The sequence below is a fragment of the Agrobacterium fabrum str. C58 genome, assembly GCF_000092025.1.
Taxonomy (GTDB): Bacteria; Pseudomonadota; Alphaproteobacteria; order Rhizobiales; family Rhizobiaceae; genus Agrobacterium; species Agrobacterium fabrum.
In genome coordinates this window covers 978,539-1,036,209 of the sequence record NC_003063.2, presented here as the reverse complement: position 1 = coordinate 1,036,209, position 57,671 = coordinate 978,539, and the positions used below count along the sequence as shown (strand labels likewise).

General features: G+C 59.0%; 49 protein-coding genes. 34 read left to right on the top strand and 15 right to left on the bottom strand.

Features of this window, described 5'->3' with window-relative positions; genetic code table 11:
• Positions 1–59 precede the first annotated feature (59 nt).
• From hutG to ATU_RS18310, 4 genes are all read left to right on the top strand, one after another.
• Entirely contained in the window at positions 60–860 is an 801-nt protein-coding gene (gene hutG, locus ATU_RS18325; protein WP_010973442.1) for an N-formylglutamate deformylase, read from the top strand.
• A 14-nt stretch (positions 861–874) separates the two neighbouring features.
• Positions 875–2,548 (top strand): urocanate hydratase, encoded by a 1,674-nt coding sequence (gene hutU, locus ATU_RS18320; RefSeq protein WP_010973441.1) that lies wholly within the window; start codon positions 875–877, stop codon positions 2,546–2,548.
• Positions 2,549–2,743: 195 nt separating this feature from the next.
• Positions 2,744–3,754: an alpha/beta fold hydrolase gene (locus ATU_RS18315; protein ID WP_010973440.1), complete on the top strand. Its 1,011-nt coding sequence runs from the start codon at positions 2,744–2,746 to the stop codon at positions 3,752–3,754.
• A gap of 38 nt (positions 3,755–3,792) precedes the next feature.
• Positions 3,793–4,365, top strand: coding sequence for a HutD/Ves family protein (locus tag ATU_RS18310; protein WP_010973439.1), 573 nt, complete (start codon positions 3,793–3,795; stop codon positions 4,363–4,365).
• Between the two features lie 12 nt (positions 4,366–4,377).
• Here ATU_RS18310 and ATU_RS18305 read toward each other — a convergent pair whose 3' ends face one another.
• The 4 genes from ATU_RS18305 to ATU_RS18290 form a co-directional block, all read right to left on the bottom strand.
• Positions 4,378–5,856 carry a M81 family metallopeptidase gene (locus ATU_RS18305; RefSeq protein WP_010973438.1) on the bottom strand — a complete coding sequence of 493 codons (1,479 nt, stop codon included), beginning with the start codon at positions 5,854–5,856 and terminating at the stop codon, positions 4,378–4,380.
• Between the two features lie 72 nt (positions 5,857–5,928).
• Positions 5,929–7,017, bottom strand: a complete 1,089-nt coding sequence (locus ATU_RS18300; RefSeq protein WP_010973437.1) for a D-TA family PLP-dependent enzyme — start codon at positions 7,015–7,017, stop codon at positions 5,929–5,931.
• A gap of 32 nt (positions 7,018–7,049) precedes the next feature.
• Positions 7,050–7,445: a RidA family protein gene (locus ATU_RS18295; protein ID WP_010973436.1), complete on the bottom strand. Its 396-nt coding sequence runs from the start codon at positions 7,443–7,445 to the stop codon at positions 7,050–7,052.
• 366 nt (positions 7,446–7,811) lie between these two features.
• Positions 7,812–9,200: an FAD/NAD(P)-binding protein gene (locus tag ATU_RS18290; protein ID WP_010973435.1), complete on the bottom strand. Its 1,389-nt coding sequence runs from the start codon at positions 9,198–9,200 to the stop codon at positions 7,812–7,814.
• A 434-nt stretch (positions 9,201–9,634) separates the two neighbouring features.
• Here ATU_RS18290 and repA point away from each other — a divergent pair, with 434 nt between their 5' ends.
• The 6 genes from repA to ATU_RS18260 all read left to right on the top strand — a co-directional run bounded on the left by repA (position 9,635) and on the right by ATU_RS18260 (position 15,568).
• Entirely contained in the window at positions 9,635–10,849 is a 1,215-nt protein-coding gene (repA, locus tag ATU_RS18285) for a plasmid partitioning protein RepA (protein WP_010973434.1), read from the top strand.
• Positions 10,846–11,859, top strand: a complete 1,014-nt coding sequence (gene repB, locus ATU_RS18280; RefSeq protein WP_010973433.1) for a plasmid partitioning protein RepB — start codon at positions 10,846–10,848, stop codon at positions 11,857–11,859. The genes repA and repB overlap by 4 nt, the downstream gene beginning before the upstream one ends.
• A gap of 185 nt (positions 11,860–12,044) precedes the next feature.
• Positions 12,045–13,322 carry a plasmid replication protein RepC gene (repC, locus tag ATU_RS18275; protein WP_010973432.1) on the top strand — a complete coding sequence of 426 codons (1,278 nt, stop codon included), beginning with the start codon at positions 12,045–12,047 and terminating at the stop codon, positions 13,320–13,322.
• Positions 13,323–13,749: 427 nt separating this feature from the next.
• On the top strand, positions 13,750–13,962 hold the full coding sequence (locus ATU_RS18270; protein WP_035256880.1) for a hypothetical protein: 213 nt from the start codon (positions 13,750–13,752) through the stop codon (positions 13,960–13,962).
• Between the two features lie 66 nt (positions 13,963–14,028).
• A complete protein-coding gene (locus ATU_RS18265) occupies positions 14,029–14,313 on the top strand; it encodes a hypothetical protein (RefSeq protein WP_010973429.1) in 285 nt (94 codons plus the stop codon).
• 55 nt (positions 14,314–14,368) lie between these two features.
• Entirely contained in the window at positions 14,369–15,568 is a 1,200-nt protein-coding gene (locus tag ATU_RS18260) for a low temperature requirement protein A (protein WP_010973428.1), read from the top strand.
• A gap of 5 nt (positions 15,569–15,573) precedes the next feature.
• Here the strand turns inward: ATU_RS18260 and ATU_RS18255 are convergent, their stop codons facing one another.
• Entirely contained in the window at positions 15,574–17,043 is a 1,470-nt protein-coding gene (locus ATU_RS18255; RefSeq protein WP_010973427.1) for a glycosyl transferase family protein, read from the bottom strand.
• A 147-nt stretch (positions 17,044–17,190) separates the two neighbouring features.
• Between ATU_RS18255 and ATU_RS18250 the strand changes: the two genes are divergently transcribed.
• The gene (locus tag ATU_RS18250; protein WP_010973426.1) at positions 17,191–19,299 is read left to right on the top strand and encodes a TonB-dependent receptor plug domain-containing protein; all 2,109 of its coding nucleotides are present in this window, start codon (positions 17,191–17,193) and stop codon (positions 19,297–19,299) included.
• Between the two features lie 189 nt (positions 19,300–19,488).
• Positions 19,489–19,944 (top strand): redox-sensitive transcriptional activator SoxR, encoded by a 456-nt coding sequence (gene soxR, locus ATU_RS18245; protein ID WP_010973425.1) that lies wholly within the window; start codon positions 19,489–19,491, stop codon positions 19,942–19,944.
• 16 nt (positions 19,945–19,960) lie between these two features.
• Here soxR and amyA read toward each other — a convergent pair whose 3' ends face one another.
• The 6 genes from amyA to ATU_RS18215 all read right to left on the bottom strand — a co-directional run bounded on the left by amyA (position 19,961) and on the right by ATU_RS18215 (position 27,858).
• Positions 19,961–21,448: an alpha-amylase gene (gene amyA / locus ATU_RS18240; protein ID WP_010973424.1), complete on the bottom strand. Its 1,488-nt coding sequence runs from the start codon at positions 21,446–21,448 to the stop codon at positions 19,961–19,963.
• Positions 21,449–21,559: 111 nt separating this feature from the next.
• Positions 21,560–23,290 carry an acetyl/propionyl/methylcrotonyl-CoA carboxylase subunit alpha gene (locus ATU_RS18235; protein WP_010973423.1) on the bottom strand — a complete coding sequence of 577 codons (1,731 nt, stop codon included), beginning with the start codon at positions 23,288–23,290 and terminating at the stop codon, positions 21,560–21,562.
• Positions 23,287–24,897: a 5-oxoprolinase subunit B/C family protein gene (locus tag ATU_RS18230; protein WP_010973422.1), complete on the bottom strand. Its 1,611-nt coding sequence runs from the start codon at positions 24,895–24,897 to the stop codon at positions 23,287–23,289. The genes ATU_RS18235 and ATU_RS18230 overlap by 4 nt, the downstream gene beginning before the upstream one ends.
• 7 nt (positions 24,898–24,904) lie before the next feature.
• Positions 24,905–25,714: a putative hydro-lyase gene (locus ATU_RS18225; RefSeq protein WP_010973421.1), complete on the bottom strand. Its 810-nt coding sequence runs from the start codon at positions 25,712–25,714 to the stop codon at positions 24,905–24,907.
• Between the two features lie 11 nt (positions 25,715–25,725).
• Positions 25,726–26,493 carry a LamB/YcsF family protein gene (locus tag ATU_RS18220; RefSeq protein WP_010973420.1) on the bottom strand — a complete coding sequence of 256 codons (768 nt, stop codon included), beginning with the start codon at positions 26,491–26,493 and terminating at the stop codon, positions 25,726–25,728.
• Positions 26,494–26,616: 123 nt separating this feature from the next.
• Complete coding sequence (locus ATU_RS18215; protein ID WP_006315508.1) at positions 26,617–27,858, bottom strand: NRAMP family divalent metal transporter; 1,242 nt, start codon at positions 27,856–27,858, stop codon at positions 26,617–26,619.
• 266 nt (positions 27,859–28,124) lie between these two features.
• Here ATU_RS18215 and ATU_RS18210 point away from each other — a divergent pair, with 266 nt between their 5' ends.
• From ATU_RS18210 to glpK, 19 genes are all read left to right on the top strand, one after another.
• Entirely contained in the window at positions 28,125–28,790 is a 666-nt protein-coding gene (locus ATU_RS18210; RefSeq protein WP_010973419.1) for a GntR family transcriptional regulator, read from the top strand.
• Positions 28,791–28,891: 101 nt separating this feature from the next.
• Complete coding sequence (locus tag ATU_RS18205) at positions 28,892–29,479, top strand: ANTAR domain-containing response regulator (protein WP_006699921.1); 588 nt, start codon at positions 28,892–28,894, stop codon at positions 29,477–29,479.
• A gap of 35 nt (positions 29,480–29,514) precedes the next feature.
• Positions 29,515–30,810 (top strand): CmpA/NrtA family ABC transporter substrate-binding protein, encoded by a 1,296-nt coding sequence (locus ATU_RS18200; protein WP_010973418.1) that lies wholly within the window; start codon positions 29,515–29,517, stop codon positions 30,808–30,810.
• A gap of 380 nt (positions 30,811–31,190) precedes the next feature.
• Positions 31,191–32,483, top strand: a complete 1,293-nt coding sequence (locus ATU_RS18195; RefSeq protein WP_010973417.1) for a CmpA/NrtA family ABC transporter substrate-binding protein — start codon at positions 31,191–31,193, stop codon at positions 32,481–32,483.
• Positions 32,484–32,596: 113 nt separating this feature from the next.
• Positions 32,597–33,490 (top strand): nitrate ABC transporter permease, encoded by an 894-nt coding sequence (gene ntrB, locus ATU_RS18190; RefSeq protein ID WP_010973416.1) that lies wholly within the window; start codon positions 32,597–32,599, stop codon positions 33,488–33,490.
• Between the two features lie 13 nt (positions 33,491–33,503).
• Positions 33,504–34,301, top strand: a complete 798-nt coding sequence (locus ATU_RS18185) for an ABC transporter ATP-binding protein (protein WP_010973415.1) — start codon at positions 33,504–33,506, stop codon at positions 34,299–34,301.
• A gap of 5 nt (positions 34,302–34,306) precedes the next feature.
• The gene (nirB, locus tag ATU_RS18180; protein ID WP_010973414.1) at positions 34,307–36,754 is read left to right on the top strand and encodes a nitrite reductase large subunit NirB; all 2,448 of its coding nucleotides are present in this window, start codon (positions 34,307–34,309) and stop codon (positions 36,752–36,754) included.
• 5 nt (positions 36,755–36,759) lie between these two features.
• The gene (gene nirD, locus ATU_RS18175) at positions 36,760–37,095 is read left to right on the top strand and encodes a nitrite reductase small subunit NirD (RefSeq protein ID WP_003519747.1); all 336 of its coding nucleotides are present in this window, start codon (positions 36,760–36,762) and stop codon (positions 37,093–37,095) included.
• 214 nt (positions 37,096–37,309) lie between these two features.
• Complete coding sequence (locus tag ATU_RS18170) at positions 37,310–39,958, top strand: nitrate reductase (protein WP_010973413.1); 2,649 nt, start codon at positions 37,310–37,312, stop codon at positions 39,956–39,958.
• A complete protein-coding gene (gene cysG / locus ATU_RS18165) occupies positions 39,930–41,396 on the top strand; it encodes a siroheme synthase CysG (RefSeq protein ID WP_035256894.1) in 1,467 nt (488 codons plus the stop codon). The genes ATU_RS18170 and cysG overlap by 29 nt, the downstream gene beginning before the upstream one ends.
• A 141-nt stretch (positions 41,397–41,537) precedes the next feature.
• The gene (locus ATU_RS18160; protein WP_010973411.1) at positions 41,538–42,311 is read left to right on the top strand and encodes a DeoR/GlpR family DNA-binding transcription regulator; all 774 of its coding nucleotides are present in this window, start codon (positions 41,538–41,540) and stop codon (positions 42,309–42,311) included.
• A gap of 107 nt (positions 42,312–42,418) precedes the next feature.
• Entirely contained in the window at positions 42,419–43,942 is a 1,524-nt protein-coding gene (locus tag ATU_RS18155; protein ID WP_010973410.1) for a glycerol-3-phosphate dehydrogenase, read from the top strand.
• A 37-nt stretch (positions 43,943–43,979) separates the two neighbouring features.
• Positions 43,980–45,050, top strand: coding sequence for an ABC transporter ATP-binding protein (locus ATU_RS18150; protein WP_010973409.1), 1,071 nt, complete (start codon positions 43,980–43,982; stop codon positions 45,048–45,050).
• A gap of 14 nt (positions 45,051–45,064) precedes the next feature.
• On the top strand, positions 45,065–46,135 hold the full coding sequence (locus ATU_RS18145) for an ABC transporter ATP-binding protein (RefSeq protein ID WP_010973408.1): 1,071 nt from the start codon (positions 45,065–45,067) through the stop codon (positions 46,133–46,135).
• Between the two features lie 2 nt (positions 46,136–46,137).
• The gene (locus ATU_RS18140) at positions 46,138–47,004 is read left to right on the top strand and encodes a carbohydrate ABC transporter permease (RefSeq protein WP_010973407.1); all 867 of its coding nucleotides are present in this window, start codon (positions 46,138–46,140) and stop codon (positions 47,002–47,004) included.
• Between the two features lie 3 nt (positions 47,005–47,007).
• Positions 47,008–47,922 carry a carbohydrate ABC transporter permease gene (locus ATU_RS18135; protein ID WP_006312914.1) on the top strand — a complete coding sequence of 305 codons (915 nt, stop codon included), beginning with the start codon at positions 47,008–47,010 and terminating at the stop codon, positions 47,920–47,922.
• 2 nt (positions 47,923–47,924) lie between these two features.
• Positions 47,925–48,218 carry a DUF2160 domain-containing protein gene (locus tag ATU_RS18130; RefSeq protein ID WP_006312913.1) on the top strand — a complete coding sequence of 98 codons (294 nt, stop codon included), beginning with the start codon at positions 47,925–47,927 and terminating at the stop codon, positions 48,216–48,218.
• Between the two features lie 187 nt (positions 48,219–48,405).
• Positions 48,406–50,127: an ABC transporter substrate-binding protein gene (locus tag ATU_RS18125; RefSeq protein WP_006312912.1), complete on the top strand. Its 1,722-nt coding sequence runs from the start codon at positions 48,406–48,408 to the stop codon at positions 50,125–50,127.
• Positions 50,128–50,199: 72 nt separating this feature from the next.
• Positions 50,200–51,699, top strand: a complete 1,500-nt coding sequence (gene glpK, locus ATU_RS18120) for a glycerol kinase GlpK (protein ID WP_010973406.1) — start codon at positions 50,200–50,202, stop codon at positions 51,697–51,699.
• A gap of 6 nt (positions 51,700–51,705) precedes the next feature.
• On the opposite strand, the gene ATU_RS18115 is transcribed toward glpK, so the two are convergent.
• Entirely contained in the window at positions 51,706–52,566 is an 861-nt protein-coding gene (locus ATU_RS18115; protein ID WP_010973405.1) for a LysR family transcriptional regulator, read from the bottom strand.
• A 98-nt stretch (positions 52,567–52,664) separates the two neighbouring features.
• Here ATU_RS18115 and ATU_RS18110 point away from each other — a divergent pair, with 98 nt between their 5' ends.
• Complete coding sequence (locus tag ATU_RS18110) at positions 52,665–53,684, top strand: bile acid:sodium symporter family protein (protein WP_010973404.1); 1,020 nt, start codon at positions 52,665–52,667, stop codon at positions 53,682–53,684.
• Between the two features lie 62 nt (positions 53,685–53,746).
• On the opposite strand, the gene hspL is transcribed toward ATU_RS18110, so the two are convergent.
• A complete protein-coding gene (hspL, locus tag ATU_RS18105) occupies positions 53,747–54,229 on the bottom strand; it encodes a heat shock protein HspL (protein WP_010973403.1) in 483 nt (160 codons plus the stop codon).
• A gap of 162 nt (positions 54,230–54,391) precedes the next feature.
• Between hspL and ATU_RS18100 the strand changes: the two genes are divergently transcribed.
• Together ATU_RS18100 and ATU_RS18095 are read left to right on the top strand one after the other, a co-directional pair.
• Positions 54,392–54,637 carry a hypothetical protein gene (locus ATU_RS18100; RefSeq protein WP_035256902.1) on the top strand — a complete coding sequence of 82 codons (246 nt, stop codon included), beginning with the start codon at positions 54,392–54,394 and terminating at the stop codon, positions 54,635–54,637.
• A complete protein-coding gene (locus tag ATU_RS18095; protein WP_010973402.1) occupies positions 54,609–55,550 on the top strand; it encodes an alpha/beta fold hydrolase in 942 nt (313 codons plus the stop codon). Before ATU_RS18100 ends, ATU_RS18095 begins: the two co-directional genes overlap by 29 nt.
• Before the next feature lie 21 nt (positions 55,551–55,571).
• Here the strand turns inward: ATU_RS18095 and hisN are convergent, their stop codons facing one another.
• Positions 55,572–56,348: a histidinol-phosphatase gene (gene hisN, locus ATU_RS18090; protein ID WP_010973401.1), complete on the bottom strand. Its 777-nt coding sequence runs from the start codon at positions 56,346–56,348 to the stop codon at positions 55,572–55,574.
• 317 nt (positions 56,349–56,665) lie between these two features.
• On the bottom strand, positions 56,666–57,550 hold the full coding sequence (locus tag ATU_RS18085; protein WP_006312898.1) for an N-formylglutamate amidohydrolase: 885 nt from the start codon (positions 57,548–57,550) through the stop codon (positions 56,666–56,668).
• Positions 57,551–57,671: the final 121 nt, after the last annotated feature.

Below are 57,671 nucleotides of genomic sequence, written 5' to 3'. Positions count from 1 at the left end.
TTTCCTCCTCTAACTCCGTCACTGCCTTGGGGCTACCCCACGGTAGAGAGGCGCGATCGATGAACACGCCCTTCATGCTTCACCAGGGCACATCGCCGGTCATTCTGGCTTTTCCGCATACCGGAACCGAGGTTCCGCCCGCGATATGGGATCGCCTCGATGACAACGGGAGGATTTTCGCCGATACCGATTGGCATATCCATACGCTTTATGCCGGGCTTCTCGAAAACGCGACAACCGTGCGGGCAACATTCCACCGCTACGTGATCGATGCAAACCGCGATCCGGCAGGCGTCAGCCTTTATCCGGGACAGAACACGACCGGCCTTGTCCCGGAAACGGATTTCGACGGAAAGCCCATCTGGAAAACGGGAGCGGAACCGAACGAAGCCGACATCGCCCATCGACTGGAGACTTTCCACGCGCCCTATCACGCAGCCCTTGCGGCGGAAATCGAACGGGTGAAATCCATCCATGGCATCGCCATTCTCTATGATTGCCATTCGATCCGCTCGCATATCCCCTTCCTGTTCGAGGGAAAGCTGCCGGATTTCAACATCGGCACGGATATGGGCAAGACCTGCGATCCGGCCATCGAGAAAATCGCCGTCGAGGTGACCGCCGCGGCGCAGGGCTATGACAGCATTCTGAACGGCCGCTTTAAAGGCGGCTGGACGACGCGCCATTACGGAAAACCGCAGACCGGCGTGCATGCCATTCAGATGGAGCTGGCGCAGTCCACCCATCTTCAAAACGAGCACCCGCCTTTTGCCTATGACACAGGCAAAGCCGAACGGCTTCGCACCCATCTCAAGACCATTCTCACGCGCATGGAAAAATTTGCGCTCGACACGAAATGATAAGGGGAAAGCACATGAACAATCCGCGCCACAATATTCGCGACGTCCGCGCACCGCAGGGCACTGAACTCAATGCCAAAAGCTGGATGACGGAAGCGCCGTTGCGCATGCTAATGAACAATCTCGATCCTGATGTCGCCGAACGGCCGCACGAACTGGTGGTTTATGGCGGCATTGGCCGCGCCGCGCGCACCTGGGACGATTTCGACCGGATCGTCGCGACGCTGAAGGACCTGAACGAGGATGAAACCCTCATCGTGCAGTCCGGCAAGCCGGTCGGCGTCTTCCGCACCCACAAGGATGCGCCGCGTGTGCTGATCGCCAATTCCAACCTCGTGCCGCATTGGGCGAACTGGGATCATTTCAACGAGCTGGATAAGAAAGGCCTTGCGATGTACGGCCAGATGACGGCCGGTTCGTGGATTTACATTGGCACGCAGGGCATCGTGCAGGGCACCTATGAAACCTTTGTCGAGGCCGGCCGCCAGCACTATGACGGCAACCTGAAGGGCAAATGGATCCTGACCGGCGGTCTTGGCGGCATGGGCGGCGCGCAGCCGCTGGCCGCTGTCATGGCGGGCGCCTGCTGCCTCGCCGTCGAATGCGATGAAACCCGCGTCGATTTCCGCCTGCGCACCCGTTATGTTGATGCGAAGGCGCATACGCTGGATGAAGCTCTCGCCCTGATCGACCAATGGACCAAGGCGGGCGAGGCGAAGTCCGTCGGCCTGATCGGCAATGCGGCCGAGATATTTCCGGAACTCTTCCGTCGCGGCGTCCGACCCGATATCGTCACCGACCAGACCTCGGCGCACGATCCGATCCATGGTTATCTGCCGGCCGGATGGACCGTTGCCGAATGGCGCGCGAAGCAGGAAAGCGACCCCAAGGCCGTTGCCGCCGCCGCCCGTGCGTCGATGAAAGTGCATGTGCAGGCCATGGTCGATTTCTGGAACGCCGGCGTTCCGACGCTCGACTACGGCAATAACATCCGCCAGGTCGCCAAGGATGAGGGACTGGAAAACGCCTTCGCCTTCCCGGGCTTCGTGCCGGCCTATATCCGCCCGCTTTTTTGCCGCGGCATCGGCCCGTTCCGCTGGGCGGCACTGTCAGGCGATCCGGAAGACATCTACAAGACCGACGCCAAGGTGAAGGAGCTGTTGCCCGACAACAAGCACCTGCATAACTGGCTGGACATGGCGCGCGAGCGCATCGCGTTTCAGGGCTTGCCGGCACGTATTTGCTGGGTCGGCCTTGGTGATCGCCATCGTCTTGGGCTGGCCTTCAACGAAATGGTCAGGAACGGTGAACTGAAGGCGCCTGTTGTCATCGGCCGCGACCATCTCGACAGCGGCTCCGTCGCCTCGCCGAACCGCGAGACCGAGGCCATGAAGGACGGCTCGGATGCCGTTTCCGACTGGCCGCTCCTCAACGCACTGCTCAACACCGCATCCGGCGCCACCTGGGTTTCCCTGCATCACGGCGGCGGCGTCGGTATGGGCTTCTCGCAGCATTCCGGCATGGTTATCTGCGCCGATGGCACCGATGATGCCGCTCGCCGGCTGGAGCGCGTGCTGTGGAACGACCCGGCCACCGGCGTCATGCGCCACGCCGATGCCGGTTACGACATTGCCGTGGAATGTGCCAAAGAGCAGGGCCTGCGCCTGCCCGGCATTCTCGGCAATTGATTATCGTGCCGCGCGGTCTATCGCCGCGCGGCTTTCCACCCTTTCCGGAGCAGAGGCGGACGTCATTATCCAAGCCGCTCCTTCATCTGAAACTTCCGGCTCAATTTTCTCGTTGTTAGCTGTTGATCAAGCACACAGATCATTTTTCGCGCACGATAATGACACGGCAAGCTTTGATGGAGTGTGGACGACAGCATGACACCACGGCGTATCTCACTTGCCCTCAGCTTTTTGATTGGTGCAATTTCTCCCGCTTTTTCTTTGACCGTCCCTGCAGCCGCCCAAGGCCGAAACGCCGTGCCGGTGAGAATCGATGTCGGCGGATACAAGCTCAACAGCCTGTTGATCGAACCACAAAAACAAGCAGACCTGCCGCCGATCGTTTTCCTGCATGGCGCGAGCGCAAGTCTTTATGACCCGCTGTTTTCCTTTGAGGACAAACTCCGCGGCCGGGCAAGACTGCTATTCATCGACAGGCCGGGCCATGGCGGCTCCGATATTGGCGGCAAGGACAACATACTGCCAGATGGACAGGCCGATGCCGTGGCTCAGTTGATGAAAAAGCGCGGCGTCCGCAAGGCCATCATCGTCGGCCACTCCTTTGGCGGCGCCATCACCGCGGCATTTGCGCTTCGCCACCCGGAGATGGTGTCGGGCCTGGTGTTTCTCTCTCCTGCGGTTTACCCGTGGCCGGGAGGCATTGCCTGGTACTATACGGCAGCAAGCGCCCCGGTGACCGGCCCGCTTTTTTCGACCTTCATCGCGCCCCCCTTAGGTCTTCTTGCGCTTGATCAGGCGACGCTTGGGGTTTTTGCACCCAATAATCGTCCCCCTGGCTATGTGGAAGCAACGCGCGCATGGGCGGCTTTGAGACCGCAGGCTTTTCGCCATAACGCGCGGGAAGTCGCCGGGCTGAACGCATGGGCGCGGAGCGCCGCGCCGAATTACTCCAAAATCAAAGCGCCGACCGTCATTATAACCGGCGATACGGACACTGTTGTATCGCCAGAGATTCATTCTCTCCAGCTTGCACGCGATATCGACAGGTCGACCTTGATCGTTGTGAAGAATCTCGGGCACAAATCAGACTATATTGCGCGTGATCTGGTTGTCGAAGCGATCGAGAAACTTGCCGGGAAAAGAGCTGATCTCCGCGCTGCACAAAAAGAGCTCGAACATCGTATCGCCGACGACGGTGGCAAATAGCGCCATCCTATTCAGCCAGATGCCCAGGGAATGAAAAAATGAGATATCTACAGAAGAGCACCTACACATCAATGCCCTGGAAAAATGGTGGCGGCATAACAACTGAGATCATCGTCCATCCCGCAAACGCCTCGATGGCGGATTTCGACTGGCGCATAAGCATGGCTGACGTAGCGCAGGACGGCCCCTTTTCCATATTTCCCGGGATTGACCGCACCCTCTGCATCCTGGAAGGGGCCGGTATGAGCCTCAGTATCGACGAACGCGAACCGGTGGTGTTGGCGATGGATAGCGATCCCCTGCCCTTCGCTGCCGATGTTCCGGTCAACGCCGTTTTAACGGGTGGTTCCATCGTTGATCTCAATGTCATGTCCCGTCGCGGACACTACGCGCATCGCGTCGAGAGACATCGCGGCGCACTCACTGTTCGTTCAGCGGCGTCAACGATGACGATCATTTTTGCAACAGACCCTGTCACTGTCTCATCGGGCAGCGAAATCATGCATTTACAGCGACGCGACAGCCTCCTGCTTGAGCGCGGTGCCGGATTTACCGCGCAGGCCATTGAAAAAGATGGTCGTTTCTTTGTCGTGACGTTCGATCAGGTCTAAGCCCGCCTCTTCTCAATCCAGGCCCAGCGGATCGGCCACCCGGGGCCAGAGTTCAAGGCTCGCCTTGCGATAGGGCGTTTTAGCGGGATCTGTGGGATAGGACGTCGGAGCCGCGATATAAACGATCTCGGAGGCGACCGGCGCAAAACCCGCATGGAAGTGGTTGGTGGATTTGACCAACAGCACATCTTTTTTCGCAAAATCGACGCCGAGATTGGAAAAGATATCCGGCTCATAAGTCTGCGTCCGGCTGGTAATGAGGATGATATCGATGTCAGTGCCGAGCGGCCGGACGACCGCGGCTCGACCCAGTGTCACCCTGCTATTGCGGAAACTCTGCCAGCCGGCCTCGGCCGTGCGCATCACCTTGATGCGAAAATCGAGCGGCTCCCCACCTTCCGGGCTGGACTTGCCGCCGATGCGCAGATCGATCTCGGCGCCCTCGCCCGCGGCGTGACAGAAAGACACCGCAATCGGATCCCAGATCGTCGCGACGGCAAAATTGTCCATGCCGCGCGCCACCATGCGCCGTAAAATATGAGTGGCGTCGCCGGCGACACCGCCGCCGGGATTATCCCATATATCTGATACAACGACCGGCTTTCCCGGATTGTTGCTGCGAATGGTGAGAACGAGGTCGAGACCCGATTCCGTATCCAGCATCGGCATCGCGGTCAGCTTGCGCATGGCATAAAGCTCATGGCCGAGTTTTTCGGCCAGCGCATCGCCCTTCGCCTTGTCATTGTCGGTGACGACGACGATCCGCGTTCCCATATCCGGCACGTCGCCAGCCATGAAACCGTGAATGACGGAAATCGACAGGATGCCGTCCTTGCCCTCCATCGCCTTCAATCGGTCGACATAAGAACGCATCGGCTCACGACTGGTCGGATATATGGTAATCATGCGGCAATCGAAAGTGGAGATGACCGGGTTGACCTCGCCGCGAAGCGTGCGCAGCGCCATTTCCACGACATGCTCGCCGCGCTCTTCGAAATCCGTATGCGGAAATTCCAGAAACGTCGCCATGATATCGAGATTCTTGACCCGAAGCGCCGTCAGATGACTATGGGGATCAAATTCCGCCGCGACCAGCACATCCGGCCCGACCATAGCCCGGACACGCGACAGGAAATCCCCTTCCGGGTCGTCATAACCCTGCGCCACCATGGCGCCGTGCAGGCCAAACACCACCGCATCCACCGGCAGGGCAGAAGCAAGCTCGGCAAGAATGGTATCCCGCAGCGTTTCATAGGTCTGGCGCTGGATGAGGCCCGCCGGTTCCGCCCAGCAGGATGTCCCTTCGATCACCGTAAACCCTTCCGCCTTGCCACGGCGGCGCAGGATAGGTACCGGCGACGAGCAAAGCGTCGGCGTTTCCGGATGCTCGCCCGGGCCGGCATAAAAAGCGGCGCGAAATGCATCCATATCCGTTGGAACGGGCGAAAACGTATTGGTTTCAGTGGCGAGCGACGCCGTGAAGATGCGCATGTCTTTCGATTCTCGTTGCCGGTATCCGCATTCGCGCAGCTTCCGATTCATAATTTAATTAGCCGGGTAATTTTACCAGACTGTTCCCCGTGCCGCCACCTGCTCTACCCGGGTTACAACGCCGTTTCGATGGAACACCATGCGGTCGAAAAGATTGCTGACAACGCAGGTGTGGTTCGGTACAACCTGGACCACATCGCCGATTTCGGGCCTGGCCCCGGTGCAGCCGGACAAATCAACAACCGCATGTTCTTCCGAAAGCGAGATGATTTTAGCGCCCTCGTAACCCTCGAGCAGCCCATAATCATTGAAACCCAGAAGATCCGATGTCAGGGCCTTGGAGCCGCTATCCAGCACGGCCCGGTCGGCCGTCGGTTTTGAGACGACGGTCGCGAGAACATGCATGGCGAGATCGCCAGCGCTGCAATGCCCTGCACGCAGCATCGAACGGTCATTATAGATATAGGTGCCCGCCCGATGTTCGGTGGCGGAGGCTACAAGATGGGCGGAATAGAAATCCGGCGAGCCGCCGCTGGATCGCACCGGGCAATCTATGCCCTTTGTGGCGAGCAACGCCATGGTCTCGCGAATGAACTTCTCCACCATCTCGGCGCCGCCCGGTGCCGGATAGGTCAAAATGCCCCTGAATATGAGGCCCGATGCCGAGACGATCTGTTCCGCAAGCGCCAAGGCCGCTTCTGGCGTCTGCACACCGCAGCGTTTGCCGCCCGTGTCGCACTCAACCAGAACGGCGAGCGGCCTTGCCGCATCAAATGTATCGGCAAGGCCGGCAATCGTCACGGCGCTATCGGCCACGACGCTCAGCCTGCCGATGCGCGCATTTAGCGCCTTTAACCGCGAAAGCTTTGCCGCACCGAGAATATTGTAGGTGATCAGGATGTCCTCGAAACCGGCATCCGCGAAAACCTCCGCCTCGCTGACCTTCTGGCAGTTGATGCCGATCGCACCTGCCTGAAGCTGCTGTTTGGCAATGGCAGGTATCTTGTGCGTCTTGATATGTGGCCGGAAAGTTTTGCCGTGCGCATCCAGATAGGATTGCGCCCTGAGGATATTGGCGGCAAGCCTGTCCTCATCAATGACGGGCATGGGCGTCGAAATCGCATTGAGGGCTGTGCCCGCATCAGGCCAGGGATAGCTCATTATCTACTCGCAGAGTTCAAAAAATCAGGGGCTTAAGCCAGCGGCTTATAAGCGATAACGTCCATTTCCACTTTGGCATCCACCATCAGCGGCGATTGCACGGTCGAACGCGCCGGTGGATGATCGATGAAATATTTCTGGAAAACGGCGTTGAAGCTCGAGAAATCCCGGGCATCGTCCAGCCAGACATTAACCTTGACCACATCGGCCAGCGTACAACCGGCGAGCGCCAGAACATCCCTGATATTCGCGACGACCTGCTCGGTCTGCGCCACGATACCGCCGGTCACGACCTCGCCATCGACGGTTGGCACCTGGCCCGAGACGTAAACGAAATCGCCGGCCCGCACGGCTTTGGCGAAGGGCCGACGCTGCCCGCCAGCCTGATTATCCGCCGTCTCGTATCTTACCAGCTTTTGATTTTCCACGCGTCCTCGCAAATTATTTTCATAGAAATCCGATATATTGAGCTTTATAGCCAGTTTTTCGACGTATTTCCACAGGAAATGTAAATTATTTAGCAAATGAACGTTTTCATACGCTATCCCGCATCGACGCCGGGCTCTCATTTGCAGTCATGAAATTCGACGGTTTGCCTGCTGCTCTATCTCAAGGGAATCTTACCTTCTACGGCAGCGCGCAGCCTGCCTGATCTCTTCGCGTGCCGCTCTCTATTCCGTAATCGGTATCTTGCAAGTATCCATAAGCAGGAAAAGTTTGCCGCGGCTAACATGGTACGAGATATAATTCGGCCGCCGCCCGCGCCTACATGCATACGCTAACCCTTGAGCCACTCAACCCCGTGCGCAAATTTGATCAATTGTTGAGGTGACTCTTTCGGTCACGATCTGCGCAATCTTTTGCGCTTGCACGCGAATATCCGGAACAGCGGTTATCTCCCAGAAACGGCCCGCCGTCAGGGCACCGGCAGCGAAAAGACCGGGCCAGCTTTCCCCATCCTCCCGCAACAAACGAGACTGCTCATCCACCTCCACGCCCAATCCGAAGGAATCGAGCAAAAGGACCCCATCACCACGCATGGTTTCGAGAAGCCGCGAATGGCCGATACCTGCCCGTTCCATTCCCGTGCAGTTAACGACCCAATCGACGTGCAGCTCTTTCAGTATCTGCGTATGCCTGCGGCGATAACGCACCACCATGCCCTCTTCCTGTTCGTCGATGGAACGAAGATAGCCGGCATGGATTTCCAGAACGCCGTCCGAAAGCAGTTTTGCGAAAGCATCGGAAACCTCGGGCGCGATGCGGTGCCGGTGGATATTCCACCATGGCAAAGCATGTCGAAGAAAGCGACTACGCTGCGCAGGGGTAAGGCTCTGCCAAAGCATCTGCGTTTTTGGCCGCAAACCATCCATCACGGCGCGCCACGGCGTCCCTTCTCTCACCAGCCCGCGCAGGGTCTGCAATATTGCGCTGATTTCCATCGCACAGTGGGGCAGGTTCGGATCCGCCGGAGGCGTTGGTGGGCTGATATGTGGGTGCGGCACCAGTCCGCGACGGGACAGGACATGGATTGGCCCCAGATGCCCCTTCCCGCGCAGGGTCAGGACCTGATCGATCATCGTCAGGCCCGAACCCAGAATACAGATGCGATCACCGGCTTTCACTTTGGACAGCCATCCCGGCTGCCAGCAATGGCTGATGATACGGTGCGTCTCACCTTCATCTTTCGCGACAGTTTGCACCGGCAAACTTGCTGAGCCCAAGCCGAGACATAAAATTACATTCTTCGCATGCAGCTGCCCGTCATTTTCCAGAACAAAAGAAAAGCCACCAGCACCATCGGGCCGACAGGCCGAAGCCTTGGCCCTGATGAAATCCACCCTCGCCCGTTGCTCCCTGCTTCTCAACAAGTTTGCCAACCTGTCTCGGAGATAAAGGCCATAGTCACCACGCGAGGCGAAAGCCAAGGGGTCTATGGTGATACCGTTCTCCGTCAGCCAGTCGACGAAGTCATTAGGCCGATCGGGAAAAACACTCATTCTTCCTGCCGGCACATTTAGCCGGTGATAGGGCAGTTCCGTGCGATAGGCAGTGCCACGCCCAAAATCCGATTCATCACCGACGATCGCAATCGAAGCCTCTGCCGGCAAGGACGATAAAAGATGGGCGGCGGTACAGATGGCCGAGAAACCCGACCCGACAAGAGCGACATCATAGGACATTCATTCCTCCAACCTGCAACAGTCTAAGACAGATGGGCGGCGGGCGCCCAACCGAACAATACCCTAGTCAACAAGTAGAGATTAAACGCCTGCCAATGTCTACCCCACACTTTCCGCCTTTATGATTCTTGGAGCCGGCAGCCAGTCGAACCCGAAGTTAGCCGCGGCAAACTTTAAAAAGGAAGCGGAGACCGTCCCTAAGTAGTTCTATTTTCGCTCATCCATATGCTCATAAAAGAAGAGTTAGCCGCGGCTAACCGTCAAACCGTCACAAAAAGCAAATGTGATTCTTCCACAATGCTTTAGCGGCAGTTCTGCACCTGAGAAAAAAGCCTATTGCGCCAAAAAGAGAATCGGCGCTTATATCTCAGTTGCGGAAAAAACCGCCTTTTTCGAAAAAAACCGCTACTGCAATTTCGAGCGAAAGAAGACCGATGACACAGAGTGCCGATTTAAGACCTGCCGCGGGAGCGCCCGACCTGACGAGTCTTATACAACAGCATTCGGCTGCGTTGTCAGCCCAATTGCAGGCTCATAATGCAAATACATTTTCCCCGCACACCGAAAAGAGCATGCGGCATTTTTCTCCTGCGGAAACCGCGCGGTTGATCGGCATTGGCGAGGCCTATCTTCGCCAGATCGCCGCCGAACGTCCAGAGCTTGATGCTGCTCAGGCTTCCGGCCGTCGTTCCTATTCGGTCGAGGATATGGACGAGATCAGGAAATTTCTGGATCAGGGCGCCCGTGGCACCCGGCGTTATCTGCCGCACCGCCGGGAAGGCGAAGAGTTGCAGGTCATCGCGGTCATGAACTTCAAGGGCGGCTCTGGGAAAACCACCACCTCGGCGCACCTGGCACAATATCTGGCGCTGCGCGGTTACCGCGTTCTTGCCATCGATCTCGATCCCCAGGCCAGTCTCTCCGCCCTCTTCGGCCACCAGCCAGAAATCGATGTCGGACCGAATGAAACGCTCTATGGTGCGATCCGTTACGACGACGAGCGTCGGCCGATCGCAGAGATCGTTCGCGGCACCTATATTCCCAATCTCCATATCGTTCCCGGCAATCTGGAACTGATGGAGTTTGAACATGATACGCCGCGCGCCCTGATGCGCCGCGCCCCGGGTGATACGCTGTTTTTCGCCCGCATCGGTCAGGCCATCGCGCAGGCGCAGAACTTCTACGATGTCGTCGTCATCGATTGCCCGCCGCAGCTCGGTTATTTGACGCTTTCCGCGCTGACCGCTGCCACATCGGTTCTCGTTACCGTTCACCCACAAATGCTGGATGTGATGTCGATGAACCAGTTTCTTGCCATGACCGGTGATCTTCTCGCCGAAATTGGCAGGGCCGGCGCGCGTTCCGACTACAACTGGATGCGGTACCTGATCACCCGCTTCGAACCCAGCGACGGGCCACAGAACCAGATGGTCGCCTTCCTGCGCTCCATCTTCGGCGAAAACGTCCTCATCCACCCCATGCTGAAAAGCACGGCGGTTTCGGATGCCGGATTGACCAACCAGACACTTTTCGAAGTGGAAAGAACCCAGTTCACCCGGTCCACCTATGACCGTGCGCTGGAAGCCATGAACAACGTAAACGCTGAAATCGAAGGACTGATTAAAAAAGCGTGGGGTAGGGCAGCATGAGCAGAAAACAGATATTCGCCAATCTTGGCACTCCCGCCGCCGACAGCAATGAGACTGGCTCCGAGCGGTCGCGTCCGCGTATCAGGCCCATCCTTGGCTCTCCGGACCTTGTCACGGATGTTCTGAATTCCCCTGTTGGTATGATCGGCCAGTCGCTCAGCGAAGTATCGGAACGCGCCAAGCGGGCGGAAGAGATCGAAAGGCAGCTCGCGGAAGGTCTGACGATCGTTTCCCTGAACCCTGCCGATATCGATCCATCCTTCATACCGGATCGCATGCCAGCCTCCGAAGAAGCGGATGCGGGCCTTGTCGAGGCTATTCGCGAACAGGGCCAGCAGGTTCCCATTCTGGTGCGCCCGCATCCTGATTTTCAGGGCCGTTATCAGGTTGCTTTCGGCCATCGCCGTCTGCGTGCCGTGTCGAACCTTGGTATTCCAGTCAAGGCAGTCGTTCGTGACCTCAGTGACGAGCAGCTGGTTGTCGCCCAGGGTCAGGAAAACAACGAGCGCCGCGACCTCACCTATATTGAGAAGGCGCGGTTTGCCCAGAAACTGCAGATGCGGTTCCCGCGCGATACGATCATGGCCGCCATGTCTCTCCACAAGGGCGATCTCTCCAATATGCTGTCGGTTGTCGGCCGCATTCCGGAAGATCTCGTCGATCTCATCGGTCCGGCTCCAGGCGTTGGCCGTCGCAACTGGATGGATCTTGCCGATCAGCTTTCCTCCTCTCAGGTGAAGGAAGCGGCTCGCGCCTATGTGAAGGATGCGTCCGTCGCTGCCCTGACATCGGAAGAGCGGTTCAAATCGCTGCTGGATTTCCTGAAGCCCAAGGCACAGGCCAAAAAAGCCGGCGTCTGGTCATCAGAAACCGGGGGACGACTGGCAAAGGTGGTCGAGAGCGACCGCAAGCTGGATATCTCTATCGACAAGAACGAAGCGCCGGAGTTTGCCGAATTCGTTCTCGAACATCTTCAAACGCTGTTTGCCGAATACCGGTCCAAGCAGTGAGTTTTAACGCGAACCACTAACAGGAGACGCATCACAAAAGAAAAAAGCCCCCGAACGTTGCCGCACGGAAGCCTTTCTTTGATCTAAGCAACCAAAGAATCTCATTTCCGCGAATCATAGTCAAGAGTCTTGGCATCGAATTTTTCGGTGAGCGATTTTCTTTTGCCTTGTGAAAGGTGAAAGACATGGACAGCACATGTGTAACGACGCCCTTTGGGCGGCGAGCGATGTCGTTTGGCGTCCTCGCAACTCAGTTTGCCGCGCAGAAGACCAGAAAGGTCGAAGCCGTCGACAAATGGAAACTTTATCGTTCGGTCTGTGAAGCCCGGCCCTTGCTCGGTGTGACCGATCGCTCCCTTGCGGTTTTGAACGCGCTTTTGAGTTTTTATCCAAAGAATGAGCTTTCCAGCGAAGCCGGTCTGGTGGTGTTCCCATCAAACACGCAATTGTCTCTGCGCGCGCATGGCATGGCCGAACAGACATTGCGCCGGCATCTTTCGGCGCTTGTCGAGGCTGGTCTCATCATTCGCAAGGATAGCCCGAACGGAAAACGTTATGCCCGCAAACATAGGGGAGGCGAGATCAGCGAAGCCTATGGCTTTTCACTGGCTCCGCTTCTTGCCCGCAAAACTGAAATCGAGGAACTGGCCGAGCGTATCATCAGCGAAAGGCTCGATCTTCAGCGCCTTCGAGAGAGCATCAGCCTTTGCCGCCGCGATATCCAGAAACTTTGCGAAATGATTGCCGCACATGGTGACCTCAAAACCTTCGACGGGTTTCAGACCCGATACAATGCCATTGCAAACTCTCTTGGTCGTAATTCGAAGGCCGCGGAACTCAAGGAAATCGCCGGATTCCTAGCCTCTTTGCGTGCAGAAGTGACCAACTATCTGGAAAATATTGAAAAATCGGAAAAATCGGGCGGCAATGACTGCCAAAATGAGCGCCTCATAAAGAATTCAGAATCCGAATCCATATCTGAACGGCAGGATTTGCGTGAGGCGGTTACCGTTGCACCTGCCAGCACCGCCATCGCCCAACCAACATATGTGGCACCCATCAGTGCGAAACCTGTACCGCCATCACCAAAGGCTGTTCTTCATAAGCAATTTTTTGTTCCTGATATTGTTTTGGTTTTGAAGGCTTGCCCTGACATTTCGCTCTACGCACCGGGTGGAGCCATCACCGGCTGGCGTGATCTCGAAGTCGCGACCTCCGTGATCAAAACCATGTTCAACGTCAGCCAGTCCGCCTATCAGGAGGCGCTCACCACCTTCGGACGACAGGGAACAGCCGCCATCCTTGCCTGCCTGCTGCAGAAAGCGGACCAGATAAGCTCGCTCGGCGGATATCTGCGCAATCTGACGCGTAAGGCCCAGGAAGGTTGTTTCGATATGCAGACCATGCTTCTGGCGCAGCTGCGTGGGCGTCAAGACAAGATGGAGGTGGGCATGGCGGGTTAGCTTGCGGAAAAACCGGTCCGACGGTACATTAACGCTGCTTCGGCAATTACCGCAAGATTCGCTTAAGGCGGCTGATATCTAGCGTCAAGCGGGCTTCCTATGGTTAATGCAAAGTAATGAAAGTTAAGTGCCAATTAGCTTTCGTTTACATTTTTAAGTGATTGGTTTCAATCGCTTGAGTCTGCGTTGTTTTTCCAGCAATCGTGCCGTCAACGGCTGAAAAAAGCAGTGCGCGTCTTAAACAGACATCTGAAATTCGTATATGAAGCCGGTTGAAACGCGGATCCGGCGCCATCTGCAACATGATTTGATCGTCGGAAAACAGCCCTTCAATAGGAAGGCAATCTATTCATCGTCCCAGCGGGCTGGTTGAACCTTCTGCAAGGTTTCGCGTTTGCCTCGACTGTTTCGAAGGATCGCTGAGGTGATGATTTTTCCGGATGATGTCGAACTGGCTATTGCTCTCTACATGGCGGACCACGCTTTGCCACGGCATAGGGCGATTGAAAAACTCGTGAAAGCTGAGCTTGAAAAGACTGGCCATCTGCCAGGTGGTGAGGGTCGGCCACCGGAAATCATCGACGGCCGGCCGAGCGCTGACTATGTCCAATACAGATCCTATCTTGAGGGAGACGGCTGAGAGGCGGCGGAACCAAAGCAGCGGCAGGCTGTTTACGCGCAAATAAATGTGCCCGGATATTTGCCCATGCGTCTCAGATCATCTCTTCTCGTCCCTGCTTTCGCCCTTGCGACGGCTATGTCGGTAAAGGCCCAGCCAATTGAGGTCAGCACGCTCGAAGCGTCGAAAACTCAGAGCAGCCAGATCGTTGCCCCAGTAACTGCCCCGAACTACATCACCGATGTTTCGGGAAAGAAAATCCGTCTGGTGGGACCGCGTTTTTATCCCGACAGTGCGCGGGCGCTCGAATTTCCGGGACGAGGGGTGCAGCCCTTCTCACCAGCAAGCGAAGAAGCGTTGTCGCAACGATGAGGGGTGGTGTTGAGGAAATGGTTCTCACCGACCGGTATCAGATGGTTGGGGCGAAATGAACACGGGAAACAAGACTTCCAGAGGCAAACCGGAGGCCGACAGCTGGATAAGGCGAGAGGGGGAGGATGCCGAAAAGGCGAGCTTTCCCGAACTATTCTTCGATCTCGTTTTTGTCTTTGCGCTCATCCAGCTTTCCCACGCACTTGCCAAGGATTTTGGGCCGACAGCGGCGCTTGAGGCCGGCATCCTGATCCTGTCGCTGTGGTGGTTATGGATACACACTACCTGGATCACCAATCTCCTGAATACCGAGAAGGAGCCGGTCCGGCTGCTTTTGTTCGTGCTGATGTTCGGCGGGGTTCTGCTGGCCATTGCCTTGCCAAAGGCCTTTGCGGAACTGGGTCTCGTCTTTGCGCTGATCTACAGCGCCATGCAGGTGGGCAGGAGCCTTTTTGCGCTTTACGCCTTCAAGGGTGAAGATCGGCAGTCCTTTCTGGTATTGGTGCGGGTGACGATCTGGCTCACCCTATCAAGCCTGTTCTGGCTGGCTGGCGGTCTGGTCGATCTCGCCGACCGTATTCTGCTCTGGGGCATAGCCCTTGCCATCGAATATGCCGGGCCCGCCTGCCGTTACGTTGTGCCGGGCGTGCCCTCGAGCGATGAGGACAGGCTTCATGTTTCCGGCGAACATCTGGCGGAGCGCTGCGCGCTCTTTGTCATCATTTGCCTGGGGGAAACAATCCTCACCACGGGCCGCACGGCGACCGAATATATGAATTCGGCTTTGACCTTTCTCGTCTTCTGCTCGGCCTTCGTTAGCACCGTGGTGATGTGGTGGATCTATTTTCACCACGGGCAGGAAGAGGCTTCCCGAAAGGCCGAGAATGCCGAAGAGAAAACGAAGATCGCGCAGAATCTTTTCAACTATGGGCATCTGCCCATCGTCGCCGGCATCATCCTGACGGCAGTGGGAGAGGATTTCAGCCTTTCCCATGCCCGCGAGGGCGCAACCATGCGGGAGGCTATCGCTATTCTCGGCGGTCCGGTTCTGTTTCTGGCCGGCAATATTGGCGTCAAGATCGCCGCCGCCTATCAGCGACCCGTTTCACATTTCGCCGGCGTTGCGGCGCTGTGCCTGCTTTTGCCGGTGCCGGGCATTCCGCTCTTCGTGCTGCAACTGGCCAGCACGGGAATTCTGCTCGCCGTCGCCCTGTGGGAATATATGGCGCTGAAAAGAGCGGTGGCCAATGCCTGATCAGATCAGGCGTGGGCCAGATTGCGCGCCCTGTCATTCCAGAGCTGCAGGCTACGGGCATAAGCCTCCTCGAAGGACAGGGCCATATCGTTGACCAGCATCAGCGCGATGGCGGCCGTGGAAATGATGATGGTTTCCGCCCGCTCGTCCCTGGCCGCACCTGTCCAGACGGCGCGCCAATATTCGAAGGTGGTGAACATGGTCGGCATTTCGGCAGGCGGGGTTTCGCGGGCGGGAATGAGCCATTCGACATCCCTGCCTTTTGAAAGGCCGAAAATCCGGGTGGTGCGGAACGGTGTGAATTGCGCAAAATCCCGGGTATTGCCGAGAATGGCGAGGTTCTCCACCGAAAGCAGCCGCGCGGTATCGCGGTGGAGTTCCTGATAGGAGGGGCGGGCCACGCCGATCATGGTGCTTTTGGCGCGAAGCGGATTGAGAAGATGGACGACCGTGTTGAGCGGCAGGCGCATTTCCAGAATGCCATGCAAGCCAAGCAAGCTCTGGAATTGCGGAGATAAGCCGCCGATTGGCAGATAGGCGATGCGCTGCGAGGATGTGGCCTCCATCGCCTCGGAAAGAGAATGGCAAAGGGGAATGCCGCAGGCCCGTGCGGCGAGTTCCAGCTTGCCGCCATTGTCTCCCTCACCGACATGGCCGTGCAACAGGACACTATGGCCCGCCATCGAAACCAGACGGGCGGAATGCAGGAACCACGGCGCATCGCGATGTTTTGGCGACATATAGGCCGGCCAATCGAGATCGACGGATGCGGGGCGCTGCCGGTCTCTCTCGATATGCTGCCACATGGCTTCGATGAAACCCGCAAGTTCCGCCGCGGTCACGCCGCGATAATGCATGGTGGCGAGCAGCGCGCCGACCTGTATGGGGTCGGCTTCGCCCTCAAGAATGATCGACAGCGCATCCATCGCCTCCCCCTGGGCGAGCGGACGGCTGTTGCCGATGCCCATTGCCGAGGTTGCGATATATTTTGCGAGCCGGTGCCGCGGATCGGCATTGTGGCCGATGCGGGCGAGACGGTCGGCAATGTGTTCCGGTGTCGGCTGGCCTTCCAGAACAACGCTGGGACGAAGCGAAAGCGGTGGCGCTTTCATCAGCAGCGGTTGTTCCCAACCGCTTTTATCCGGGGCGGCTGGTCCTTCCGGTTTCTGCTGCGAATAATCCATCAGATTTTCGGCTTCCGCCGCCAGCGAGCGAATGCGCAGCCGCATGTTTTCAGCAAAGGGGGTGGGGCGCAGGCCTTGGCCGGTGCGCAGGAAAAGCTGGTCGCCATATTTTTCCCTGAGCTGCTGCAATATCCGGCTCATGGACGAGGTCGGCAGTCCCATGCCGGCCGCAGCCCGGCTGACGCTGCCTTCCCGCAACAACGCATCGAAAGCGACAAGTAATTTCAGCTGTCCAAGCCTGTCGGGCTTTGCCGTTGAGACTGGTTCTGCTTTTCTCTTGCCGGTTGTCATCTTGGGTTTTTTTACTCCGCCGAAGCATCCGGGGAGCCCTCTTTGCAATTTCTGGAATTTAGAACTGTTCGAAAACAAACGCGTTGCGCCCGCTCCCCCTCCTAAATAAGTGGTGCTTAATTCTCAAGTTAAATGCGGGGGCGTAACATGGAATTGAAGTACCGCGGCCAGAACAGGACTGCGACAATAATAAAGGCCGGCGTTTCGGCAGCAATGGCGGGAACGGCGTTGGGTTTTGCCGTGCCGGCTTTCGCGCAGCAGGCCTCCGAGGGAAACACGGTTCTTCAGCAGATCGTTGTCACCGCATCCGGCTTCGAGCAGAATGTGAAGGACGCACCTGCCAGCATCACGGTTGTTACGCGCGAGGATCTGGAAAAGGGGTCTTATCGCGATCTGACTGATGCCCTGCGGGAAGTGCAGGGTGTGTCCGTCACCGGCATCGCCAATGAAAAGGATGTTTTTATTCGTGGCCTGCCCGGCGCTTACACGCTGATCCTCGTTGACGGCAAAAGACAGAGCACGCGCGATGCACGCACCAATGGCAATTCCGGTTTCGAACAGAGTTTCGTGCCGCCGGTCTCGGCAATCGAACGCATCGAAGTGGTGCGCGGTCCAATGTCCTCGCTTTATGGTTCGGATGCCATGGGCGGCGTCATCAACATCATCACCCGCAAGGTCGGTGATGTCTGGTCCGGTTCCGTCACCACCGAGGGCACGGTCCAGCAGCATTCCAAGTTCGGCAACAGCGGTCAGGTCTCCTGGTATGCCAACGGGCCGATCCTGAAGGATCAGCTTGGTCTGCAGCTCTGGGGCAGGGGTTTTACGCGCGGCGAAGACCGTATTCTGAACGGCACCACGGGCGCCAAGGAATATGATTTCAACGGCCGCCTGACATTTACGCCGAATGAAGATCACGACATCTATCTAGAAGGCGGCAAGACCCGCCTGCGCCGCGACGCTGAACCCGGCGATACGCTGGCTGCGACGGATGCCAATGGCACCTACAACACCAATACCCGGGATCACTGGTCGCTTTCGCATACTGGCCGCTGGGGGCCGACGACGTCCGAATTCTCGTTCCAGCAGGAATGGGCCGAGCGTACAAATTTCACCAGAAACACCCGTACCGGCAGGGTAACCGAAAATCCGCGCTCACCGGAAATCCGTAACACCGTTCTCGACGGCAAGTTCACCACGCCGTTCGAACTATTCGGCAACCACACGCTGGTGACCGGCGGGCAATATTTCGAGGCGCGGCTGACCGACCAGAATCCGGGCCGCCGCACCGACCGCGACGAAACCTTCTCCGCAACGCAGTGGGCACTTTTCCTCGAAGATGAATGGCGCATCGTCGATAATTTTGCGCTGACGGGCGGCCTTCGTCTCGATAATCACGAGAAATACGGCAATCATTTCAGCCCGCGGCTTTATGGCGTTTGGAGCGCCACCGAAGAGCTGACCATCAAGGGTGGGGTTTCCACCGGTTTCCGTGCCCCGGAAATCCGCCAGATCGCGCCGGGTTACGCCTATACTACCGGTGGCGGCGGTTGCAGCTATGGCCCGAGCGGCACCTGCGGCGTGATCATTGGTGATCCCAATCTGGAAGCGGAAAAAAGCACGAGTTACGAAATAGCTGCCCTCTGGGACAATGGCGACATTGCCCTCGGCGCCACCTATTTCTACACCGATTTCAAGGACAAGATTTCCAATGCGCTGGTGCTCAATCCGGATGGAACGCCGGCCCGCTGGAGCGAGGACCGTAACTATCGTCTCTGGTACAACTACAACATCGACGATGCGATCATTCAGGGCGTGGAGCTGACTGCGACCTGGTATGCGACATCGGAACTGACGCTGCGGGGTAATTACACCTATACACATTCCGAACAGAAGACCGGCGATTATGAAGGTTTCCCGCTGGCGCGGACGCCCGAACATATGGCCAATCTGCGCGGCGACTGGGTAACCCCGATCGATGGGCTGGAAGCCTGGGTTTCACTGAATTACCACGGATCGGAAATTAATGCCGGCCCGCGTATCGGCGCCAACGGCACGCCGGTGACGATCAACGGCCAGTCCGGCCGTAAATACGATGCCTACACCACGCTGGATATCGGCGCGAAATATGCGGTTGCCGAGAATGTCGACCTCAATGCCGCCGTCTATAATGTCTTCGACAAGGACGTCGGCACCGATGATTTCAACACGGTCATGGAAGGCCGTCGTTTCTGGATCAGCATGACGGCAAAATTCTGACTGAGCCTTAGTGACTGAGCCTTAGTGACTGGGCCCCTTAGTAGCGGAATTTCAGGGGCGCCCGCCGGGCGCCTCTTTTTTTGCCCAATCGCCTATTGACCTCAACTATAGTTGAGGAATTATACCGGCTGCTCTTCGACGCTTTTCCGCATTTTCCGAGCGGAAATCATTCCGGAAGCAGGAGCCAGAATGGAAAATACCATCTTCAAACACAGCCTGTCGGTGGGGGATGTTGCGCGCCGCAGCGGTATTGCCGTTTCCACCATCCATTTTTACGAGGCGAAGGGGCTTATCGAAGGCTGGCGCACCGCCGGCAACCAGCGTCGTTATCATCGCGCCGTCCTGCGGCGCATCGCCATCATCCGCATCGCGCAACGCGCCGGCATCCAGCTCAGCATCATCAGGGAGGCGATGGCTGATCTGCCGCAGGACCGCGTGGCGACGACGACGGACTGGCGCAGGTTCTCCCAGTCCTGGCGGGAAATGCTCCAGACGCGTATCAACAATCTGGTCATGCTAAGGGATCAGTTGACCGGCTGCATCGGTTGCGGTTGCCTGTCGCTGGATGATTGTCCGCTGCGTAATCCGAATGATGTTCTGGCCGATGACGGCGCTGGCCCGCGCCGCCTCGTCTCCGCTGAATAAGCGGCTGAGCCGCCCCTTATTCGGAATCGGCGGGAACCCAGACGCTGACGCTGCCGCCATTTGTCGGGAAGGTGCCTTTGCCGCTCTCATCGAGGGTGATGTGTTCCTCCCGGTGACCGAGAAAATCGCGCCAGACCGATCCCGCACGCTCGGGGCCGAGGTCAGCCTGTTTTTCACCCGGTTCGCCATTCGACATCACCACCACGCAGCCCGGCGCATCGGCAGTGCCGTGGCGGATAAAGGCGATGCAGCTCGCATCGTCAAAAATATCCGTCTGGGGACCGTTGGCAAAGCGGCTGCGGGCCTCGATGAGCTTTGGCAGGCATTCGATGGCGGGTATATCGATCTTATACTCGTTGCCGTCATTGCCGGTGTCGGTGTAGCTCGTGCCGAACAGATCGGGATAAAAGACGCAGGGAACGCCCTCTTCGCGCAGCAGAATGATCGCGTAGGCAAGAGGTTTGAACCATGGTTCGACCGGCGCTTCCAGCGATTGCAGCGGCTGCGTGTCATGATTGTCGACCAGCGTGACGGCATGATCCGGAACGGCCGATACAAGCGAGCCGTCGAAGATGCTGCGCATGTCGAAATCGCCGCCCTGTTTTGAGGCGTCATGGAAACTGTGGTGGAGCGCGACGTCAAAGAGCATCAGCTGCTTGTCGACCAGCTCGAGATAACTTTTCAGCGCCTCCAGATCGGGGTGCCAATATTCCGCCACGACGAAAAGATCGGGATCGACGGTCTCACGCATATGGCCCACCCAATCGCGGAAGAACCATGCCGGAATATGTTTGGCAGCATCCAGGCGGAAGCCGTCCACCTGCACCTGCTCGGAGAGCCAGCGGCCCCAATATTTGAGTTCCTCGTAAACCGCCCGGTTTCTGAACTCGACATCGGCACCCATCAGATAGTCGAAATTGCCGTTCTCCTGATCGACTTCCTCATTCCATTCACCATCGCCATATTCATTGACGAGGCGGAATATGCCGTCTTCGGTCGGCTCTTCGATGTGGTCGACGCCGCTGAAGCATTTGAGGTCCCAGATGAATTTGGAATGTTTGCCGTTGCGGCCGGGAAAGGTGAAGCGCGTATAGGCGAGCGCCGGGAAATCCTCATCGTCGATATCGGTACGATCGTCTGGATTGACGCGGCGAACCCGCACCTTTTCCTTCTCATCGGCACCCATCTTGTGATTGAGAACCACGTCGTGGATGACACGGATGCCATTGTCTTTCAGCGTCTTGCCCGCATGTTCGAGCGCCGCGCGATCACCATATTTGGTGGCGACGGTGCCCTTCTGGTCAAATTCGCCGAGATCAAAAAGGTCGTAAGTGTCGTATCCCACCGAATAACCGCCGGCGGCGCCCTTGTAGGCCGGCGGCAGCCAGACGTCGGTGATGCCCATTTTGGCAAGGCTTTCGGCCTTTTCGGCCACCTCGCTCCACAATTTCCCTCCGTCCGGATAATACCAATGGAAGAATTGAAGCAAGGTGCGTCCGGCCATATTTCCCTCACGATGGTTAGCAGGTCGCGCCATAAACGGACCGGCGGCGAAAGGGTTCCGCCGCCGGTGCCGCGCGATCTGCGATTGTGAGGCCAGCGCGCCGGATGTATATTAGCCGGCTATATCGATAAGGGTTGCTCCCGCCTGCAGATAATCGCCTTCCTTGACGATCAAGCGGACCTTTCCGGCCCTGGTGGCGACAATCTGCGTCTCCATCTTCATGGCTTCCATGACGGCCAGAAGATCACCTTCGGAAACCGTTTCACCGTCCTTCACCTTGAAAGATTGCAGGGTGCCGGAAACGGGGGCGGTCATTTCGCCTTCCTTTTTCTCGACCGCAGCACTGGGAGCGGATGCATTGCCACCGCTGACAGTGCCGAGGCTGGAGAGCAGAATGCTGGGCAGGCCAACCGAAACACGCTTGCCGTCTATCTCGAGATAGGTGCGGGTGATAGAAGGGTCGTCGGCCGGTGCCGGTCGCTCCATCGCATCGGGCATGGCGGCGAAATCGGTTTCGATCCAGCGGGTGTGAACCTTGAACCCGTCAGTACCGATGAAATCCTCCGTCTCGATCGCGGCGCGGTGGAACGGCAGAACGGTAGCGATGCCCTCGATGCGGAATTCCCTCAGCGCACGGCGGGCACGGCGCAGAACCTGATCGCGGTCAACCCCGGTGACGATGAGCTTTGCCATCAGCGAATCGAACACGCCGGGAATGCTTGAGCCGCTGATGACGCCGCTATCCATGCGAATGCCCGGACCGGAAGGCGCATCGAAAACCGAGATCAAGCCTGGTGTCGGCAGAAAGCCGCGGCCCGGATCTTCGGCATTGATACGGAACTCCATCGAATGGCCACGCGGTTCCGGCGTTTCAAGCACACGAAGCTTATGGCCTTCGGCAATACGAAACTGCTCGATGACGAGATCAATGCCGGTGGTTTCCTCGGTAACGGGATGTTCCACCTGCAGGCGGGTATTGACCTCAAGGAAGGAAATCGTGCCATCGACACCGAGCAGGAATTCGACGGTGCCGGCGCCGGAATAACCGGCTGCAGCGCAGATCGCCTTGGCGGCATCATGGATCTTCTGCCGTTGTTCATCCGACAGGAAGGGGGCGGGTGCTTCTTCGATCAGCTTCTGGTTCCGGCGTTGCAGCGAGCAATCGCGGGTGCCGAGCACCAGCACATTGCCGTGCTTGTCAGCAATAACCTGCGCCTCGATATGACGCGGCCGATCGAGGAAACGTTCCAGAAAACACTCGCCGCGGCCGAAGGCGACGGTCGCCTCGCGCACGGCGGATTCATAGAGCTCTGCGATCTCTTCCATCTTCCACGCGACTTTCAGGCCGCGTCCACCGCCGCCATGGGCCGCCTTGATGGCGACGGGCAGGCCGTGCTGTTCGGCAAAGGCGGTGACTTCGGCGGCGGAAGAAACGGGGCCATCGCTGCCGGCAACCAGCGGTGCGCCAACACCGGTGGCGATGCGCCGCGCCATGACCTTGTCGCCCAATGCCTCGATGACATCAGGGTCGGGACCGATCCAGATCAGTCCGGCATCGATGACAGCCTGGGCAAATTCGGCGCGTTCGGACAGGAAACCATAACCGGGATGCACGGCATCAGCACCGGCGCGTTTGGCAATCGCGATCAGCTTGCTGATATCGAGATAGGTCTCGGCGGGACGCACGCCCTCCAGCGCATAGGCTTCATCCGCCAGCCGGACGAAAAGCGCGTCCTGATCGGGGTCGGCATAAACGGCGACCGATTGCAGGCCGTAATCGCGACAGGCCCGGATGATGCGCACCGCGATCTCGCCGCGATTGGCAATCAGCACTTTTTTCATCGATCTTCTCCTCCGAATTCTGTGTTTTTGGCCGCGATTTCGGCAAAGGGGCCGATCGGGCGGAATTTGATTTTAGCGTTGACCGGGATTTGCCCGGCAAGATCGAGATGATATTCCGCTACCGCGCCGATGACGGGATAACCGCCGGTCAGCGGGTGATCGGCAAGGAAAAGAACCGGCTGACCGCTATGGGGAATCTGGATCGCGCCCGTTGCCGTGCCTTCGCTCGGCAACTCGGCGCTGTCCTTGCGTTCCACTGGCACGTCACCGGCAAGGCGGATGCCAACGCGGTTCGATTGCGGGGTGACCTGCCAGAGCTGGCCGGTCAGCGTCTCGATACCCTTTTGCGTAAACCAGTCAGCTCGGGGGCCGAGGACGACGTCCAGTGTCACGACCTCGCCGGTTGCCGGCGGCTCAAAAGCCGGAATCTCGCTGATCGAAACGCTGGAAAGACCGGCCTTTTCGCTCTTAAGCGGCAGAACGGCACCGGCACCCACGGGATCGGGGCCGACGACAGCCAGCGTATCCGTCGCAAAACTGCCGAGCACCGGCTCGATATCGAAGCCGCCACGGACGGCAAGATAACAGCGCATGCCCTTCGGCGGCTGGCCGAAAGTGACGACATCACCAGCCTCAAGGGAGACCGGTCCATCAGTCTTTGCGACGAAGCTGCGATCCGCCGTCTTGATCGTGACGGGGCAGGGGGCGCCGGTTATGCCGATGACGGCGCGGCTTGTGCTTTTAAAAGAGAAGCCGCCGAGCGTCAGTTCAAGGCACGGCGTGTTGGCCGGATTGCCGACGATGCGGTTTGCGCCGTTGAACGCGCCGCGATCCAGCGCGCCGGAGGCGGAAACGCCTTGTCCGGTCTGGCCGAAACGGCCGAGATCCTGAAAGATGGCGGGCATCGGTGCGGCAAGCACCTCGAAATGCGGGCCGTCCTTTTTCGGTTCTTTTTTCGCCGGTGCCGGTGCCGGGATATCGACCGTTCTGCCGGCCTTGTCCATGTCGAAGAAACGCACCCGGTAGCCCGGCTGGAACAACGCGCCGGGATCGCGGTCAATATCCCACATCTTCACCGGCGTGGTGCCGATGATCTGCCAGCCGCCGGGGCTGTTTTGCGGATAGACACCGCTGAAGGCGCCGGCCAGCGCCACGGAGCCGGCTGGAATGCGGGTGCGCGGGCTTTGCCGGCGCGGCACATGCAATGCCGGATCGCCGCCGACCAGATAACCGAAACCGGGGGCGAAGCCGCAGAAGGCCACGGTAAATTCGCTTTCGGTATGGCGACGGATGACCTCTTCGACGCTCATGCCAGTTAATTCGGCGACGTCTGCAAGATCCTCGCCATCATAATGGACGGGGATCTCCACAAGGTTGTCCGAAGGCGCGATCTTTGCCGAGAGATCGCGGCTTGCCAGCCGCGCGGCCAGTGCTTGGACATTGATCTTCTCAGGGCGGAATCGGATCATCAGGGTACGGGCAGCCGGCACCGTTTCTTCGATGCCCTCGACGGGATCACTCTGAAGCGAGGCGAACAGCGCCAGCGTTTCATCGAGATCGGCGAGTTCGACAAGAATGGTGGTGAGGCTGACGGGAAGAAAACGCATTATATCCTCACGCGTGATAGGCGGTGTCGGGGATATCGGTGATGAACATGTGGCCCGGCGCATGGGTAATGGCAAAGGGTACGCCGGATGCCATTACGGCGGCCTGTGGAGTGACGCCGCAGGCCCAGAACACCGGCACCTCGCCCGGCTCGATCCGGACCGCATCACCAAAATCAGGCTTGGATAGATCGGAAATGCCGATCTGTTCCGGTGCGCCGACATGCACGGGGGCGCCATGCACTGCCGGAAAACGCCCGGAAATCGTGGCAGCATCGGCCACGCGCGATGCCGGGATAGGCCGCATGGAAACGACCATGTTGCCCTTCAACCGTCCGGCCGGGCGGCAAGGCCGGTTGGTCAGATACATCGGCACATTGCTCTTGTCGGTCATGTGGCGGATTTCGATGCCCGCCTCCACCATCGGCGTCTCGAAGGTGAAGCTGCAACCGATGAGGAAGGCGACGAGATCATCACGCTCCGCCCATGCAGACGTCGCATCCGCAGTTTCCTCGGCAAGCTTGCCATCCCGCCAGATGCGGTAAAGCGGCAGATCAGTTCTGAGATCGGCTCCGGGCGCCAGAAGCGTGGTGGGCGAGCCGGGATCGGAGACATCAAGCACCGGGCAGGGTTTTGGATTACGCTGCGCATAAAGCAGGAAATCGAAGGCCCAGTCACGCGGCAGCACGATCATGTTCGCCTGCGTGAAGCCGGGTGCAATGCCTGACGTGGGGGCGACAAGGCCATCGCGATATGTCGCACGGGCCTTTCGTGCGGCCTCGGCATCGGTGTGGTTGAGATAGGATGTTGGTATCGTCATCGGCTACCCTTTCAGCGATCGGATGCGAAGGAGCGGATTGCGATACCGTCAGCTTCGAAACGGCGGCGGATTTCCTGGGCGATGGCGACCGCACCGGGGCTGTCGCCATGCACGCAGATGGATTGCGCCTCGATTTTTATGATGCTGCCATCGATAGCCTCCAGCGTGCCTTCGCGGGCAAGCTGCACCATGCGCTCGGCGATTTTTGCTGCATCATGCAGCACGGCACCGGCTTCGCGGCGGGAGACGAGCTGGCCTTCAGGCGTATAGGCGCGGTCGGCAAAGGCTTCGGCAACGACGGCAAGACCTGCCTTGCGGGCAAGATCGAGGATGGGCGCGTTGGCGAGGCCCATCAGCACCAGTGACGGATCGATGGCCTTGATGCCGTCGATGACGGCCTGCCCCTGTTTCGCGTCATTGGCGATGCGATTGTAAAGTGCGCCATGTGGCTTCACGTAACGCACCGTGGTGCCGGCAGCGGCGGCAACGCCTTTCAGCGCGCCGATCTGGTAAATGACATCGGCGATCAGTTCTTCCGAGGTCGCGTCCAGATCGCGGCGACCGAAGCCGACGCGGTCCGGATAGGAAACATGGGCGCCGACGACCACGCCTTTTTCGGCAGCGGCCTTGACGGTGCGGTAGATGCCGGCCGGGTCGCCTGCGTGAAATCCGCAGGCGATGTTGGCGCTGGAGACGATGGCAAGCATTGCCTCGTCATCCCCCATGCGCCACGCGCCGTAACTTTCGCCAAGATCACTGTTGAGATCGATAGCGGCCATGTTTGCCTCCCTTTAGAGCATTTCCAGCAAAAGTGCGTAGCGGTTCTGCGTCCGGAAAATGCGTAATAACAAATATGTAGAGCGTTTCCGCTTTTCTGCGAAATGCGGAAACGCTCTAGTTTATTACAGGCCGAGCAGGCCGAAGATGGTACCGGCGGACTTGTAGCCCATGTACCATGTCAGTGCGCAGGTCAGAACGCCAAGCCCGAGCAGAATGCGCGAGTAGCGATGGCCCCCCATCAGGTCTTCGCGTTTCCACGCGGCAAACAGGAAAATGCTGAGGCCGATGGGCAGGATAAGACCGTTCAGACCGCCGACGAAGACCAGCATGGCCGCGGGCGGGGTGGTGATCAACAGGTAGCAGACGAGCGAGACTGCGATGAAAACGACGGTCGCCATATTGCGGGCGCGCTCGCTCATGTCCTGCTTGAAGACGGGCAGGAACGAGACGGAGGTATAGGCCGCGCCGATGACGCTGGTGATGGCCGCAGCCCAGAAGATGATGCCGAAGAGGCGGAAGCCGAGATCGCCCGCGGCCGACCGGAAAGCCTGTGCGGCGGGATTGGCGGCCTGGCCCGATGTATCGATGACGACGCCGCTGGCGACGACACCGAGAATGGCGAGGAACAGCACATAGCGCATGATGCCGGTGACGGCGATGCCGGTCAGCGCGGCGCGGTTGACGGCGGGCAGGTTTTCAATGCCGACCATTCCACGGTCCAGCAGGCGGTGCGCACCGGAATAGGTGATGTAGCCGCCAACGGTGCCGCCGACGATGGTGGTGATGGTCGCGAAATTGATCGTATCCGGCAGGAAGGTCTGGCGGAAGGCATCACCCACCGGCGGTGCCGAAACGAATGCCACATAGAGCGTCAGCACGATCATCAGGATGCCGGCGAAGATAATGAACCGGTCGACTGCCAGCCCTGCGCGCTTGGAAACGAAGATGGCGATGGAGAATATCGCGCTGATGGCGCCGCCTATTTTCGGGTCCAGCCCGAAAATGGCGTTCAGGCCAAGCCCGGTGCCGCCGATATTGCCGATGTTGAAGAACAGGCCGCCGATGATGACGAGAATGGCCAGGAAATAACCGGCGCCGGGAATGGCGGCATTGGCGATATCGGATGCGCGCATCCGCGTCAGCGTTACAATGCGCCAGATATTCAGCTGCACGACGAAGTCGATGAGGATGGAGGCGAGAATGCCGAAGGCAAAGGCTGCGCCAAGCTGGGTGGTGAATGTCGCCGTCTGAGTTATGAAGCCGGGACCGATGGCGGATGTCGCCATCAGGAAGATCGCTCCCAGAAGAGATGCGCGTTTTGACATTTTGAGATCGGCAGTCGGGGTGAGCTTTTTCTGCTCCATGGATTTTCTCCGCTCCACTCGCTATCCGCCCCTCGCGGATGCTTTATGCGAAGAAGTTTGTCCTGTTCCGTGAAATTGTCAATATTGTTCAACAATAAATAATAATCGTTCTCTTATTTTGTTCATTTGTTGGACGTTATGCGCATGAATTCATCACGTTTTTTTCGTGCTTTGCTAATGCTTTGTGCTATGGGCAGAACATGCCGTGTCCGAACATGCCTGTCACGGAATTCCCGATGCTGCATTGCTCTTCAGAAAGGAGCGCCATGACGGAAACGATAGAGGGTCTGCCGCTTGCGGATCGATTGGCCAAGGGTATTCGCACCTTGCTGATATCAGGTGAGCTGGCGCCGGGGCAGCGCCTTTCCGAGGCAGCCTTCAGCGAACGTTTCGACGTTTCCCGCAACTCCCTGCGCGAAGCCTTCCGGCTTCTGACCAAGGATGGGTTGCTGCGCCACGAAGCCAATCGCGGCGTGTTCGTCGCCGTGCCCACCATGTCTTCAGTCATCGATATCTATCGCGTGCGGCGCATGGTGGAATGTGGTGCGCTGCGTCAGGCCTGGCACAAGCACCCCGCCATCAAGGCGATGCGCGCAGCCGTCGAGGATGCCAAGATCAGGCGTGAAGAGGCCGACTGGCTGGGCGTGGGCAGCGCCAACATGAAATTTCATGCAGCGGTTGTCGATCTTCAGGACAGCGCCAGGATCAGCGATTTTTACGAACGTATCGCCGCGGAACTCAGGCTTTGTTTCGGCCTCCTAAAAGACCCCGAACAGCTTCATTCCCCTTTTGTCGACATGAACAGCAAGATCCTGTCGTTGATGGAGGAGGGCAAGGCGCAGGAAGCGGGCAACGAGATGGAACTCTATCTCAATCTTTCCGAGCGCACCGTCCTGAAGGCGCTTGAACGCGCCGTCGAACACACATCCTGACATGACGGTCGGCAGGCGGGAAAACACCCCTTGCCGCTCCGCGCCATTTTTGCCGGGTCAGGCAATTGCCAAGTTTGCTGCGCTGCGTCATCAATGCTGACATGACGCTTCGCGACCTCACCATTCTTGTCATAGACGAAAACGCAATCCGCGCCTCCATCATCGAGGAAGGGCTGCGCGAGGCCGGCTACCAGCGCGTCACCGTCATCCATGAAGTGAACGGGGTGGCGCGCACTATCGAGACGCTGCAGCCCGACGTTATCTTCATCGACCTTGAAAATCCCAACCGTGACATGATGGAGCATCTGTTCCAGCTCACCCGTACGGTGGGACGACCCATCGCCATGTTTGTCGATCGTTCCGATACGGCCTCCATCGAGGCGGCCGTCGAGGCAGGCGTTTCCGCCTATGTTGTCGACGGGCTGAAGAAAGAGCGGGTGAAACCCATTCTCGATATGGCGGTCAGCCGCTTCAACGCCTTCAGCCGCCTGCAGCGGGAACTTGCCGATGCCAAATCGGCGCTGGAGGAGCGCAAGGTCATCGAGCGGGCCAAGGGCATTCTGATGAAGATGCGCGGTCTTTCCGAAGAGGAGGCCTTTGCGCTTCTGCGGCAGACGGCGATGAACGAGAAAAAGAAGATTTCCGAGATCGCGCAAAGCGTGGTCACCGCGGCGGGTCTGTTGATGTAACGACACCGCCGGCCGGACAGTGTGGAGTGTAAGATATGGCGGCACCGGAAAAAACCGCAGGATCGAAGGGCGAAGCAACGCAAATGCGCGACGCACCCGCACTGGTGGGCAGCGACCGGCAGAAGATTCTGCGTGCGGGCTTTATTCCGCTTGTCGATGCATCCGTGCTGATTGCCGCTGCCGAATTTGGTTTTGCCGACCGCGAAGGGCTGATACTCGACCTCGTCAAGGACGTCTCCTGGGCGAATGTGCGTGACCGGCTGGCCTTCCGGCAATTCGATATCGCCCATATGCTGTCGCCGATGCCGGTTGCCTCCATGCTCGGACTGGGTTCCAATCCGTCACCGACGATCACACCCTTTTCGCTCGGGCGCGGCGGCAATGCGATTACGCTTTCGACCCGGCTTTTTGCGCGGATGAAGGCATTGACAGGGCTTTCGGAGACGGCGGGTGCACTCGAAAATGCCAGGGCCCTGAAGCTTGTGCTTGACGATATGCGCGCGCGCGGCGAAGCGCCGCCGACGCTCGGCATGACCTATCCGTTTTCCTCGCACAACTACGAATTTCGCTATTGGCTCGCCGCCGGCGGTATTCATCCCGATCATGACGTCAAGCTGGTAGTGGTGCCGCCGCCCATGACCTCGGATGCGCTGGCCGCCGGCGCCATCGATGGTTTCTGCGTCGGCGCGCCGTGGAACATCGTCGCTGCCGAGCGTGGTGTCGGCCGGATCGTCGCCGCCAAGCAGGATTTATGGCCCTCTGCCCCCGAAAAAGTCATCGGTATGCGGCCCGAATGGGCGGAAAGCCAGCAGGAAACGGTAGGGCGCCTGCTGACGGCACTCGATGCCGCCGCAAGCTGGTGTGATCTCGCGGATAATCACGACGCGCTGAGTGGCGCACTGGCGGATCCACGTTATATCGGCGCGCCGCAGAGCATCATCCGCCGCGTGCTTGCGGGAGAATTCAGCATCGACAGCCAGGGCAACCGCCGGGTCATCGAAAAATATTTCACCTTCCATGGCGACCACGCCAATTATCCGCGTCAGAGCCAGTCCTTGTGGATTTACAGCCAGATGATCCGCTGGGGGCAGGCGGAATTGTCTGAGACCGGCGTGAACGCCGCTCTCTCTGCCTATCGGCCGGATATTTATCGGGCGGCCTTAGGCGACGGGAAAGCGCCTGGTGATGCCGATATCCGCATCGAGGGGCAGGACGAGGGAGACCGTTTCGTGGATGGCTTCGTGTTCGACCCTGCCGATATCGCCGGTTATGTGAACAGCTTTGCCGTGCGCACATCTGTACCCGTTTCCGCTCCTTCGGGTGAGGCATGATTGGCCTTGCGCCTTTCAGACTGCGCAAAATTCAAGCGCGAATTTTTCCGCTCTGCACAAAAGAAAGACGAAGAAACGGCTGATTAAAATTTAATCGAGCACTTTATTTTTGTGAATTATTTTTTATTTTCAATAGTTTATATTTATTTTTATTAACTGGCACGCCTCTTGCGTCCTATTTTTTGCACCGGTCAACGGCGATCGGGGCAAGCAGGGCGCGGCATAGGCGCTTTCAGAGACATAGACGTCGCAAGGTTTTGCTGCCCGGAACAACTCCTGTTCCGAAGGCGCAAACACCGAGCGGCGTTTTTTTTATTTTCAGGTTTTTTCGCAAGCGAAGACGTCATCCAAAGCGGTGGCTCAATAAGGGGAACATGCGAATGAAGAAGATATTTTCCGGCACCGTCAGCCGCCGCACGATACTGAAGACGACAGCTACCGCAGCTCTCGTCACCGCCGTTCGCACCGCGTTTCCGTCAGGCGCTTTCGCGGCCACCGCAGAACCGGAAGTGAAGGGTGCAAAACTCGGTTTCATCGCGCTCACCGACGCCGCGCCGCTCATCATTGCGGCCGAGAAGGGACTTTTCGCCAAGCATGGCATGCCTGAGGTCGAGGTTCTGAAACAGGCCTCCTGGGGGGCGACGCGCGACAATCTCGTGCTCGGCGGCGCCTCGAACGGCATCGATGGCGCGCATATCCTGACGCCGATGCCCTATCTCATGCATACCGGCAAGGTGACGCAGAACAACGTGCCGGTGCCGATGACGATCCTCGCACGCCTTAATCTCGACAGCCAGGGCATTTCCGTCGCCAAGGAATATGCAGAGACCGGCGTCCAGCTCGATGCCTCCAAGCTGAAGGCGGCTTTCGAGAAAAAGAAGGCCGACGGCAAGGAAATCAAGGCCGCCATGACCTTCCCCGGCGGCACGCATGATCTCTGGATCCGCTATTGGCTGGCTGCTGGTGGCATCGATCCGGACAAGGACGTCTCCACCATCGTCGTTCCGCCGCCGCAAATGGTCGCAAACATGAAGGTCGGCAACATGGACGTCTTCTGTGTAGGCGAGCCGTGGAACGAGCAGCTCGTTAATCAGGGCATCGGCTTTACTGCCTGTACCACCGGGGAACTCTGGAAAGGGCATCCGGAAAAGGCGCTCGGCATGCGCGCCGACTGGGTGGAAAAGAACCCCAACGCCACCAAGGCTTTGCTGATGGCCGTGATGGAGGCGCAGCAATGGTGCGACGAGATGGCGAACAAGGAGGAGATGTCCACCATCCTCGGCAAACGCCAGTGGTTCAACGTGCCGCCGAAGGATGTTCTCGGCCGCCTCAAGGGCAATATTAATTACGGCAACGGCCGGGTGCTGGAAAATACTGGCCTGCAGATGAAGTTCTGGCAGGACCATGCCTCCTATCCGTTCCACAGCCATGACAGCTGGTTCATCACCGAAAACATCCGCTGGGGCAAATTCGCGCCGGATACGGACGTAAAGGCGCTGGTTGCGAAGGTGAACCGCGAGGATATCTGGCGCGCAGCGGCGAAGGATCTCGGCGTTGCCGATCTTCCCGCATCGACCTCGCGCGGCAAGGAAACCTTCTTCGACGGCAAGGTCTTCGATCCCGAAAACCCGTCCGCCTATCTCGAAAGCCTTTCCATCAAAGCGGCCTCCTGAGGAGGAGACCGGGTATCGCCCTTCATCCGCCAGTGCCCGCCTTTCGGCGGCCGAGACTGAAGACCGGTTGAGGGGCGGACCCAGACCGCAACCGAAATCAAGAGGAAATGCCCATGTCCGCATTGGCCCGAAAATTCAACGAAGAGCCGCAGCAGCCGGCGGTGCAGAAGGCAAACGTCGTAGCACTTTCGCCCAAACATCTGCCGCGGATCGATCTGCGCAAATGGGGTGCTGCGGCGGCCCGCAACACCATACCGCCGCTTGTCGTCCTTGCCGTCCTGCTCGGCGTCTGGCAGCTGCTCTGTTCCGCCCCCGGCTCATCGCTGCCGCCGCCGAGCCAGGTTTTTGAGGAAAGCTACGATCTTATCGTATCGCCGTTTTTCCATAATGGTTCGCAGGATATCGGCCTTGGCCTGCGTGTGCTGGTCTCGCTCGAACGGGTGGCTTACGGTTTCGGTCTTGCCGCTATCGCGGGTATCATCCTTGGTGCTGTGATCGGCCAATCGGTCTGGGCGATGCGCGGTCTCGACCCGATCTTTCAGGTGCTGCGCACGGTGCCGCCGCTGGCTTGGCTGCCGCTGTCGCTGGCCGCGTTTCAGGACAGCAATCCGTCGGCCATTTTCGTGATCTTCATCACCTCCATCTGGCCGGTCATCATCAACACGGCGGTCGGCGTGCGCAACATCCCGCAGGATTATCGCAATGTCGCGAAGGTGCTGCGGCTGAACCAGCTCGAATTCTTCTTCAAGATCATGCTGCCATCGGCAGCGCCCTATATCTTCACCGGCCTGCGTATCGGCATCGGCCTCTCCTGGCTCGCCATTGTGGCCGCGGAAATGCTGACTGGCGGCGTCGGGATCGGCTTCTTCATCTGGGATGCGTGGAATTCCTCGCGCCTGCCCGACATCATCGTAGCGCTCGCTTACATCGGCGTTGTCGGCTTCATGCTCGACAAGCTGGTAGCGGCGCTCGGCAAGGTCATCACCCGCGGCGCTGCGGCCAACTAAAAGGGCGACCATCATGAACGCTTATCTGAAGCTCGATCATATCGACAAATATTTCGACAAGGGCGGTTCGCGCGCCGAGGTGCTGAAAGGCATCAACCTGACCATCGAGAAAGGCGAATTCGTCTCCGTCATCGGCCATTCCGGCTGTGGCAAGTCCACCATGCTCAACCTCATCGCCGGGCTGACGAAGGTTTCGGCCGGTGCCGTTCTGCTCGAAAACCGTGAGGTTAACGAGCCGGGTCCGGAGCGCGCCGTCGTGTTCCAGAACCACAGTCTGCTGCCGTGGCTTTCGGTTTACGAAAACGTCAATCTTGCCGTCGCCAAAGTCTTCCGCAACACCAAGACGCGGACTGAGCGGCACGACTGGGTCATGCGCAATCTCGACCTCGTGCAGATGGCCCACGCCAAGGACAAGAAACCGTCCGAAATTTCCGGCGGCATGAAGCAGCGTGTCGGCATTGCCCGCGCGCTCGCCATGGAACCGAAGATTTTGCTGCTGGACGAGCCTTTCGGGGCGCTGGACGCCCTGACCCGCGCCCATCTTCAGGATGCGGTGATGGAAATCCACGCCCGGCTCGGCAACACCATGGTCATGATCACCCATGATGTGGACGAAGCGGTGCTGCTCTCCGACCGTATCGTGATGATGACCAACGGTCCGGCCGCCCATATCGGCGAAGTGCTGGACGTGCCGCTGGCCCGCCCGCGCAACCGCATCGAGCTTGCATCCGACAAGATCTACCTCAAATGCCGCGAGGCTGTGCTGAAGTTCCTTTACGAACGTCACCGCTTCGTCGAAGCCGCGGAGTAATCACCATGACGCAAAAACTCGTCATCATCGGCAATGGCATGGCGCCGGGGCGCATGCTGGAAAACCTGTTCGAAACCGCACCCGGCCTCTACGATGTCACCATCTTCAACGCCGAGCCGCGCGTCAATTACGACCGCATCATGCTCTCGCCGGTGCTCTCAGGCGAAAAGAGCTATGAAGACATCGTCATCCATAATGACGAATGGTATGCCGCTAACAATGTGACGCTGCACAAGGGCGCAAAAGTCACCCGCATCGACCGGGCCAACAAGATCGTCACCAGCGAAAACGGCATCACGGCTTCCTACGACAGACTGGTGATCGCCACCGGCTCTCTTCCCTTCATCATCCCCGTTCCCGGCCATCAACTGCCGGGCGTGCTCGCCTATCGCGATCTCGACGATGTGACGAAGATGCTGGAGATCGCCAAAGGCAAGGGCCGCGCCATCGTTATCGGTGCCGGGCTTCTCGGGCTGGAAGCCGCCTATGGCCTGAAACGGCAGGGCATGGATGTCACCGTCATCCATCTGATGCCGACAATCATGGAGCGCCAGCTCGATCCGGCGGCCGCCTATCTTCTGGAAAAGGCGCTGAACGAGCGCGGCATCGACATCATCACCAAGGCCAATACCAAGTGCATTCTTGGTGAGGAGAAGGTAGAGGGCATCGAGCTGGAGGACGGCCGGATCATCAAGGGTGATATGGTGGTGATGGCGGTCGGCATTCGCCCCGCCTCCGGCCTCGCAAAGGAGGCAGGCATCGCCGTCAATCGCGGTATCGTCGTGGATGATGGCATGATGACCTCGGACGCCTCGATCTACGCTCTCGGCGAATGCGCTGAACATCGCGGCATGTGCTACGGGCTGGTTGCGCCGCTTTATGAATCGGCGCGGGTGCTGGCCGACCGGCTTTGCGGCGGTTCTGCCGAATATCACGGCTCCGTCACCAACACGAAACTGAAGGTCACCGGCATCAATCTGTTTTCCGCCGGTGATTTCGCGGAGGGCGACGACCGCGAGGAAATCGTGCTGCGCGACGCCACCGCTGGCGTCTACAAGCGCCTGATCCTCAAGGAAAACCGCATCATCGGCGCGGTTCTTTACGGCGAGACGGCTGATGGCTCGTGGTTCTTCGACCTGATGAAGAAATCGACCGACATTTCCGCCATGCGCGAAACCCTTATCTTCGGCCAGGCCTATCAGGGAGGGTCCCCATTGGACCCTATGGCGGCCGTTGCAGCCTTGCCGGATGATGCGGAAATCTGCGGCTGCAACGGCGTTTGCAAGGGTAAGATCACCTCGGCCATCACCTCCAAGGGGCTGACCTCGCTGGATGATGTGCGCGCCCACACCAAGGCGTCCGCCTCCTGCGGCAATTGCACCGGCCTTGTCGAGCAGTTGATGACGCTGACGCTAGGCGATACCTACAACCCCGCCGCCGTGCAGCCCATGTGCAAATGCACCGATCTCGGCCACGACGATGTGCGTCGTCTCATCAAGGCCAAGGGCTTAAAGACCATTCCCGCCGTGATGCAGGAACTGGAATGGAAAACCTCCTGCGGCTGCGCCAAGTGCCGTCCGGCACTCAATTATTACCTCGTCTGCGATTTCCCGGACGAATATGCCGACGACTACCAGTCGCGTTACATCAATGAGCGCGTTCACGCCAATATCCAGAAGGACGGCACCTATTCGGTCGTTCCGCGCATGTGGGGCGGCGTCACGAACGCCGACGAGCTTCGCGCCATCGCCGATGTCGTCGACAAGTTCGAGATTCCCCTGGTGAAAGTCACCGGCGGCCAGCGCATCGACCTCCTCGGCATCGAGAAGGAAGACCTGCCAGCCGTCTGGGCTGATCTCGGCAAGGCCGGCTTCATCTCCGGTCAGGCTTATGCCAAGGGCTTGCGTACAGTGAAAACCTGCGTCGGTGAGCAATGGTGCCGGTTCGGCACGCAGGATTCCACCGGGCTTGGCATCCGCATCGAAAAATTCATGTGGGGCTCGTGGACGCCGGCCAAGCTGAAGCTTGCCGTTTCCGGCTGTCCGCGCAATTGCGCCGAGGCCACCTGCAAGGATATCGGCGTCATCTGCGTCGATTCCGGCTTTGAGATCCATTTCGCCGGTGCCGCCGGTCTCGATATCAAGGGCACGGAAGTTCTGGGGCTCGTCCACACCGAGGATGAGGCGCTGGAGCATATCGTCGCGTTGACCCAGATGTACCGTGAGCAGGCGCGGTATCTTGAGCGCATCTACAAATGGGCCAAGCGCATCGGCTACGACGAGGTCCGTCGTCAGATCATGGACGATGCCGATAAGCGCAAAGCCTATTTCGACCGCTTCGTCTTCAGCCAGAAATTCGCGCAGGTCGATCCCTGGTCGGAACGGGTGTCCGGCCACGACAAGCACGAGTTCAGGCCCATGGCGGCCATCGGTTTCAGCGAGGCAGCGGAGTGAGAACGATGGACAGCAACTGGATCGATATTGGCGATATTTCCGACATTCCGCTGCGCGGCGCGCGTTGCGTGAAAACGCCGATGGGCAAGATTGCGGTGTTCCGCACGGCGGAAAATCAGGTCTTCGCGATTGAGGATCATTGCCCGCACAAGGGCGGTCCGCTCTCCCAGGGCATCGTGCATGGGGCGTCGGTGACGTGTCCGCTGCATAATTGGGTGATTTCGCTGGAAACCGGCAAGGCGCTGGGGGCTGATGAGGGTGAGGTGCGGACGATTCCCGTGCGTAATCTGGATGGGCGGCTGTCCATTGCGCTTGAAACTCTGATGATTGCGGCGGAGTGAATGGCGATGGCGGCGAAGATACCCCCCTCTGTCCTGCCGGACATCTCCCCCACAAGGGGGGAGATCGACAAGCGGAAGTCTCCTCGTTTCCCGTCCACCGGCGACGACGCCAGTTGTGAAGGGAAGTTTGTGCCGCGATTGATCTCCCTCCTTGTGGGGGAGATGCCCGGCAGGGCAGAGGGGGGTAAGCGTCATACGCCGAGAGGGCAACTCGATGCCCGCTGAAACCAAAACCACCTGCCCCTATTGCGGCGTCGGCTGCGGCGTCATCGCCACCGTCAATGATTCCGGCGTCGTTTCCGTCAAGGGCGACCCGGACCACCCCGCCAATTTCGGTCGGCTATGCTCCAAGGGTTCGGCTCTCGCCGAAACCATCGATCTCGACGGCCGCCTCCTCCACCCGGAAATCGCCGGCAGGCGGGCGGCATGGGACGAGGCGCTCGATCTCGTCGCTTCCCGTTTTTCCGACGCCATTGCCGAACACGGCCCGGATTCGGTCGCCTTTTACGTTTCCGGCCAGTTACTGACGGAAGATTATTACCTGGCGAACAAGCTGATGAAAGGTTTCATCGGCTCGGCCAATATCGACACCAATTCAAGGCTCTGCATGTCGTCCTCCGTCGCCGGCCACCGCCGCGCCTTCGGCGCGGATACGGTGCCGGGAACCTACGAGGATATGGAGCTTGCCGATCTGGTGATCCTCACCGGTTCCAACCTCGCCTGGTGCCATCCCGTTCTTTATCAAAGGCTGGCGGCGGCGAAGGCGGCGCGGCCGGGGATGAAGGTCGTCGTCATCGATCCGCGCCGGACGATGAGCGCTGATATTGCCGATATGCACCTTGCAATCCGCCCGGATGGCGATGTGGCGCTGTTTACCGGCCTGCTGGCGCATCTTTTCGCCAGCAGCGCAATAGACCGCGGTTACGTTGAAAACCACACGGCCGGTTTCGAGGCCGCCACGCAGGCCGCAAGTGAGCATAGCCTGCCGGAAATTGCCGAGGCCACCGGCCTGACCATCGCCGAACTGATTCCCTTTTATGAATTGTTCGAGCGCACGGAAAAAACCGTCACCTGTTACAGCCAGGGCGTCAACCAGTCGGAGAGCGGCACCGACAAGGTCAACGCCATCATCAATTGCCACCTCGCCACCGGCCGCATCGGCAGGCCGGGCATGGGGCCGTTTTCGCTGACTGGTCAGCCGAACGCCATGGGCGGGCGCGAGGTTGGCGGGCTGGCAAACATGCTGGCTGCCCATATGTCCATCGAAAATGCTGACGACCGCGACCGCGTGCAGCGCTTCTGGGCCTCGCCCGCCATCGCGCAGAAACCCGGTCTCAAGGCGGTGGATATGTTCCGGGCGGTGGCTGATGGCCGCATCAAGGCGCTGTGGATCATGGCCACAAACCCGGTCGTCTCCATGCCGGATGCCGGTGCCGTCGAGGTGACGATCAAGGCCTGTCCTTTCGTCGTCGTCTCCGATGTCATGGCCAATACAGACACGGCCCGCCATGCTCATGTTCTTCTGCCCTCGCTCGGTTGGGGCGAAAAGGACGGTACGGTTACCAATTCCGAACGACGCATTTCCCGTCAGCGCAGCTTTCTCGATGCACCCGGCGAAGCGAAAGCCGACTGGTGGCAGATGGCGGAAGTGGCCCGACGCATGGGCTTCGACGCTGCTTTTGCTTACCAGCAGCCCTCGGAGATTTTTGCAGAACATGCAGCCCTTTCGGGTTTCGAGAATGCGGGGCGTCGGGATTTTGATATCGGCGGAATCGAACGCGATTCCTACGAGACGATGGCACCCGTCCAGTGGCCGAAAGCCGGGGCCGGCGAGGCCGAGGTGACGCGCTTTTTTGCAAATGGCCGGTTTTATCATGCCGATGGCAAGGCACGCTTCATCGCCACCGCCCTGCCGGAGACGGACAGAACATCGGCGGACTATCCGCTGACGCTAAATACCGGCCGCATTCGCGATCAATGGCACACGATGACGCGCACCGGCAAAAGCGCGCGTCTCACCGCCCATATTGCCGAACCTTTTGCAGAAATTCACCCGCGCGATGCGCAGGCGCTCGGCATAAAAAGCGCCGATCTGGTGGAGCTGGAAAGCCCGCACGGCAAGGTCCTGCTGCGGGCGCTGGTCAGTGAAAGGCAGGCGCGGGGATCGGTCTTTGCGCCGATGCACTGGAACGACCAGTTCGCGTCGCGGGCGCGGATCGATGTCGTTGTCGCGCCGGTCACGGACCCGCATTCCGGCCAGCCCGCTTCGAAAAACGTGGGCGTGAGGGTAACGCGCTTCGAGGCGAGCGCCTATGGTTTCGCCATCTGCCGCAGCCGGCCGGATGCGCCGGATTGCGCTTATTGGGCCGTCGCCAAGGCCGAGGGCGGCTATCGGATGGAGCTTGCCTTCGCGGAAGCGCCTGAAGACTGGACGCTCTGGGCGCGGCGGGTCTTCGGCATCGATGTCCGGATCGAGCCGCTGGGCTATAGCGACCGGCAGACGGGCGATCTGCGCCTTGCCTTTTTCGACGGCGATACGCTGCTTGCAGCGCTGTTCATCGCGCGGGAGCCGGTGGCGGTCGCTCGCAACTGGGCGATATCGCAGCTTTCCGAGCGCCATGAGGATTTGCGCATGCGGTTTGCGCTGGTCGCCGGTCGTCCGGGGGCCGGGCGGGCCGATCCGGGCGCAACGGTCTGCTCCTGCTTTAATGTCGGGGTGAACCAGATCACCGCCGCCATTCGTGAGGGCTGCCACAGTGTCGAAGCCATCGGCAATGCGTTGAACGCCGGAACCAATTGCGGCTCCTGCCGCGCCGAAATCAGGGGGATCATCGATGGATGCCTTAAAACCGCAGCGGAATGAACCGGCCCGTATGGAGAGGCTCGCCAAATTGCCGGTCTTCTGGGGGCTCGAGGGTAAGCGCGTCGTTCTGACAGGCGGATCGGACGGAGCAGCCTGGAAGGCGGAACTGTTGTTGGCCTGCGGGGCGCAGCTTGATCTTTATTGCGAGGAAAGCGGGCTTTCGGAAAGCCTCGCGACGCTCGTCGCAAAAAGCCCGATGCTGACATGGCATGACCGTTGCTGGGATGCAGATATTTTCAAAGGGGCGGAACTGGCGCTGGCAGATTGCGAAGCTGAAGAGGAAGCCGGAAGATTTTATCATGCCGCGCGGGCAGCAGGCGTGCCGGTCAATGTCATCGACAAGCCGGAATTCTGCCAGTTCCAGTTTGGTTCGATCGTCAATCGCTCACCGGTGGTGGTGTCGATCTCCACCGATGGTGCCGCGCCCATTCTGGCGCAGGCCATCCGCCGGCGCATCGAGACATTGCTGCCGCTTTCGCTCAAGGACTGGGGCGCTCTTGCCCAGACAATTCGAGAGCGCGTTAATCTGCGGCTTGCGCCTGGCGCGGCACGGCGCTCTTTCTGGGAAAAGTTTGTCGACCGGGCTTTTACCGAAAGACTGGACGAGGGTAGCGAAGAACGGCTGCTGAAAGATGTAGCGACGCGGACGGGGCTGGCAGAATCGGGACGTGGTTTTGTGACGCTGGTGGGCGCAGGGCCAGGTGATGCCGAGCTTTTAACCCTGAAAGCGGTGCGTGCCCTGCAGGCGGCCGATGTCATCCTGTTCGACGATCTCGTCTCAGCGGAGGTGCTGGAACTGGCGCGGCGGGAGGCCAAGCGCATGCTGGTCGGCAAGCGCGGCGGCCGCGAAAGCTGCAAACAGGAAGACATCAACGACATGATGATCCGCTTCGCCAAGGCCGGTAGACGGGTGGTGCGGCTGAAATCCGGCGATCCGATGATTTTCGGGCGCGCCGGCGAGGAGATCGCGGCGCTGGAAGCCGAAAATATCCCGGTCGAGGTTGTGCCCGGCATCACCGCCGCAAGCGCCATGGCCTCACGTCTCGGCGTTTCCCTGACCCATCGCGACCATGCCCAATCCGTTCGGTTCGTCACCGGACATTCGCGGCAGGGAAAGCTGCCGGAAAATATCGACTGGCAGTCCCTGTCGAACCCTTCGGTGACCACGGTGTTTTACATGGGCGGGCGAACCGCCGCGGACATCCAGTCTTGCCTGCTCGCCCACGGCATGCCCGCCTCGACCCCCGTGGTTGTGATGATTTCCGTCAGCCGGGTGAATGAACAACGCTGGTGCGGTTCGCTCGCGCAACTGGTTGCTGCAGTCGAGAGGCTGGGCGTGAACGAACCCGTGCTGATCGGTGTCGGGGATGCGTTCCGTTCCGCTTCTGTCAACGGCGGAGAACAGACCGCTGCTGCGCCTTTTCAAAAAGCCGGCTAATAAACTTTTTGATCAGGCCCCTGCATTCTTCAGGAAAATCCGCAAAGTGGTAGCTAACGCCGCTATAAAACCCTCCCTTGACATTGGTTTTTCGTTCGCTCTTCAATAAAACGAAAAAATTGGAAGAGGAGGGAGGCTGAAATGCTGCTCACACCGCGTCAGGATGAAATCGTTGCGCTGGCGAAAGCGAACGGCCGGGTGCTGGTCGACGAACTGGCGGCGCGGTTTTCGGTGACCCCCCAGACGATCCGCAAAGACCTCAACGATCTCTGCGATACACGGGTGCTGACCCGCATTCATGGCGGCGCGCTTTTCCCCAGCGGCAATGAAAACGTCAAATACGAGGCGCGGCGGGCGATTGCTTCTGTCGAAAAACAGGCGATCGGGGCCGCTGCCGCTGCCCTCATCCCCAATAATTCGTCGCTTTTCATCAATATCGGCACGACCACCGAAGCGGTTGGCGAAGCCCTGGCGGATCATCACGAATTGATGGTGATCACCAATAATATAAACGTTGCCAACAGGTTAAGGGTGTTCCCGGGCATTGAGGTGGTGATTGCCGGCGGCGTGGTGCGTGGCTCCGATGGCGGTATCGTCGGTGAGGCGGCAGTGGATTTCATCCGTCAGTTCAAGGTCGATTTCGCCGTAATCGGTGTTTCGGCCATCGATGAGGACGGGGCTCTGCTGGACTTCGACTTCCGTGAGGTCAAGGTGGCGCAGGCGATCATCTCCAATGCCCGCCATGTCATTCTGGTTTCGGATTCACTGAAATTCGAACGCACCGCCCCGGTGCGTATCGGCCATCTTTCGCAGGTTCACACCTTCATCACCGATCATTGTCCGGTTGATTCCATCCGCAGCATCTGTGCTGATCATGATGTTCGGCTGATCGAAACCGAGGCCCGTGACGCCTGATTGAGCGGCGCCGGAATTTCGTTTGACATTCGTTTTGTCTTCGAATTAGATAGCTGTGCTTTCAATATATCGATGGGGAGAGCGTCGATGAAAGCGCGGGAGGGTGCATGTCTGACGAGGCAATTCACGATATTTTCGTGATCGGCGGCGGTATCAATGGCTGCGGCATTGCGCGCGACGCCGTCGGCAGAGGCTATTCCGTCGCACTTGCGGAAATGAACGATTTCGCCTCCGGCACGTCATCGGCTGCCACGAAGCTCATCCACGGCGGTTTGCGGTATCTCGAACATTATGAATTCCGCCTCGTGCGAGAGGCCTTGATGGAACGCGAGGTGCTGTGGGCCATGGCGCCGCATATCATCTGGCCCATGCGTTTCGTGCTGCCGTTCCAGAAGGGCGGGGTGCGCCCGGCCTGGCTCGTGCGTCTCGGGCTTTTCCTTTACGATCATCTCGGCGGCCGCAAGCTTTTGCCGGCCACCCGTTCGCTCGACCTGCGCCGCGATCCCGCCGGAAAACCGCTAAAGCCGATTTTTGCCCGCGCCTTCGAATATTCCGATGGCTGGGTGGATGATGCCCGTCTGGTGGTGTTGAACGCCCGCGATGCGGCCGATCGTGGCGCCGTGATCCTTAACCGCACGCAGGTGGTTTCCGCGCGGCGCGAGGGTGCCTTCTGGCGGGTTGAAACGAAAAATGCCGCCGGCGAAAGCAAGACCTACCGGGCGCGCATGCTGGTAAATGCCGCAGGCCCCTGGGTAGACAAGGTTCTGGCTGCGACATTTGGCAAGAACAATGTTCACAATGTCCGCCTCGTGCAGGGCAGCCACATCATCGTGCGCAAGAAGTTTGCCGATCCGCGCGCCTATTTTTTCCAGAATCCGGACGGCCGCATCATCTTCGCTATCCCCTATGAGCAGGATTTTACCCTGATCGGCACGACGGATCGCGACTATACCGCCGATCCCCGGGCTGTTAAGATCAGCGATGAGGAAATCAGCTATCTCTGCAATGCCGCGAGTGAATATTTCGCTGAACCGGTAAAGCCCGCCGATATCGTCTGGACCTATTCTGGTGTGCGGCCGCTTTTTGATGACGGCGCATCGAAAGCACAGGAAGCGACCCGCGACTATGTGCTGAAAACCGAAGGGGCGGAAGGTGAAGCGCCGCTCCTCAATATCTTCGGCGGCAAGCTCACCACCTATCGGCGGCTTGCCGAACATGCTCTTGAAAAAATCGGCGATGCGCTGGGTGAAAAGGGCACGCCCTGGACAGCGGGTTCGCATTTGCCGGGCGGAAATTTCGGTGCCGAGGCCTATGCGGAAGAGGTCAAGGCCTTACGGTCGCGCTATCCCTTCCTCGATAGGCGTCATGCCGAGCGGCTGGTTCGTTGTTATGGAACGGATGCGGTGGCCATAATTGGCGCAGCTGCGGATACGACGGCGTTGGGTCGGCATTTCGGTGGCACGCTTTACGAGGCCGAGGTTCGCTGGCTGATGGCGCGGGAGTGGGCGCTGACGGCGGAAGATATTCTCTGGCGCCGCACCAAGCAGGGGCTTTTCCTGACGCCTGAAGAGGTGCTTGGGCTGACGGATTATATCGATGACATTGCAGGTGGACGCTTGAAGGCAATCTGACGATCCGATCGAAAAGCGGAGGAGGCTTTGGATCACCATGCTTGAATTGCGAAACGTCTCGAAGATGGTGGGTGGTGACTATCATATTCACCCGACCGATCTGACGTTGCAGCGCGGAAGCCTGAACGTCCTGCTTGGACCGACGCTTTCGGGCAAGACGACGCTGATGCGGCTGATGGCCGGGCTGGACAAGCCGAGCGGCGGCTCGATCCTCTTTAATGGCGAGGATGTGACCGGCTGGCCGGTACAGAAGCGCAACGTCGCCATGGTCTACCAGCAGTTCATCAATTATCCGGCGCTCTCCGTTTATGAAAACATCGCTTCGCCGATGCGGGTTGCCGGCAAGGACCAGTCGACCATCGACCGGGAGGTGAGAAAGGCCGCCGAGCTTCTGAGGCTGACGCCCTATCTCGACCGGACGCCGCTCAATCTTTCCGGCGGCCAGCAGCAGCGCACGGCACTTGCACGCGCCATCGTCAAGAACGCCAATCTGGTGCTGCTCGATGAGCCGCTGGCCAATCTCGACTACAAGCTGCGTGAGGAACTGCGCGAGGAGCTGCCACGCATCTTCGCCGAGTCCGGTGCGATCTTTGTTTATGCCACGACCGAACCTTCGGAGGCGCTGCTTCTGGGTGGCAATACGGCGACGCTCAACGAAGGAAGGGTGACGCAGTTCAACCGCACGATCGAGGTTTACCGGCAGCCAGTGGATATCGTGACCGCGGAAATTTTTGCCGATCCGCCGCTCAACACCATCGAGGTCATCAAGTCGGGTAACGCTTTCACGCGCGCTGACAAAGCGGTGGTTGCGGTGCCGGCGCATCTTGCCGCCGTGCCGGATGGACCTTTGACCATTGCCTTCCAGCCGCATCATCTTTTCCCGTATGCGAAGGGTGAGGCGCGGCAATCCATCCGGGCGCGGACGCTGATTTCCGAAATCGCGGGCTCGGAGAGTTTCGTGCATGTGGAATTTTCCGGCCGGCGCTGGGTCATGCTGGCGCACGGTATTCACGACATCGAACCCGACAGGGATATCGAGCTGTTTCTTGATACAAAACACCTGATGGCCTTTGACGCGAATGGTCGCGCCATCGGCAAAGCGGCCTGAGGGGGAGATCGGTCATGGCACGCATCACGCTCGATCACATCCGCCACGCCTATAACGCCAAGGCGCAGGCTGCCGGCGATTATGCGCTGAAAGAAGTGCATCACGAATGGGAGGATGGCGGCGCCTATGCGCTGCTCGGACCTTCCGGTTGCGGCAAGACCACGCTGCTCAACATCATTTCCGGCCTGCTGCGCCCCTCCGAAGGCCGCATCGCCTTTGATGGAACCGACGTGACCGATTTTGCGACTGAAGATCGCAACATCGCTCAGGTCTTCCAGTTCCCAGTCGTTTACGACACGATGACGGTCTACGACAATCTCGCCTTTCCGCTGCGTAACCGGCAGGTGCCGGAAGCCGAAGTGGATCGTCGGGTGCGAGAAATTCTCGAAATGACCGACCTCTCCGGCATGGCCAAACGCCATGCGCGCGGATTGACGGCAGACCAGAAGCAGAAGATTTCGCTGGCGCGCGGTCTCGTGCGCTCCGACGTCAACGCCATTCTCTTCGACGAGCCGCTAACGGTCATCGATCCGCATATGAAATGGGTGCTGCGCTCGCAGTTGAAGCGCCTGCACCGCCAGTCCGGTTTCACCATGGTCTATGTCACCCATGACCAGACCGAGGCGCTGACCTTCGCCGACAAGGTCGTTGTCATGTATGACGGGCAGATCGTTCAGATCGGCACGCCCGCGGAGCTCTTCGAGCGGCCGGGACATACATTCGTCGGTTATTTCATCGGCTCGCCGGGCATGAATGTGTTGCCCGCCAACATCGAGGGGACGACAGCTGTGGTCGGCGGTCTTGGTGTGCCGCTGGCAGGTGCGCCGAAGGTCGATGGAGCGCAACGCATCGAGATCGGTATCCGCCCGGAATTCATCCGGCTGGAGCGCGGCGGCATGCCGATCACTATCGACAAGGTTGAGGATATCGGCCGGCAGAAGATCGTCCGCGCCCGGTTTGCCGGCCAGAAGCTGGCAATCGTTGTCGCCGAAGACGAGGAAATTCCGGCGGAAGCGGGTGTCCGTTTCGACCCGGCTGCGGTCGGCGTTTTTGCTGATTCCTGGCGCGTGAAGATGGGAGCCTGACCATGGAGAAAAGCTGGAACAACAAGGCGTGGTTCATGGTGCTGCCGGTGCTGGTGCTGGTCGCCTTTTCCGCCGTCATTCCGCTGATGACCGTCGTGAATTATTCGGTGCAGGATACCTTCGGCAACAACCAGTTCTTTTGGGCGGGAACGCAATGGTTTCAGGAAATCCTGAGCTCCGACCGCTTCTGGAACGCGCTCGGACGCAATCTGGTCTTTTCCGGCATCATCCTGGCAATCGAAATTCCGCTCGGCATCTTCATCGCACTCAAAATGCCGAAATCCGGCATCGGCGTGCCGATCTGCCTCGTTACCATGGCGTTGCCGCTGCTGGTACCGTGGAATGTGGTGGGCACGATCTGGCAGGTCTTTGGCCGCAGCGATATCGGGCTGCTCGGTTATTATGCCAATCAGCTCGGGCTTGACTATAACTATGTCAACGATCCCGTCGATGCCTGGATTACGGTCGTCATTATGGATGTCTGGCACTGGACGAGCCTTGTCGTGCTCCTGTGCTACGCCAGCCTCGTTTCCATTCCGGATGCCTATTATCAGGCGGCACGGATCGACGGCGCATCACGTTTCGCGGTGTTCCGGTTCATTCAGTTGCCGAAGATGAAGCGGGTGCTGCTGATCGCCTTCCTGCTGCGCTTCATGGACAGTTTCATGATCTATACCGAGCCCTTCGTCGTCACCGGCGGCGGCCCGGGTAACTCCACCACCTTCCTGTCCATCGATCTCGTGAAGATGGCGCTCGGCCAGTTCGACCTCGGCCCGGCGGCGGCCATGTCGCTGATCTACTTCCTCATCATCCTGCTGTTGTCCTGGGTGTTCTACACCGTGATGACCAGCCACGACGCGGAGACTTGAGACATGAGCGCCTCCAATGTCACCACCGGCGTGGAGCGAAATGGCTTCGGCACTGGCTCAGCGGTGTCGGTAAGGCCTAGCTTTGCCGGAACAGCACGATCACGCCGCCACCATGGGCCGTCCAGGTTTTCCTGGCTGGTGCCGACGATCTACATCATCCTTCTGCTGGTTCCGATCTACTGGCTTATCAATATGAGCTTCAAGACGAACGCGGAAATCGTCTCGTCGATGACGCTTTATCCGCACCAGCCGACGCTCCAGAACTATCGCACGATCTTCACCGATTCATCCTGGTATTCGGGTTACATCAACTCGATCATCTACGTCGTCATGAACATGGTGATTTCCGTCGCAGCGGCGCTTCCGGCAGCCTATGCCTTCTCGCGTTACCGTTTCCTGGGCGACAAACACCTGTTCTTCTGGCTTTTGACCAACCGCATGGCGCCGCCCGCCGTATTTGCGCTGCCGTTCTTCCAGCTCTATTCGGCGTTCGGGCTGATCGACACGCATATCGCCGTGGCGCTGGCGCATTGCCTGTTCAACGTGCCGCTGGCGGTGTGGATTCTTGAAGGTTTCATGTCCGGCGTGCCGAAGGAAATCGACGAAACCGCCTATATTGACGGCTATTCCTTCCCGAAATTTTTCGTGAAGATCTTCATGCCGCTCATCGCCTCCGGCATCGGGGTCGCCTGTTTCTTCAGCTTCATGTTCTCATGGGTCGAACTTCTGATCGCCCGCACGCTGACGACGACGGACGCCAAGCCGATTGCTGCGACGATGACACGCACCGTCTCCGCCGCCGGCATGGACTGGGGCCTGCTTGCCGCTGCCGGTGTGCTGACGCTGATACCGGGTGCGCTGGTGATCTGGTTCGTGCGCAATTACATCGCCAAGGGCTTTGCGCTGGGGAGGGTTTGACCATGATGAAGATGCCCGATTTTACCTGGATGGCGTGGACCTGGCAGACGGCGGCTTTTTTCGCTGCCATCGCTGTGCTGCTGGTTGGCATGTGGGTCTGGGAACGTCTCTCGCCCGGCGGCAATCCCCGCTTCGGCCTGTTGCGGTTCGAAACGACGCGCGGCGACAGGCTGTTCATTTCGCTGCTCGGCAGCGCCTTCATTCATCTCGCATGGCTCGGGCTGGTCGGCCCGAACCTGTGGTGGGCTCTCGCTCTATCCTTGGTCTACGCCATCGGCGTTTTCCGTTTTGTCTAGAGCGGGATGGCGAAAAGTGTGAGCGGTTTTCGCCTGAAATCCCGCTCTAACTTTATGATGTAGATCAGGATTCAGATTTTAGGTCGATCTGACCTAAAATCATCCTGATCTAGAGCAGAAAAAAGGTGCGGCGGAGGAAAACCGCACCCGCAGACTTCATGCAATCGCAACCCTTGGGAGGACTGATATGCGACGGCATCTGATGACGACGACGGCAGCCATGCTGCTGGCAATGACGGGTTCCGCTTTCGCCGGAATGGAGGAGGCAAAGCAGTTTCTGGACAAGGAAATCGGCGACATGTCGTCGCTTTCCCGTGCGGAGCAGGAAAAGGAACTGCAATGGTTTGTCGATGCGGCGAAACCCTTTTCGGGCATGGAAATCAAGGTGGTTTCCGAATCCCTGACAACGCATGAATATGAATCCAAGGTTCTGGCTCCGGCCTTTACCGCCATTACCGGCATCAAGGTCACGCATGACATCATCCAGGAAGGTGACGTCGTCGAAAAAATCCAGACCCAGATGCAGACCGGCCAGAACCTTTATGACGGCTGGGTCAACGATAGCGATCTCATCGGCACGCATTGGCGTTACCAGCAGGTGCGCAACCTGACGGACTTCATGGCCAATGAGGGCAAGGACGTCACCAATCCCGGTCTCGACCTCAAGGACTTCATCGGCAGCGCCTTTACGACGGCACCGGACAAGAAGCTCTACCAGCTTCCCGACCAGCAATTCGCGAACCTCTACTGGTTCCGTTATGACTGGTTCAACGACGACAAGAACAAAGCCGATTTCAAGGCCAAATACGGCTACGACCTCGGTGTGCCCGTCAACTGGTCTGCCTATGAGGATATCGCGGAATTCTTCACCGGCCGCGATGTCGGCGGCAAGAAGGTCTTCGGCCATATGGACTACGGCAAGAAGGACCCGTCGCTCGGCTGGCGCTTCACCGATGCCTGGCTTTCCATGGCCGGCAACGGCGACAAGGGTCTGCCAAACGGCCTGCCTGTCGACGAATGGGGCATCAAGGTCAATGACAAATCGCAGCCGGTCGGCTCGTGCGTCGCACGCGGCGGCGATACCAACGGTCCCGCTTCGGTCTATTCCATCGAGAAATATCTCGAGTGGCTGAAGAAATACGCGCCGCCGGAAGCACAGGGCATGACCTTCTCCGAGTCAGGTCCGGTGCCGGCGCAGGGCAACGTCGCCCAGCAGATATTCTGGTACACGGCCTTCACTGCCGATATGGCCAAGCCGGGCTTGCCTGTCGTGAACGAGGACGGTTCGCCGAAATGGCGCGTCGCACCTTCCCCGCATGGCGTCTACTGGAAGGACGGCATGAAGCTCGGTTATCAGGATGTGGGTTCGTGGACACTGATGAAATCCACCCCCGACGACCGCGCCAAGGCCGCATGGCTTTATGCGCAGTTCGTGACTTCCAAGACAGTGGATGTGAAGAAGAGCCACGTCGGTCTCACCTTCATTCGTGACACCACCATCCATCACAAGAGCTTCACGGACCGGGCTTCCAAGCTCGGTGGTTTGATCGAGTTCTACCGTTCGCCGGCTCGCGTACAGTGGTCACCGACCGGCACCAACGTTCCTGATTATCCGAAGCTGGCACAGCTATGGTGGCAGGCAATCGGCGATGCGTCGTCGGGTGCCAAAACCGCTCAGGCTGCAATGGACTCACTCTGCGCCGAGCAGGAAAAGGTCATGGCCCGTATCGAGCGCGCCGGTGTGCAGGGCGATATCGGCCCGAAACTGGCGGAAGAACATGATATCGACTACTGGAACAAGGACGCCGTTTCGAAGGGCAATCTGGCACCCCAGCTGAAGATCGCCAACGAAAAGGAAAAGCCGGTCACCGTCAATTACGACGAACTGGTCAAAAGCTGGCAGAAGTAATTTCTGCATCAAATCTGAACAAACCGGGGCGGCTTTGCCGCCCCGTCATTGCGTCTGAAAGGGAGTGACATAATGGGCGGTTATATTCTGGCGATCGATCAGGGGACGACATCGACGAGGTCGATGGTCTTTGATCGCGACATGCGGGTGATCGGTGTCGGCCAGCGAGAATTTCCGCAGCATTTCCCGGCCTCCGGCTGGGTCGAGCACGATGCCGAAGATATCTGGAAAAGCGTGCTCGAAACCATCCGGCTGGCGCTTGCCGATGCCGGCATCGCCGCATCCGATATTGCAGCAATCGGCATCACAAACCAGCGTGAAACAACCGTGCTGTGGGACCGCAACACCGGCGAGGCCGTGCATCGCGCCGTGGTCTGGCAGGATCGTCGCGCCGCGCCGGTCTGCGAGGACCTGAAGCGCCGAGGGCTGGAGCCGCTGTTTTCGAAAAAGACCGGACTGCTGCTCGATCCCTATTTTTCCGGCACCAAGCTGAAATGGCTTCTCGATAGCGTCAGCGGCCTTCGCGAAAAAGCCGTGAAGGGAGAAATCTGCTTCGGCACCGTCGACAGTTTCCTGATCTATCGCCTGACTGGCGGCCGGCGTCATGTGACTGACGCCACTAATGCCTCCCGTACCTTGATCTACAACATCGAAGACAACGCCTGGGATGACGAATTGCTGTCTATCCTTAACATTCCCCGCGCCATGCTGCCGGAGGTGCTGGACTGCGCTGCCGATTTCGGCGTGACGGATAAGGCGCTTCTCGGTGCGGAAATTCCAATCCTCGGTGTGGCCGGCGATCAGCAGGCCGCCGTTATCGGCAATGCCTGCTTCGAGCCGGGCATGATGAAATCTACCTATGGCACGGGCTGCTTTGCCCTTCTCAATACCGGCACAGACCGGGTGGCATCCACCAACCGGTTGCTAACGACGATTGCTTACCGCCTCGATGGCGTGACGACCTATGCGCTTGAAGGTTCGATCTTCATTGCCGGCGCCGCCGTGCAATGGCTGCGTGACGAACTTGGTTTCATCTCGGTTGCGTCTGAAGTCAGCGCGCTCGCCGAAAAGGCCGATCCCAAGCAGCGGGTTTATCTCGTGCCGGCCTTTACCGGCCTTGGCGCGCCTTATTGGGATGCCGAGGCCCGCGGAGCGATTTTCGGCCTGACGCGCGGTACGGGACCTGCGGAATTTGCCCGCGCGGCGCTCGAAAGCGTTGCCTACCAGACGTTCGATCTCCTGGACGCCATGCGCAAGGACTGGGCGGGTGACAATGGCAAGACGGTGCTGAGGGTGGATGGCGGCATGGTCGCTTCCGATTGGACCATGCAGCGGCTGGCGGATATTCTTGCCGCCCCGGTCGATCGTCCGGTCTTTCTGGAAACGACCATTCTGGGCGCAGCCTGGCTTGCGGCCTCCCGCGCCGGCATCTGGCCGGACCGCAAGGCCTTTGCCGACCATTGGCGCCGTGACCGCCGCTTCAGCCCCGACATGGAAGAAAGCGAGCGGAAGAACGCGATCGCGGGCTGGCGTGACAGCGTTGGCCGTTGCCTCTCGAAACGGGACAATTGAGGCGCGTTACACGAAGCTGCCGGGTGCGATGCTCTTGCTGGACACGAGATCGGAAAGGGCGCGCACCAGCTTCGTATCCGTACCCTTGCTCGGCTGAAGCACGAATTCCACATCCTCAAGCGCCGGCAGCACGCCGGCGGCAATTTCCTTGAGGCCGGCCGGCGCCATGCTGCGGGGCTGCACCAGAATGCCCATGCCCGCTCTTGCCGCTGCGGTCAGTCCACTCAGACTGCCGCAGGTGCAGACGATCCGCCAGGCGAGACCGGCCCGGTCGAGCGCTTCCTGCGCCGCCTTTCTGGTAATGCTCGGCGGTGGAAAGGCGATGAGCGGCAGGGCATCCGGCTGGTTCAGCATGCGTTCCGGGTCGCGCGCCAGCCACACGAGCGGTTCGCGGTAGAGAAAATGGCCGAGCTTATCGCCGAGACGGCGTTTGGCCAGCACCACATCCAGCTCGCCATTGTCCTGCATCTGGTAGAGTACGCCGCTCAGCGAAACCGTCAGTTCAAGATCCACCAGCGGATAAAGCCGGATGAATTCCTCCAGAATGGCTGTCAGCCTGCTGGCGACGAAATCTTCAGACACACCAAGCCTCAGCTGTCCGCGCAGGCGGTTTTCGCTGAACAGCGATGAAACCTTGCTGTCGATATCAAGCATGTTGCGGGCGTAACCCAAAAGGGCCTCACCCTCGCCGGTCAGTTTCACCTGATGGGTGCTGCGTGCGATCAGCCGGCGGCCAAGCGCGGCCTCAAGCCTTTGGATATGCTGGCTGACGGTGGATTGGCCAATGCCGAGCCGCTCGGCAGCAAGCGTGAAACTGCCGGTTTGCTGAAGCATGACGAAGCTGGCAAGATGTTGAAGGTTCAGCATTATCTCAAATCATGATAACTGTTAATCTTTGCATCGGAAATCATGATGAGCGATAGTAACGCGCGTTTCAAGCAAAACCGATGCCGGAAAGACCTCTTATGACCCGCTTTTTGCCCGACCGTTTTACCATGATGCTGGTGGCCACCGTGATTTTGGCTTCCATCCTGCCGATCAGTGGTGAGCCGGCGGTGTATTTCGGACTTGCGACAAAACTCGCGATCGCTTTGCTGTTTTTCCTGCACGGCGCGCGGCTTTCGCGGGATGTGGTGATTGCGGGCATCCTGCACTGGCGGCTGCATCTGGTGATCCTTCTCGTCACCTTTGGCCTTTTCCCGCTTCTCGGCGTGGCGATCGGCTTTATTCCCGAAAGCATCCTGCCGGCCCCGCTTTATATGGGTGTGCTGTTTCTCTGTGTGCTGCCGTCAACAGTGCAGTCCTCCATCGCCTTCACCTCCATGGCGGGTGGGAATGTTCCGGCGGCGATCTGTTCGGCCTCGGCTTCGAATATTTTCGGCATGTTCCTGACACCATTGCTGGTCGGCCTGCTGTTTACGGTCGGCGGCCATGGCGGCGGATTTTCGCTGGATGCATTCCTGCAAATCTTCCTGCAGCTGCTTTTGCCCTTCATTATTGGCCAGGCGCTGCAGCCGTGGATCGGCGAGTGGATCCGGGCGCGCAAGAAGCTTTTGTCGCCCGTCGATCGCGGTTCGATCCTGATGGTTGTCTACCTGGCGTTTTCCGATGCCGTCATCGAGGGTATCTGGCACACGTTTTCTCTCCGGGATATCGGCGTGGTCATCCTCATCAACATCGTGCTGCTGGCGATTGTTCTCTGCGTGACGATGTTCGGCAGCCGTATACTCGGTTTCGACAAGGCGGATGAAATCACCATCACGTTCTGCGGCTCGAAGAAGAGCCTTGCCAGCGGTGTGCCCATGGCGGGTGCCATTTTCGCCGGCCAGAGCATTGGCGCGATCGTGCTACCGATCATGCTCTTCCACCAGATCCAGCTGATGGTCTGCGCGGTGCTGGCCCAGCGTTATGCCCGCAAGGCGCATGAAAAGGCGGCGATCGCGGAAACGGCGGCTGCGGAAGGTGCGGCGGCATCTGCTCGCTGATATGATCTCCGCAAACAAAAACGGCCCCGTAAAGGGGCCGTTCGTTTTACATGTCAGAAAGCTTAGTTGACCTGAGCCGGGGTAATCTGGGCTTCGATCGTCTTCGGCGCCTCGGCGCTGTCGGACGAGATCGCGATGCGGCGCGGTTTCATGGCTTCCGGAATATTGCGGACGAGGTCGATGTGAAGCAGGCCGTTCTTCAAGGAAGCGGTCTGGACTTCGACGTGATCGGCAAGCTGGAAGCGGCGCTCGAAAGCGCGCGTCGCGATGCCGCGATACAGGAATTCGCCTTCGGTCGTTTTTTCGTCCGTGGCCTTCTCGGCCTTCACCGTCAGTGCGTTGGCGCGGGATTCGATGCTGAGTTCGGTTTCATCGAAACCGGCAACCGCCATGGTGATCCGATAGGCGTTTTCACCTGTTCGTTCGATATTATAGGGCGGATAGGACTGGGCCTGTTCAGGCTGGCCGAGGCCGTCGAGCATCGAGAAAAGACGGTCGAAGCCGACGGTGGAACGATAGAGGGGGGAAAAATCAACGTGACGCATGGTGTCCTCCTTGAGAAGCGACTGTTTGCGGTTAAGTCCGGCATCCCATTCTGGCGATGGCAGGACATATGGCGCGGTCCCGCTCTGGCGACCGCATGAAGAAAATGGGAATGGTCATGCGCGGCGTCAAGGGGGCACGAAAAGACGAGGGCAACATGAACCATGGCTGAACATCCGGTTCCGGCATCGTTCAGTTTGAGAGCCATAAAACTGCGGTCATCGGAGGCATTCTCCGTCGGCAGAAGCAATAACGTCCCTTCTTCTTCTGTCTTATTCGCCGGAACCGCGACTGCTTTAACCGACGGTTCCGGCAATTTTTTCTTTGACCTTCCCGCGCCGCCGACCTATCCCGAAAGGGCAGAAAAGCCGGAAAAGACCGATGATCGAAGCCACATTGCGCGCCAGTGAAGACAACCCGGTTCCCGGCAACCAGACCGTCGGATATTTTACCGGCCACGGCGGCAAACAGCTTCGTTATGCGATCTTTCGCGCCACCCGCTCCATTGCCCGCGGAACAGTGGTTCTGCTGCACGGCAGGAACGAATGTATCGAGAAATATTTCGAAACGGTCGCCGATCTGACGGCCATGGGCTTCTGGGTCGCGACATTCGACACGCGCGGGCAGGGCGGTTCCGAAAGGCTCCTGAAAAAGCCCGGCGTCGGGCATGTGCGGCGCTTTTCCGATTATCAGCGCGATATCAGCCTGTTTCTCGAGCAGGTTGTCCTGCCGGATACGCGGCTGCCCTTCTTCATGATCGCCCATTCCACCGGCGCGCTTGCGGCCCTCGCGGCCGCGCCCGGCCTGTCGAACCGGATCGACCGTCTGGCGCTGTGTTCGCCTTTCATCGAGCTGGATAGTCAGCAATCGGTTCCACGGTCCGTCATCCGGCTGGTTGCGACGGCCTTGAGCCTTGTCGGCCTGGGCAGGGTTCAGCTCGGCAGGGACCAGCGCGAGCGGGATTTCGACGGCAATCCATTGACCTCGGACGCCAGACGTTTTGCAAGGAATCTGACCCTGCACCGACAGTTTCCGGAACTGTTCATCGGCGCGCCGACGGCGCGCTGGGTCTATGAAGCGCTGAAGACCATGGGGCGAGTGACCCGCCAGGATCACCTGACGAACATCACCGTTCCGACCCTCATTCTGGCGCCGATGCTGGATACGATTACGCCCTATAAGGCGCAGGAAGAGCTTTCGCGCAATTTCCGGGCAGCACAGCTTCTTCCGATAACCGGCGCGCGCCACGAATTGCTGCATGAGCGCGACGTTTTCCGCAAACAGGCGCTGGCGGCCATCGACGCGTTTTTCGCGCCGGAGTGATGGCCGCTTGAGCCAACCGGCCTAGAGTTTCGAGAGAATGGCAAGCGCTTCTTCGTGCACAGCCTTGGAACCGGCGGCCAGAATGCGCCCGCCATTTTCCGGGCGCCCGCCATCCCAGGTGGTCATGGTGCCGCCGGCCTGTTCGATCACCGGGATCAACGCACCGACATCATAGGGCTTCAGTCCGGATTCGATCACCAGATCGACATGGCCAGCCGCGAGCAGGCAATAGGCGTAACAATCCACGCCGTAACGGAAAAGGCGGACCTGATCCTGCACCTTTTCATAAAGGGGCTTTTCTTCCGCGGTGAAGATATGCGGGGTGGTGGTGAACAGCACCGCATCCGACAGAGATGCGCAATCGCGCGTGCGGATTTTCTTTTCACCGTCGGGTCCGAAATACCAGGCGGCTTTGCCATCGGCGAAATAACGCTCTTTCGTAAAGGGCTGGTCCATGATGCCCATCGTGGCGCGGCCGGACGACTGGAAGCCGATCAGCGTGCCCCAGACCGGTACGCCGGAAATAAAGGCGCGGGTGCCGTCGATCGGGTCGATGACCCAGATATGGTCGCGGTCGAGGCCGACATTGCCGTGTTCTTCACCAAGAATGCCGTGCTGTGGAAACCGTTCTTCGATGAGCGCGCGAATGGCGGTTTCCGCTGCCTGATCGCCTTCCGTCACCGGATCATAACCACCATCCTGCTTGTTGATGACGGCAATGCCCGTGCGGAAGCGGGGAAGCGTCTCGGCGCTGGCGGCATCGGCAAGTTTGAAGAAGAAATCCCGGTCGGGCAGCATGCGAAACCTCATCGCGTGGAATGGTGGCCTGAATTCTGTGGGCAATGCATAGACTGGAATCACATCCGCCGTCCACTCATACGGATACCGGAGCCCGCGTTTCCATATTTTCGGCATAAGCCTAAAAAATATGCAAAAAATAAAATGATTGACAATTGTGCAGTTACTGCGTAGCGTGACCCTGCAGTCTTTGACTGTAAATACCCTCCTTGGGTGTTTCCTCCCTAGACTTGACCGCGCTCAGGCGCGGTTTTTTTTGCCCGGCGCGCGGCCAGACAATCCAGGGAAGGTATTGAAATAGCGGATAATTCGGGGTGCTATTCGGCGGCGAGTGAGGTTTCGATCGCGTATTCTGAAACGAAGGCGCCGAGCTGGCGCATGAAGATTTCAAGCGATGCCTGAATGGCGGGGAAATCGGCTTTTTTCAAAAGCGTCTTTTCATCCACGTAAAGCGCCCGGTTGACCTCGATCTGCAACGCATGCAGCGAACGGATCGGCCGGCCATAATGCTCGGTGATGAAGCCGCCGGCATAGGGCTTGTTGCAGACCGCGACGAAACCCAGTTCCTCCAGAAAATGCAGGGCGGCGCGGGATACTTCCTGGGAAGCGCTGGTGCCGTAGCGATCGCCGATAATCACATCGGGCTTCAGGTTCGATCCGGCGACGCGGATATTGCCGGGCATGGAATGACAATCGATCAACACCGCCATGCCGAAATGGGCATGGGTGCGAGAAAGCAGCCGGCGCAGGCAGGCGTGATAGGGCTTGTAGATCGTCTCGATCCGCGCCAACGCTTCGTCCACCGGCAGGCGGTGGGCATAGATATCCATATTCTCCGCAACGATCCGCGGCACGGTTCCGAGACCGCCTGCGACCCGCATGGAGCCGATATTGGCATAAGGCGGCAACGTGCCCTCGAACATGCGGGGATCGAGCTCATAAGGCTCGCGATTGACGTCAAGATAGGCCCGCGGAAAATTGGCCTTCAGAAGCGGCGCGCCGATCTCGGGCGCTGCGGCGAACAGCTCATCGACGAAATGATCCTCGGAGCGGCGGATCTCATGCGAATCGAGCCGTGCCGATTCCAGGAAGGAGATGGGATAACAGCGGCCGCTATGTGGGGAATTATAGACAAATGGCAGGGTTTGAACGGCAGGTTCCGTTACTTCGAACAGCTCATATTCACCCGTCACCCAGTCCATTCAGTGCTATTTACCATGTCGCAAACTATCAGGATGTTCATGTTGCCAGTTACGGTGCGTCAAGTCCATACTATCGCCCAAACAGCGCTATACCGATTCACGCGTTCACAGGATATTTACC

What these genes read in the sequence shown, in the direction of transcription:
- hutG (WP_010973442.1), top strand. Translation starts at nt 60, where the DNA reads ATGAACACGCCCTTCATGCTTCACCAGGGCACATCGCCGGTCATTCTG.
- hutU (WP_010973441.1), top strand. Translation starts at nt 875, where the DNA reads ATGAACAATCCGCGCCACAATATTCGCGACGTCCGCGCACCGCAGGGC.
- ATU_RS18315 (WP_010973440.1), top strand. Translation starts at nt 2,744, where the DNA reads ATGACACCACGGCGTATCTCACTTGCCCTCAGCTTTTTGATTGGTGCA.
- ATU_RS18310 (WP_010973439.1), top strand. Translation starts at nt 3,793, where the DNA reads ATGAGATATCTACAGAAGAGCACCTACACATCAATGCCCTGGAAAAAT.
- ATU_RS18305 (WP_010973438.1), bottom strand. Translation starts at nt 5,856, where the DNA reads ATGCGCATCTTCACGGCGTCGCTCGCCACTGAAACCAATACGTTTTCG.
- ATU_RS18300 (WP_010973437.1), bottom strand. Translation starts at nt 7,017, where the DNA reads ATGAGCTATCCCTGGCCTGATGCGGGCACAGCCCTCAATGCGATTTCG.
- ATU_RS18290 (WP_010973435.1), bottom strand. Translation starts at nt 9,200, where the DNA reads ATGTCCTATGATGTCGCTCTTGTCGGGTCGGGTTTCTCGGCCATCTGT.
- repA (WP_010973434.1), top strand. Translation starts at nt 9,635, where the DNA reads ATGACACAGAGTGCCGATTTAAGACCTGCCGCGGGAGCGCCCGACCTG.
- repB (WP_010973433.1), top strand. Translation starts at nt 10,846, where the DNA reads ATGAGCAGAAAACAGATATTCGCCAATCTTGGCACTCCCGCCGCCGAC.
- repC (WP_010973432.1), top strand. Translation starts at nt 12,045, where the DNA reads ATGGACAGCACATGTGTAACGACGCCCTTTGGGCGGCGAGCGATGTCG.
- ATU_RS18270 (WP_035256880.1), top strand. Translation starts at nt 13,750, where the DNA reads ATGATTTTTCCGGATGATGTCGAACTGGCTATTGCTCTCTACATGGCG.
- ATU_RS18265 (WP_010973429.1), top strand. Translation starts at nt 14,029, where the DNA reads ATGCGTCTCAGATCATCTCTTCTCGTCCCTGCTTTCGCCCTTGCGACG.
- ATU_RS18260 (WP_010973428.1), top strand. Translation starts at nt 14,369, where the DNA reads ATGAACACGGGAAACAAGACTTCCAGAGGCAAACCGGAGGCCGACAGC.
- ATU_RS18255 (WP_010973427.1), bottom strand. Translation starts at nt 17,043, where the DNA reads ATGACAACCGGCAAGAGAAAAGCAGAACCAGTCTCAACGGCAAAGCCC.
- ATU_RS18250 (WP_010973426.1), top strand. Translation starts at nt 17,191, where the DNA reads ATGGAATTGAAGTACCGCGGCCAGAACAGGACTGCGACAATAATAAAG.
- soxR (WP_010973425.1), top strand. Translation starts at nt 19,489, where the DNA reads ATGGAAAATACCATCTTCAAACACAGCCTGTCGGTGGGGGATGTTGCG.
- amyA (WP_010973424.1), bottom strand. Translation starts at nt 21,448, where the DNA reads ATGGCCGGACGCACCTTGCTTCAATTCTTCCATTGGTATTATCCGGAC.
- ATU_RS18235 (WP_010973423.1), bottom strand. Translation starts at nt 23,290, where the DNA reads ATGAAAAAAGTGCTGATTGCCAATCGCGGCGAGATCGCGGTGCGCATC.
- ATU_RS18230 (WP_010973422.1), bottom strand. Translation starts at nt 24,897, where the DNA reads ATGCGTTTTCTTCCCGTCAGCCTCACCACCATTCTTGTCGAACTCGCC.
- ATU_RS18225 (WP_010973421.1), bottom strand. Translation starts at nt 25,714, where the DNA reads ATGACGATACCAACATCCTATCTCAACCACACCGATGCCGAGGCCGCA.
- ATU_RS18220 (WP_010973420.1), bottom strand. Translation starts at nt 26,493, where the DNA reads ATGGCCGCTATCGATCTCAACAGTGATCTTGGCGAAAGTTACGGCGCG.
- ATU_RS18215 (WP_006315508.1), bottom strand. Translation starts at nt 27,858, where the DNA reads ATGGAGCAGAAAAAGCTCACCCCGACTGCCGATCTCAAAATGTCAAAA.
- ATU_RS18210 (WP_010973419.1), top strand. Translation starts at nt 28,125, where the DNA reads ATGACGGAAACGATAGAGGGTCTGCCGCTTGCGGATCGATTGGCCAAG.
- ATU_RS18205 (WP_006699921.1), top strand. Translation starts at nt 28,892, where the DNA reads ATGACGCTTCGCGACCTCACCATTCTTGTCATAGACGAAAACGCAATC.
- ATU_RS18200 (WP_010973418.1), top strand. Translation starts at nt 29,515, where the DNA reads ATGGCGGCACCGGAAAAAACCGCAGGATCGAAGGGCGAAGCAACGCAA.
- ATU_RS18195 (WP_010973417.1), top strand. Translation starts at nt 31,191, where the DNA reads ATGAAGAAGATATTTTCCGGCACCGTCAGCCGCCGCACGATACTGAAG.
- ntrB (WP_010973416.1), top strand. Translation starts at nt 32,597, where the DNA reads ATGTCCGCATTGGCCCGAAAATTCAACGAAGAGCCGCAGCAGCCGGCG.
- ATU_RS18185 (WP_010973415.1), top strand. Translation starts at nt 33,504, where the DNA reads ATGAACGCTTATCTGAAGCTCGATCATATCGACAAATATTTCGACAAG.
- nirB (WP_010973414.1), top strand. Translation starts at nt 34,307, where the DNA reads ATGACGCAAAAACTCGTCATCATCGGCAATGGCATGGCGCCGGGGCGC.
- nirD (WP_003519747.1), top strand. Translation starts at nt 36,760, where the DNA reads ATGGACAGCAACTGGATCGATATTGGCGATATTTCCGACATTCCGCTG.
- ATU_RS18170 (WP_010973413.1), top strand. Translation starts at nt 37,310, where the DNA reads ATGCCCGCTGAAACCAAAACCACCTGCCCCTATTGCGGCGTCGGCTGC.
- cysG (WP_035256894.1), top strand. Translation starts at nt 39,930, where the DNA reads ATGGATGCCTTAAAACCGCAGCGGAATGAACCGGCCCGTATGGAGAGG.
- ATU_RS18160 (WP_010973411.1), top strand. Translation starts at nt 41,538, where the DNA reads ATGCTGCTCACACCGCGTCAGGATGAAATCGTTGCGCTGGCGAAAGCG.
- ATU_RS18155 (WP_010973410.1), top strand. Translation starts at nt 42,419, where the DNA reads ATGTCTGACGAGGCAATTCACGATATTTTCGTGATCGGCGGCGGTATC.
- ATU_RS18150 (WP_010973409.1), top strand. Translation starts at nt 43,980, where the DNA reads ATGCTTGAATTGCGAAACGTCTCGAAGATGGTGGGTGGTGACTATCAT.
- ATU_RS18145 (WP_010973408.1), top strand. Translation starts at nt 45,065, where the DNA reads ATGGCACGCATCACGCTCGATCACATCCGCCACGCCTATAACGCCAAG.
- ATU_RS18140 (WP_010973407.1), top strand. Translation starts at nt 46,138, where the DNA reads ATGGAGAAAAGCTGGAACAACAAGGCGTGGTTCATGGTGCTGCCGGTG.
- ATU_RS18135 (WP_006312914.1), top strand. Translation starts at nt 47,008, where the DNA reads ATGAGCGCCTCCAATGTCACCACCGGCGTGGAGCGAAATGGCTTCGGC.
- ATU_RS18130 (WP_006312913.1), top strand. Translation starts at nt 47,925, where the DNA reads ATGATGAAGATGCCCGATTTTACCTGGATGGCGTGGACCTGGCAGACG.
- ATU_RS18125 (WP_006312912.1), top strand. Translation starts at nt 48,406, where the DNA reads ATGCGACGGCATCTGATGACGACGACGGCAGCCATGCTGCTGGCAATG.
- glpK (WP_010973406.1), top strand. Translation starts at nt 50,200, where the DNA reads ATGGGCGGTTATATTCTGGCGATCGATCAGGGGACGACATCGACGAGG.
- ATU_RS18115 (WP_010973405.1), bottom strand. Translation starts at nt 52,566, where the DNA reads ATGCTGAACCTTCAACATCTTGCCAGCTTCGTCATGCTTCAGCAAACC.
- ATU_RS18110 (WP_010973404.1), top strand. Translation starts at nt 52,665, where the DNA reads ATGACCCGCTTTTTGCCCGACCGTTTTACCATGATGCTGGTGGCCACC.
- hspL (WP_010973403.1), bottom strand. Translation starts at nt 54,229, where the DNA reads ATGCGTCACGTTGATTTTTCCCCCCTCTATCGTTCCACCGTCGGCTTC.
- ATU_RS18100 (WP_035256902.1), top strand. Translation starts at nt 54,392, where the DNA reads ATGGCTGAACATCCGGTTCCGGCATCGTTCAGTTTGAGAGCCATAAAA.
- ATU_RS18095 (WP_010973402.1), top strand. Translation starts at nt 54,609, where the DNA reads ATGATCGAAGCCACATTGCGCGCCAGTGAAGACAACCCGGTTCCCGGC.
- hisN (WP_010973401.1), bottom strand. Translation starts at nt 56,348, where the DNA reads ATGCTGCCCGACCGGGATTTCTTCTTCAAACTTGCCGATGCCGCCAGC.
- ATU_RS18085 (WP_006312898.1), bottom strand. Translation starts at nt 57,550, where the DNA reads ATGGACTGGGTGACGGGTGAATATGAGCTGTTCGAAGTAACGGAACCT.